At 68.6% G+C, this 56,298-nt stretch carries 51 protein-coding genes and 1 riboswitch; of the genes, 30 read left to right on the plus strand and 21 right to left on the minus strand.

From position 1 onward, the window contains the following. A partial coding sequence (locus C1H66_RS09850) for a DNRLRE domain-containing protein (protein WP_170064126.1) occupies positions 1-1,633 on the minus strand: 1,633 nt, incomplete at its 3' end. Between the two features lie 282 nt (positions 1,634-1,915). Then, the gene (locus C1H66_RS23410; RefSeq protein ID WP_170064127.1) at positions 1,916-3,208 is read right to left on the minus strand and encodes a calcium-binding protein; all 1,293 of its coding nucleotides are present in this window, start codon (positions 3,206-3,208) and stop codon (positions 1,916-1,918) included. 113 nt (positions 3,209-3,321) lie between these two features. Beyond that, positions 3,322-3,404, minus strand: a riboswitch (cyclic di-GMP riboswitch). A 364-nt stretch (positions 3,405-3,768) separates the two neighbouring features. On the opposite strand from C1H66_RS23410, the gene C1H66_RS09860 reads away from it, so the two are divergent. From C1H66_RS09860 to C1H66_RS09885, 6 genes are all read left to right on the plus strand, one after another. Beyond that, positions 3,769-4,704 carry an HAD-IIB family hydrolase gene (locus C1H66_RS09860; RefSeq protein WP_102627718.1) on the plus strand — a complete coding sequence of 312 codons (936 nt, stop codon included), beginning with the start codon at positions 3,769-3,771 and terminating at the stop codon, positions 4,702-4,704. After that, entirely contained in the window at positions 4,701-5,921 is a 1,221-nt protein-coding gene (locus C1H66_RS09865) for a glycosyltransferase family protein (protein WP_102627719.1), read from the plus strand. The genes C1H66_RS09860 and C1H66_RS09865 overlap by 4 nt, the downstream gene beginning before the upstream one ends. Before the next feature lie 103 nt (positions 5,922-6,024). Further along, positions 6,025-7,434, plus strand: coding sequence for an MBL fold metallo-hydrolase RNA specificity domain-containing protein (locus tag C1H66_RS09870; protein WP_102627720.1), 1,410 nt, complete (start codon positions 6,025-6,027; stop codon positions 7,432-7,434). 98 nt (positions 7,435-7,532) lie between these two features. Beyond that, positions 7,533-8,399, plus strand: coding sequence for an MBL fold metallo-hydrolase (locus C1H66_RS09875; protein ID WP_102627721.1), 867 nt, complete (start codon positions 7,533-7,535; stop codon positions 8,397-8,399). Positions 8,400-8,460: 61 nt separating this feature from the next. After that, on the plus strand, positions 8,461-8,922 hold the full coding sequence (locus tag C1H66_RS09880) for a YeeE/YedE family protein (RefSeq protein WP_102627722.1): 462 nt from the start codon (positions 8,461-8,463) through the stop codon (positions 8,920-8,922). Continuing rightward, positions 8,919-9,347, plus strand: a complete 429-nt coding sequence (locus C1H66_RS09885; RefSeq protein WP_240618265.1) for a DUF6691 family protein — start codon at positions 8,919-8,921, stop codon at positions 9,345-9,347. Before C1H66_RS09880 ends, C1H66_RS09885 begins: the two co-directional genes overlap by 4 nt. 23 nt (positions 9,348-9,370) lie before the next feature. Here the strand turns inward: C1H66_RS09885 and dsbG are convergent, their stop codons facing one another. Both dsbG and C1H66_RS09895 read right to left on the minus strand, forming a co-directional pair. Next, on the minus strand, positions 9,371-10,129 hold the full coding sequence (gene dsbG / locus C1H66_RS09890) for a thiol:disulfide interchange protein DsbG (protein ID WP_102627723.1): 759 nt from the start codon (positions 10,127-10,129) through the stop codon (positions 9,371-9,373). A 107-nt stretch (positions 10,130-10,236) separates the two neighbouring features. Next, entirely contained in the window at positions 10,237-12,048 is a 1,812-nt protein-coding gene (locus C1H66_RS09895) for a sugar phosphorylase (protein WP_102627724.1), read from the minus strand. 155 nt (positions 12,049-12,203) lie between these two features. Between C1H66_RS09895 and nrdR the strand changes: the two genes are divergently transcribed. The 11 genes from nrdR (at position 12,204) to C1H66_RS09950 (ending at position 25,047) form a co-directional block, all read left to right on the plus strand. Continuing rightward, positions 12,204-12,686, plus strand: a complete 483-nt coding sequence (nrdR, locus tag C1H66_RS09900) for a transcriptional regulator NrdR (RefSeq protein ID WP_102627725.1) — start codon at positions 12,204-12,206, stop codon at positions 12,684-12,686. 36 nt (positions 12,687-12,722) lie between these two features. Further along, positions 12,723-13,847 (plus strand): bifunctional diaminohydroxyphosphoribosylaminopyrimidine deaminase/5-amino-6-(5-phosphoribosylamino)uracil reductase RibD, encoded by a 1,125-nt coding sequence (gene ribD, locus C1H66_RS09905; RefSeq protein ID WP_102627726.1) that lies wholly within the window; start codon positions 12,723-12,725, stop codon positions 13,845-13,847. A 224-nt stretch (positions 13,848-14,071) separates the two neighbouring features. Continuing rightward, positions 14,072-15,238, plus strand: coding sequence for a bifunctional 3,4-dihydroxy-2-butanone-4-phosphate synthase/GTP cyclohydrolase II (gene ribBA, locus C1H66_RS09910; protein WP_102627727.1), 1,167 nt, complete (start codon positions 14,072-14,074; stop codon positions 15,236-15,238). Between the two features lie 82 nt (positions 15,239-15,320). Next, on the plus strand, positions 15,321-15,815 hold the full coding sequence (ribH, locus tag C1H66_RS09915; RefSeq protein WP_102627728.1) for a 6,7-dimethyl-8-ribityllumazine synthase: 495 nt from the start codon (positions 15,321-15,323) through the stop codon (positions 15,813-15,815). Then, entirely contained in the window at positions 15,812-16,315 is a 504-nt protein-coding gene (gene nusB / locus C1H66_RS09920) for a transcription antitermination factor NusB (protein WP_102627729.1), read from the plus strand. Before ribH ends, nusB begins: the two co-directional genes overlap by 4 nt. Before the next feature lie 13 nt (positions 16,316-16,328). Then, entirely contained in the window at positions 16,329-17,297 is a 969-nt protein-coding gene (thiL, locus tag C1H66_RS09925) for a thiamine-phosphate kinase (protein WP_102627730.1), read from the plus strand. Beyond that, on the plus strand, positions 17,294-17,767 hold the full coding sequence (locus C1H66_RS09930; protein ID WP_102627731.1) for a phosphatidylglycerophosphatase A family protein: 474 nt from the start codon (positions 17,294-17,296) through the stop codon (positions 17,765-17,767). The genes thiL and C1H66_RS09930 overlap by 4 nt, the downstream gene beginning before the upstream one ends. A 136-nt stretch (positions 17,768-17,903) precedes the next feature. Further along, the gene (locus C1H66_RS09935; RefSeq protein ID WP_102627732.1) at positions 17,904-19,142 is read left to right on the plus strand and encodes a DUF945 family protein; all 1,239 of its coding nucleotides are present in this window, start codon (positions 17,904-17,906) and stop codon (positions 19,140-19,142) included. A 107-nt stretch (positions 19,143-19,249) separates the two neighbouring features. After that, entirely contained in the window at positions 19,250-21,697 is a 2,448-nt protein-coding gene (gene lon, locus C1H66_RS09940; RefSeq protein ID WP_102627733.1) for an endopeptidase La, read from the plus strand. A gap of 347 nt (positions 21,698-22,044) precedes the next feature. Continuing rightward, on the plus strand, positions 22,045-23,889 hold the full coding sequence (ilvD, locus tag C1H66_RS09945) for a dihydroxy-acid dehydratase (RefSeq protein WP_102627734.1): 1,845 nt from the start codon (positions 22,045-22,047) through the stop codon (positions 23,887-23,889). Between the two features lie 75 nt (positions 23,890-23,964). Further along, positions 23,965-25,047 (plus strand): oxidoreductase, encoded by a 1,083-nt coding sequence (locus C1H66_RS09950; protein ID WP_102627735.1) that lies wholly within the window; start codon positions 23,965-23,967, stop codon positions 25,045-25,047. Between the two features lie 29 nt (positions 25,048-25,076). Here the strand turns inward: C1H66_RS09950 and nudE are convergent, their stop codons facing one another. Then, positions 25,077-25,688 (minus strand): ADP compounds hydrolase NudE, encoded by a 612-nt coding sequence (gene nudE, locus C1H66_RS09955; protein ID WP_102627736.1) that lies wholly within the window; start codon positions 25,686-25,688, stop codon positions 25,077-25,079. 103 nt (positions 25,689-25,791) lie between these two features. Between nudE and yrfG the strand changes: the two genes are divergently transcribed. The 6 genes from yrfG to msrB all read left to right on the plus strand — a co-directional run bounded on the left by yrfG (position 25,792) and on the right by msrB (position 30,312). After that, positions 25,792-26,481 (plus strand): GMP/IMP nucleotidase, encoded by a 690-nt coding sequence (yrfG, locus tag C1H66_RS09960; RefSeq protein ID WP_102627737.1) that lies wholly within the window; start codon positions 25,792-25,794, stop codon positions 26,479-26,481. Beyond that, on the plus strand, positions 26,474-26,863 hold the full coding sequence (gene hslR / locus C1H66_RS09965) for a ribosome-associated heat shock protein Hsp15 (protein WP_102627738.1): 390 nt from the start codon (positions 26,474-26,476) through the stop codon (positions 26,861-26,863). Before yrfG ends, hslR begins: the two co-directional genes overlap by 8 nt. Before the next feature lie 80 nt (positions 26,864-26,943). Next, on the plus strand, positions 26,944-27,819 hold the full coding sequence (gene hslO / locus C1H66_RS09970; RefSeq protein WP_102627739.1) for an Hsp33 family molecular chaperone HslO: 876 nt from the start codon (positions 26,944-26,946) through the stop codon (positions 27,817-27,819). 26 nt (positions 27,820-27,845) lie between these two features. Then, a complete protein-coding gene (locus C1H66_RS22590; protein ID WP_146010707.1) occupies positions 27,846-28,097 on the plus strand; it encodes a hypothetical protein in 252 nt (83 codons plus the stop codon). After that, the gene (locus C1H66_RS09975; protein WP_102627740.1) at positions 28,094-29,683 is read left to right on the plus strand and encodes a phosphoenolpyruvate carboxykinase; all 1,590 of its coding nucleotides are present in this window, start codon (positions 28,094-28,096) and stop codon (positions 29,681-29,683) included. Before C1H66_RS22590 ends, C1H66_RS09975 begins: the two co-directional genes overlap by 4 nt. Before the next feature lie 131 nt (positions 29,684-29,814). Beyond that, a complete protein-coding gene (gene msrB, locus C1H66_RS09980) occupies positions 29,815-30,312 on the plus strand; it encodes a peptide-methionine (R)-S-oxide reductase MsrB (protein WP_102627741.1) in 498 nt (165 codons plus the stop codon). A 15-nt stretch (positions 30,313-30,327) separates the two neighbouring features. Here the strand turns inward: msrB and C1H66_RS09985 are convergent, their stop codons facing one another. Then, a complete protein-coding gene (locus tag C1H66_RS09985; RefSeq protein ID WP_102627742.1) occupies positions 30,328-31,182 on the minus strand; it encodes a LysR substrate-binding domain-containing protein in 855 nt (284 codons plus the stop codon). A gap of 114 nt (positions 31,183-31,296) precedes the next feature. Between C1H66_RS09985 and C1H66_RS23415 the strand changes: the two genes are divergently transcribed. The 5 genes from C1H66_RS23415 (at position 31,297) to C1H66_RS10010 (ending at position 37,204) form a co-directional block, all read left to right on the plus strand. Beyond that, a complete protein-coding gene (locus C1H66_RS23415) occupies positions 31,297-31,545 on the plus strand; it encodes a YjiS-like domain-containing protein (RefSeq protein WP_102627743.1) in 249 nt (82 codons plus the stop codon). A gap of 75 nt (positions 31,546-31,620) precedes the next feature. Continuing rightward, positions 31,621-34,005, plus strand: coding sequence for a Tex family protein (locus C1H66_RS09995; protein ID WP_102627744.1), 2,385 nt, complete (start codon positions 31,621-31,623; stop codon positions 34,003-34,005). Between the two features lie 136 nt (positions 34,006-34,141). Further along, positions 34,142-35,767 (plus strand): glutamate--cysteine ligase, encoded by a 1,626-nt coding sequence (gene gshA, locus C1H66_RS10000; RefSeq protein ID WP_102627784.1) that lies wholly within the window; start codon positions 34,142-34,144, stop codon positions 35,765-35,767. Next, the gene (locus C1H66_RS10005; protein WP_102627745.1) at positions 35,764-36,309 is read left to right on the plus strand and encodes a disulfide bond formation protein B; all 546 of its coding nucleotides are present in this window, start codon (positions 35,764-35,766) and stop codon (positions 36,307-36,309) included. Before gshA ends, C1H66_RS10005 begins: the two co-directional genes overlap by 4 nt. A 46-nt stretch (positions 36,310-36,355) precedes the next feature. Further along, a complete protein-coding gene (locus C1H66_RS10010; protein WP_102627746.1) occupies positions 36,356-37,204 on the plus strand; it encodes an alpha/beta hydrolase in 849 nt (282 codons plus the stop codon). A gap of 76 nt (positions 37,205-37,280) precedes the next feature. Here the strand turns inward: C1H66_RS10010 and C1H66_RS10015 are convergent, their stop codons facing one another. From C1H66_RS10015 to C1H66_RS10075, 13 genes are all read right to left on the minus strand, one after another. Beyond that, the gene (locus tag C1H66_RS10015; RefSeq protein WP_102627747.1) at positions 37,281-37,694 is read right to left on the minus strand and encodes a RidA family protein; all 414 of its coding nucleotides are present in this window, start codon (positions 37,692-37,694) and stop codon (positions 37,281-37,283) included. Then, positions 37,687-38,112, minus strand: a complete 426-nt coding sequence (locus C1H66_RS10020) for an acyl-CoA thioesterase (RefSeq protein WP_102627748.1) — start codon at positions 38,110-38,112, stop codon at positions 37,687-37,689. Before C1H66_RS10020 ends, C1H66_RS10015 begins: the two co-directional genes overlap by 8 nt. A 10-nt stretch (positions 38,113-38,122) precedes the next feature. After that, positions 38,123-38,803: an ABC transporter ATP-binding protein gene (locus tag C1H66_RS10025; protein ID WP_102627749.1), complete on the minus strand. Its 681-nt coding sequence runs from the start codon at positions 38,801-38,803 to the stop codon at positions 38,123-38,125. A 1-nt stretch (position 38,804) separates the two neighbouring features. Next, positions 38,805-39,548: an ABC transporter ATP-binding protein gene (locus tag C1H66_RS10030; protein ID WP_102627750.1), complete on the minus strand. Its 744-nt coding sequence runs from the start codon at positions 39,546-39,548 to the stop codon at positions 38,805-38,807. Next, positions 39,541-40,581 carry a branched-chain amino acid ABC transporter permease gene (locus C1H66_RS10035; RefSeq protein WP_102627751.1) on the minus strand — a complete coding sequence of 347 codons (1,041 nt, stop codon included), beginning with the start codon at positions 40,579-40,581 and terminating at the stop codon, positions 39,541-39,543. Before C1H66_RS10035 ends, C1H66_RS10030 begins: the two co-directional genes overlap by 8 nt. Next, a complete protein-coding gene (locus tag C1H66_RS10040) occupies positions 40,574-41,494 on the minus strand; it encodes a branched-chain amino acid ABC transporter permease (protein ID WP_102627752.1) in 921 nt (306 codons plus the stop codon). The genes C1H66_RS10035 and C1H66_RS10040 overlap by 8 nt, the downstream gene beginning before the upstream one ends. Positions 41,495-41,558: 64 nt before the next feature. Next, positions 41,559-42,701: an ABC transporter substrate-binding protein gene (locus C1H66_RS10045; RefSeq protein WP_102627753.1), complete on the minus strand. Its 1,143-nt coding sequence runs from the start codon at positions 42,699-42,701 to the stop codon at positions 41,559-41,561. Between the two features lie 93 nt (positions 42,702-42,794). Further along, entirely contained in the window at positions 42,795-44,426 is a 1,632-nt protein-coding gene (locus C1H66_RS10050; protein WP_102627754.1) for a benzoate-CoA ligase family protein, read from the minus strand. 83 nt (positions 44,427-44,509) lie between these two features. Further along, positions 44,510-45,640, minus strand: a complete 1,131-nt coding sequence (locus C1H66_RS10055; RefSeq protein ID WP_102627755.1) for an acyl-CoA dehydrogenase family protein — start codon at positions 45,638-45,640, stop codon at positions 44,510-44,512. Further along, positions 45,640-46,449 (minus strand): enoyl-CoA hydratase family protein, encoded by an 810-nt coding sequence (locus C1H66_RS10060; RefSeq protein WP_102627756.1) that lies wholly within the window; start codon positions 46,447-46,449, stop codon positions 45,640-45,642. Before C1H66_RS10060 ends, C1H66_RS10055 begins: the two co-directional genes overlap by 1 nt. Continuing rightward, complete coding sequence (locus tag C1H66_RS10065) at positions 46,446-46,913, minus strand: MarR family winged helix-turn-helix transcriptional regulator (protein ID WP_102627757.1); 468 nt, start codon at positions 46,911-46,913, stop codon at positions 46,446-46,448. Before C1H66_RS10065 ends, C1H66_RS10060 begins: the two co-directional genes overlap by 4 nt. Further along, positions 46,910-47,671 (minus strand): SDR family NAD(P)-dependent oxidoreductase, encoded by a 762-nt coding sequence (locus tag C1H66_RS10070; RefSeq protein WP_240618266.1) that lies wholly within the window; start codon positions 47,669-47,671, stop codon positions 46,910-46,912. Before C1H66_RS10070 ends, C1H66_RS10065 begins: the two co-directional genes overlap by 4 nt. Further along, a complete protein-coding gene (locus tag C1H66_RS10075; protein ID WP_102627759.1) occupies positions 47,668-49,953 on the minus strand; it encodes a bifunctional salicylyl-CoA 5-hydroxylase/oxidoreductase in 2,286 nt (761 codons plus the stop codon). The genes C1H66_RS10070 and C1H66_RS10075 overlap by 4 nt, the downstream gene beginning before the upstream one ends. 274 nt (positions 49,954-50,227) lie before the next feature. Between C1H66_RS10075 and rsd the strand changes: the two genes are divergently transcribed. Beyond that, entirely contained in the window at positions 50,228-50,734 is a 507-nt protein-coding gene (gene rsd / locus C1H66_RS10080) for a sigma D regulator (RefSeq protein ID WP_102627760.1), read from the plus strand. A 114-nt stretch (positions 50,735-50,848) separates the two neighbouring features. On the opposite strand, the gene C1H66_RS10085 is transcribed toward rsd, so the two are convergent. Both C1H66_RS10085 and C1H66_RS10090 read right to left on the minus strand, forming a co-directional pair. Next, positions 50,849-53,905: an efflux RND transporter permease subunit gene (locus C1H66_RS10085; protein ID WP_102627761.1), complete on the minus strand. Its 3,057-nt coding sequence runs from the start codon at positions 53,903-53,905 to the stop codon at positions 50,849-50,851. Between the two features lies 1 nt (position 53,906). Beyond that, positions 53,907-55,025, minus strand: a complete 1,119-nt coding sequence (locus tag C1H66_RS10090) for an efflux RND transporter periplasmic adaptor subunit (protein WP_102627762.1) — start codon at positions 55,023-55,025, stop codon at positions 53,907-53,909. A gap of 243 nt (positions 55,026-55,268) precedes the next feature. Here C1H66_RS10090 and C1H66_RS10095 point away from each other — a divergent pair, with 243 nt between their 5' ends. After that, positions 55,269-56,243 (plus strand): malate dehydrogenase, encoded by a 975-nt coding sequence (locus C1H66_RS10095; protein WP_102627763.1) that lies wholly within the window; start codon positions 55,269-55,271, stop codon positions 56,241-56,243. Positions 56,244-56,298 lie beyond the last annotated feature (55 nt).

Genomic DNA, 56,298 nt, shown 5'->3' on the forward strand with positions numbered 1-56,298 from the left:
CGGAGGCGCGATAGGTGAAGCTGTCGCTGCCGACGAACTCTTCGTTCGGCGTGTAGGTGAGGGTGCCGTCCGGGTTGATGGTGACGCTGCCGTTCGCGGGCTGGGTGACCGAGCCGATGGTCAGCGGATCGCCGTCCGGGTCGCTGTCGTTGGCGAGCACGGCGATCTGCACGGCGGTGCCTTCCAGGGTCGAGGCGCTGTCGTCGTTGGCGACCGGGGGGTTGTTGACCGGCTCGCCACCCTCGAAGCTGTACTCGATGATCAGCTTGGGCGGGACGGATCCCTCGGCCGAGTCGAAACTCCAGCCATCGGGGCCGAGGGGCAGGAAGGCCCAGCCGTGGTTCGCCTGGCCATTGGCCCACGCCTGCAGGCTGGTCGTCACGTCGAGCTGGGTGGTGCCGGCCGCGACGAAACCGGTATTCAGGTCACTCTGCACCATGGCCTCTACGCCGTCGGCCTGGATGCCGTTGCCGAGGCTGTCCCAGGTCGAGCTGTCGCTCCAGGACTGGAGCATGCGGTGCAGCCTGGCCCCGTCACCCGAGGTGGTCGTCTGCAACTCCAGCGTGGCGGAGAGGATGGTGGCCCCCAGCGGGATCTGACCGGCACCACTGCCGAAGATGTCGTCGAAGCGCACCAGCGCCTGCACCTCGCCGCGCCGGTCTTCGCTGTCGACGGTGAGCGTTTTCTGGGACCCCCGGTTCGCTCGGGGCTGCCCCTCGTAGAGGAAGGTGTCCACTACCCCCGCATAGCCGTTGCTACCCTGCTGGAACTGGCTCGTGGCGATGACGGGCTCGCTCGTCGTGCTGGTGGTCATGCTCAGCGATGTCGACTCGCTGGTCAGGCCATCGTCCTGGGTGCTGAAGGTGAAGACATTGTCGTCGAGGAGGGCCACATCGTCGTCGGCCATGGTGTCCTGCGAATCGTCCGTGCCCGAGGTGTTCGACCTCTGGCCATCGGGGTCCTCATGCGATGTCGTCAGAGTCTCGTCGCCGTCGGGCTCGCCTGCCGGGTCGCTGCCATCGGTAGACTCCTCGACCGGGGCGGCCATCCCCTGGGTGGATAGGGGCGTGTCGGCATCGCTGGTTGGTTCGCTGTCACCCGGCAGGCTGTACTCGACGATCAGCCTGGGCGGGACCGCGCCTTCCGCCGAGTCGAAGCTCCAGCCATCTGGGCCGAGGGGCAGAAGGGCCCAGCCATGGTTCGCTTGGCCGTCGGCCCAGGCCTGAAGGCTCGAGGTGACGTCGAGCCGGCTGGTGCCGACCTCGAGAAAGCCGGTCTCGAGGTCGCTCTCGCGCATCGCCTCGGTGCCGTCGGCCTGGATGCCGCTCTCGAGGCTGTCCCAGGTCGCGCCGTCGCTCCAGGGCTGCAGCATGCGGTGGAGCCTGGCCCCGTCGCCCGAGGTGGTCGTCTGCAGTTCCAGGGTGGCAGAGAGGATGATGGCGCCCGGCGGGATCTGCCCGGCACCGCTGCCGAAGATATCGTCGAAGCGCAGCAGCGCCTGCACCTCGCCACGGCGCTCTTCGCTGTCGACGGTGAGCGTTTTCGACGATGACCTGTTGGCCCGCGGTTGGGTCTCGTGCAGATAGGTATCCACCACCCCGGCATAGTCGTCGCTGCCATGCTGGAAATACACGGTCGTGTTTTCCACACGGTGTTTATCGTCTGAACCGTCTAACGGAGACATGACAGTCCTCGACTGTGAATGACAAGATGCGTTTCGTTACAAACTAGATACTTTCCAGGGGAGGAGCCACCCCAAAGAATCCACACTCGTCATCTCAGGGAATCCACATGAGGGAATGAGCTTTTCCAGCGTGCATGCCAACGGGGTCAAGAGCGGTGAACCCGCTTCCATGACGACGCAAGGCCCGCCACGCGTCGACGCGTGGCGGGCCCGACGCCGGCAAACGTTGGACTATTCGATGATCAGGCTGCCGCTAGCGACCATCTTGGTTACCAGGTCGGTCGCATCGGAGGCATCGAAGGCCAGCTGCAGGTCGGCAAGGGAAGCATTGTCGAAAACGATCTTCTGGTCGACGCCGTTGCCCTGGGTATCGATATGCAGTTCGGCCTGGCCGTCCACTTCGGTGAAGAGCAGCGCGGCATCGTCACCGAGCAGGTCCTTGAGGTCGATGCTGTCACCCTCGGCCTCGCTGAAGTCCATGATTCGGTCGACGGCCGGGACTTCTATGGTGCCCTGGTCGCCCAGCATCCACTGGAAGGTATCGGCGCCAGCGCCGCCCCAGAGGATATCGTCGTCCGCGCCACCGACGAGGATGTCGGCGCCGTTGCCGCCGAACAGCTGGTCGTTGCCGGCTCCACCATACAGGGTGTCGTTGCCCTGGCCACCGAACAGGACATCATCGCCGCTGGAGCCGAAGACGGTGTCGCCGTCACCGTTGAGGGTGTCCTGTCCTCTGAAACCGAAGAGGATATCGTCTCCAACCACCGGGTTCTCGAGGGTGCCATCGCCGGATGCCTCGGTGCCCAGGAGGTGATCGCCAGGTGCTGGGTTGCCGGTCGCACCGGCCTTGAAGGTGAACGTCTCGTGATAGGTGTTATCGGCGCTATCGGTGACTTCGATCGTCACGGTGAAGGTACCGTCGCCTTCCGCGATGACTTGCCCCTCCTTCAGCTTCAGGACATTGCCATCCACGATTTCGAAGCGACTCTCTGCATCGGTGATCGAGAAGGTATGGGTGTCTCCCGCATCGGGGTCGAATGCCGTCAGCGTGCCAAGGGTGGCGCCCGCTGCCGTCGAGGCCTGGGGGCTTGACCCCTTGAGGCTGTCGGCGAACGTCGGGTCGATCTCCAGGCGGATATCGGTAGGCGCCTGGTTCTCGGTGGAACCGCCCGGTGCCGTATACTCGTCGTAGTACCAGCGTTCCTGCTCCGCCCGGCCCTGTTTCCAGGTGAAGGAGTCCTTGCTACCCTCGAACAGGTCGGTCAGGTAGAAGCGCCCCAGGCCACCGAAGTCCAGGTAGGGGGCATTCAGTTCGCTGTCGTTGTCGCTGTTCTGGTTGAGCTGAACCGAGAACGCCCCGCTCTGATAGGCCTCCAGCATCTCCTCGCCGAGTTGCCCCTCCAGCCAAGTGCCCACCGCCTCATCGGCGAGTACGACCGTGCCCAGCCAGGCCGTGTAGTGCTTGGAAAAGACACCCTGGCTGTCCAGCTCGGTGCCATTCAGGAATTCCGTGAACGTTGTCATCTCGCGACCCTCGATTGCCTGCTGTTTCCCTGGAGGAACAGGGGGTACCATGCCGTTGCACGGTTACCTGTCCGCCGCCTTGTGGGTTCTTCTGGTTCTTCAAGGCGCCCTGCTCAGGCAACCCGGCTGTCTCGAGAGGAGGGAGAGACCCGTGGCTTTCCGTCCCTGCATCGCTGCAGGTTTGGCGTTGCTGTCCGGCGCTGACGGCGATGATCACCGCGATCCTGCCGGCCTGGACCGGATGGGAAGGCATCGCGGCACTCCGTCGAGTTACATTTATTTACCAAAAGTGTGGATTTCGCAAATTATTTTTTCTATCCAGATACGCTTGTGGGGCTGGCAGGCGTCAACCTGCGCTCGCTTCTGGCTCATCTTCATGCACCGTCGTGGTGCGTAGCGTGCCGGATTCCTCCGCAGGGTCTCGATGTCGGGGGCGAGAGTGCCCAGGCATGGGGCGAATGGCTGGCCGCCATGACAAGACCGCATGGCGAGATTGCCCATGACTGGCACGCTCCCTGCATCGAATATGGGGAGTTCACCACCATGGAGCCGGACACGCCATGCCCCAGCACGCTTCCCGTGACTCGGTCACCCAGGACCCCGCCCTGCGCCCGCGCCTGCTCTTCACCGATCTGGACGGTTCGCTGCTCGATCACCACAGCTACGACTGGTCGCCCGCACGGCCCTGGCTCGCCCGGCTCAAGCGGCTCGGGGTGCCGGTGATCCCGGTGACCAGCAAGACCCGCAGCGAGATCGTGCCGCTGCGCCGGGCCATGGGCCTGGCGGACACCCCCTTCATCGCCGAGAACGGCGCCGTGGCCGGGCTGCCGCCGGCCTGGTGCCACGCCCGGCTGGATCGCGGCCCCGGCCCCGACGGCCTGGTGATCAAGACCCTGGGGGTGGACATCGGCTTCATCCGCAAGCGGCTCGCGGTGTGGCGTGAACGGCTCGATGTCGCCTTCACCACCATGAGCGAGATGTCGCTGGAGGAGCTGACCGACTTCACCGGCCTGGCGGAACCCGAGGCGCGACTGGCGCGGATGCGCGAAGGCAGCGAACCGCTGATCTGGGCCGATGACGACGACGGCCTCGTGGCCTTCCGGGAAGGGCTCGAGGGCGATGGCCTGCGCCTGGTCCGCGGTGGGCGCTTCTGGCATGTCACCGGCGAGTCCCACAAGGGCAGCGCCGTGAGTTGGCTGATCGAGCGCTTCCAGGCGCTGCGCGGCAGCCGCCCCCTGAGCCTGGGACTCGGCGACGGGCCCAACGATATCGCCATGCTCGAGAGCGTCGATCAGGCGGTGGTGATCCGGGGCTGTCATGGGCTCGAGGTGTCGCCGAAGCAGCCGGCGCTCTACCGCAGCGAGGCGACCGGGCCTGCCGGCTGGGCCGAGGGGGTGGCCTACTGGTGGGGGCGAGCCGACCGCCGGGTGATACCGGCGGAGGCTCCAGCAACCCATCGGCGCGTCGGGCATGAAGCCCCGGGGGAGGCGGCATGAGCGACTTCCACCAGAACGGCATCGTCACCGACTTCCACAACCTGACCCGCCGCCCCCTCGTCGAGCTCGAGGACGACCTGGTGCGGTTCTCGGCACGCCGGCCCATGAGCCTGATCCTGCCGTCGCTGTTCTCGGAGCTCGAGGGGCCGGCGCTGGCGCACATCGTCGACGAGATCGCCCGGGTACCCTATCTCGCCGAGGTGGTGATCGGGCTCGATCGCGCCGACCGTGGCCAGTTCCTCCACGCCCGGGAGTTCTTCTCGGCGTTGCCCCAGCACCACCGCATCCTGTGGAACGACGGCCCCCGGCTGCGCGCCCTGGATGCCGAGCTGGAGGCCCAGGGGCTGGCCCCCCAGCAGCCCGGCAAGGGTCGCAACGTCTGGTACTGTGCCGGCTATGTGCAGGCCTCGCACCGCGGTGCCGTGGTCGCCCTGCACGACTGCGACATCCTCACCTACGATCGCGGGATGCTGGCGCGGCTGTTCTTCCCGGTGGCCCATCCGCACTTCAACTACGAGTTCTGCAAGGGCTACTACCCGCGCATCGCCGAGGGGCGGCTCAACGGCCGGGTCTCGCGGCTGATGGTCACGCCGCTGCTGCGGGCGCTCAAGAAGATGCACGGTCCGTTGCCCTACCTGGAGTACCTCGACAGCTACCGCTATCCCCTCTCCGGCGAGTTCTCCATGCGTGCCGAGGTGCTCGACGGTATCCGCATCCCCGCCGACTGGGGCCTGGAGATCGGCGTGCTCTCCGAGGTGCACCGCAACTATTCGACCAAGCGGCTCTGCCAGGTCGACCTGGCCGACGCCTACGATCACAAGCATCAGCCGGTCTCGGAGGAGGACGCCTCGAGCGGGCTGAATCGCATGAGCCTGGACATCGCCAAGGCGCTCTACCGCAAGCTGGCGACCCAGGGCGTGACCTTCAGCGCCGAGGGTTTCCGTACCCTCAAGGCCACCTACTACCGCCTGGCGCTGGATCTGATCGAGGCCTACGACCACGACGCGGTGATGAACGGCCTGAGCCTCGATCGCCACGGCGAGGAGCGCGCGGTGGAACTGTTCGCCGCCAACCTGCTCGAGGCGGGCAGTGCCTTCCTCGACAACCCCGGCGAGCGACCCTTCATCCCCAGCTGGAACCGGGTCAAGGCGGCGATTCCCGATCTGCCGGAACGCCTGGCCGAGGCCGTGGAACGCGACAACGCCGGCCAGGTGTGATCCAGCGCAAGCCCCCACCACCGGGTCCGCATCGGGCAGCGCGCGAGCCGTCCTGATCCAGTATGCTGAAGGCAGGGTTTCGCGGGGAAAGGATCGAGACGCCATGTCGACACTGACTTTCCAGGGGGCGGTCGGCGAGGTCACCGGGTCGCGCTATCTAATCGAGGTGGACGGCGACGGCGGCGCCCACCGGCTGTTGCTCGAGTGCGGCCTGCACCAGGGGGGAGGCGATGCCGATGCGGCCAATGCCAGGCCCTTCGGCGCCCTGGCCGGACAGCTCGAGGCAGTGGTGCTCTCCCACGGCCACCTGGATCACTCGGGGCTGCTGCCCAAGCTGGTGCGCGAGGGCTACCGAGGGCCGATCCACTGCACCCGTGGTACCCGCGACCTGCTCGATATCATGCTGCGTGACGCCGCCTTCGTCATGGCCAAGGACATCGAGTGGGAGAACAAGTGGCGCAAGCGCAACGACAAGCCGCCGGTCGAGCCCCTCTACGAGCTCGAGGACGTGGAGCGCACCCTAGCGCTCTGCGAGTCCCATGGCTACGGCCAGCCGGTGAACCTGCCCGGCGGCGCGACCCTGGTGTTCCGTGATGCCGGCCATATCCTCGGCTCGGCCATCGTCGAGCTCGGCATCCCCTCCGGCGGCCAGATCAAGCGCCTGGTGTTCTCGGGTGACCTGGGCAACCCCGGTTCGGTACTGATGAAGGATCCCGAGAGGCTCCATGACGCCGACCTGGTGCTGATGGAGAGCACCTACGGCGACCGTGACCATCGCCCCCTGGACGAGACCCTCGAGGAGTTCGCCCGGGTGCTGGCGGAGGCCCATGCCGATGGCGGGAACGTGTTGATCCCCGCCTTCGCCGTGGGCCGCACCCAGGAGATCCTCTACCACCTCAGCGTGCTCTACCACGAGGGACGGCTGCGCCAGCAACTGGTGTTCCTCGACAGTCCCATGGCGATACGGGTCACCGAGCTCTACCATCGGGCGCGCAAGTCGCTCGATCCCGAGGACCTCAAGGTGCTCAACATCGCCGCCAGCGGCGACACCAGCCGGTACCTGCCTATCCTGCGCCTGACCCGTACGGTGGAGGAATCCATGGCCATCAACCGCATCCACGGCGGGGCGATCATCATCGCCGGGGCAGGCATGTGCACCGGTGGCCGCATCGTTCACCACTTCCGCTATAACCTCGAGAAGCCCAATACCCGCCTGGTGATCGTCGGCTTCCAGGCCGCCGGCACCCTGGGCCGCCAGCTCGTCGACGGCGCCGAGCGGGTGCGGGTGCTCGGTCAGGACCTGGCGGTGAAGGCCAGGGTGCACACCATCGGTGGTTTCTCGGCCCACGCCGGCCAGACTCAGTTGATCGGTTGGGCCGGCGCCTTCCGTAACGGCCCCCGCTTCTACCTGGTCCACGGCGAGCCGGGTATCCAGCAGGTGCTCAAGGCCGCCCTGGCCGAAAGCGGCATCGAGGCCGAGGTTCCTGCCTATGGCGATCGCATAGAGATCTGACTTCGTCTTTTTATAAAAAAATGGACTAAGTTTAGATCTTGTTTTTCATCCATGCTGTCGCCATCTCGTGAGGCAACGACATTCAGGAGGTGCTTCCCATGTCCAGGCCGATCGTGACCCACTTCTTCGATGAGCCGACCAACACCTTCAGCTATGTGGTGAGAGATCCCGACGGTAACGCCTGCGCGATCCTCGATTCGGTGCTCGACTTCGACTACGCCGCCGGCAGGACCGACGTGCGTTCTGCCGACGCGATCATCGACTATATCCAGCGCGAGGGGTTGAAGGTCGAGTGGATCCTCGAGACCCACGTCCACGCCGACCACCTCTCCGCCGCCCCCTACCTCCACGAGAAGCTGGGCGGCAAGACCGGCATCGGCGCCAGGATCACCGTGGTGCAGGATGTCTTCGGCAAGGCCTTCAACGCGGGTACCGAGTTCGCCCGCGACGGCAGTCAGTTCGACCGCCTCTTCGAGGAGGGCGATACCTTCGCCATCGGCAAGCTGGAAGGGCGGGTGCTGCATACGCCGGGGCATACGCCGGCCTGCCTGACCTACGTGATCGGCGATGCCGCCTTCGTCGGCGACACCCTGTTCATGCCCGACTACGGCACCGCCCGCTGCGACTTCCCCGGTGGCGATGCGCGCACCCTCTATCGCTCCATCCAGAAGGTGCTGGCGCTGCCGGACGAGACCCGGCTGTTCCTGTGTCACGACTACAAGGCGACGGGTCGCGAGGAGTACCAGCACGAGACCAGCGTGGTCGAGCAGCGTGCCCACAACGTGCACGTCCACGAAGGGGTCAGCGAGGAGGAGTTCGTCAGGATGCGCACCGAGCGCGACGCCACCCTCGACATGCCGACGCTGATCATCCCCTCGGTGCAGGTCAACATGCGCGCCGGTCGCCTGCCGCCGCCCGAGGACAACGGCCAGGTCTACCTCAAGGTGCCGATCAACCGGTTCTGAGGGCCGACCGGCGACCCGCCGGCAGCCCACCCATGACACTGCGCATCGGAGGAAACGCATCGTGGATGTGACAGCGAGCCTGCATGGGCTGATCGGCGGCGTGCTGATCGGCCTCTCGGCCACCTGGCTGATGGCCACCCTGGGCCGCATCGCCGGCATCAGCGGCATCATCGGCAACCTGATCACCGCCAGGCCGAAAGGCGACAGCGCCTGGCGGCTGACCTTCCTGCTCGGCCTGATCAGCGGCCCTATCGTGCTGATGCTGCTCGGTGGCGGGCTGGGCAACGTGGCCGGCAGCCCGGGCGAGGTGGTCGGCCGGCCGGCCGGTGGCGTGGTGCTGATGCTGTTCGCCGGCCTGCTGGTGGGGGCGGGCACCGGGCTCGGCAGCGGCTGCACCAGCGGCCACGGCGTCTGCGGCCTGGCGCGGCTGTCGGTGCGCTCCCTGGCGGCGACCCTGACCTTCCTGGCCACCGCCATCGTCACCGTCTTCGTGGTGCGGCACCTGATCGGAGGTGGGGCATGAAGACCGAGACCATGAGGAGCGTGATGGGCTATGTCGCCGGCCTGCTGTTCGGCCTGGGCCTGGGCATCTCGGGCATGACCGACCCGGCGCGGGTGCTGGGCTTCCTGGACCTCCTCGGCGCCTGGGACCCGACGCTGCTGTTCGTGCTGGGCGGCGCCGTGGTGACCAACTTCATCGGCTACCGGCTGGTCTTTCGTCGCCCCAACCCGATCTACGCCGAGGCCTTCCAGCTGCCGACTCGCCAGGACCTGGACGCCCGGCTGATCGGTGGCGCGGCCCTGTTCGGCATCGGCTGGGGGCTGTCGGGCTACTGTCCTGGCCCCGCCTTCGCCTCCCTTGGTGGGCTGACGGCGCCGCTGCTTGCCATGCTGATGGCGATGATCGCCGGCTGGTTCGTGGCCCGGGCGATTCCCGCCCGGGACTGATGCTCGCCTGACGGGCGTGGCGCTCAAGGCGCCACACTACCCATCAACTCGACCAGTTGTCCGTCGTCGGGCATGCCCTGGACGCGTACCAGGCGACCATCGTCACGCGCCAGGGTGGTCGGGGTGGCGATCAGGCCGAACTCCTCGAACAGCTGGTTGTTGGTGTAGACCTGCTCCTCGATCTCCCGGGGCTGGGCCGAGGGGGCGATCGATGTGCCGCTCTTGTGCTCGTGCAGGGCGGTGGCCGGGTCGTCGGCGCCCAGCAGGGCCGCGGCCTTGGCCGGGCTGTCCTGTGCCAGGATGCCGACCATGATATGGCGCAACTGCACCTCACCGGCGTCGATCCAGGGTCTGGCCTCGTGCCAGAGCCGGCGGCAGTAGGGGCAGTTGGGGTCGGTGAAGGTATAGAGCACCCGCGGGGCCGTCGGGTCGCCGTCGAGGATCCAGTGGCTGCGTTCGAGCCGCTCCCACGCCTCGGCATCCCGGGCACTGCGCACGTGTTCGTCGAGCGGTTCGCTGGAGAGGTCGTTGCCCGCGGCGTCCACCAGGGTACCGACCACCGCATGCTCGCCGTCGGCGGTGACGTAGATGGCGAGTTCGCGGCCCTGGGCGCTGGCGGCGTAGCCGGTGAGGCCGCCGGGGGCCGCGAACTCGGCATGGATGTCCAGGCCCTGGTCGGCCAGCGCCCGGACCGGGGCCGGCCAGTGGCCATCGGCCAGCATCGGGGGCGCCGCGGCGAATGCCAGCAGGCCGGTGAGCAGGGCGGGGGGGATGGTGCGCATGTCGGAGTCCTTCCAGTCGTGGGCAGGGCGTCCCGCTGACAGTAGCATGCCGTCATCCCCGTTCCTCACTTGAGGCCGCCCCTTTTCTTCGGGCCAGCGCAGCGTATTCACCCGTCATCGATGGTGGTATCGCCGGGCAGCACCAGCCACAGGCTGCGGTAGGGGGCGAGGCTCTCGCAGCGCTCCCAGGGCGTGTTCTCCAGCAGGTCGAACCAGCGGTGCCGGCCGAGCATGGCGAGCTCCAGTGGCTGGCGTCGGTCGCTGACGTTGTGGATCGCCAGCAGCCGGCGGCCTTCGGCCAGCGGGCCCCGCTCCAGTACCAGCAGCTCGGGGGGCGAAGGCACCACCCGCTGCGGGGCGTCGGGATGGAAGCAGGGCTCCTCTCGGCGCACCGCCAGGCGTCGCTTGAGGGCCAGGAAGACCTCGCGGGTCGGGGTGTTGCGACTGTCGAGCAGCTCGTCCAGCTCGTCGCGTTGCCAGTGGCGGCGGTTGATCGAGCGCAGTCGCCCGCTGCGTTCGACGCCCTCGTGGTCGTTGAGGGTGCCGGTCAGCGAGTGCAGGTAGAGCGCCGGAATGCCCTGCAGCGCCAGCATCAGGTGCTGGCTGCACAGGAATCGCTCCACCTGCCAGGGGTCCGGGCCGCGGCGCGTGCCCTTCATCGCCTCGAACCAGGTGATGTTGATCTCGTAGGGGCTGTCGCTGCCGTCGGGGGCGGCGCGCATGCTGACGAAGCCTCCGAAGCGGTGCATCAGCTCCAGCAGTGCCTCGATCTCGTGGGGCGGTAGCCAGCCCTCCAGCGGCCGTACGCCGATGCCGTCGTGGCTGGCGGTGAAGTTGAGGTAGCTACAGCCAGGGGGCAGGGCGGGAAGGCTCTCGAGCCAGCGGGCCAGGGTGCCGGCCTCGCCGCTGGTCAGGGTATGCAGCAGCAGCGGTGGCAGGGGGAACTGGTAGACCAGATGGGCCTCGTCGGGGGGAGAGGGGAGACGATCGAGACCCCCGTCCGAAAGACGATCAAGACCGAAGTAGCCGAGGTTCTCGCGATGGGGGACATTGGTCTCGGTGAGCAACAGGGTGCCCGGCGCCATGTGATCGACGATGGCGCGCAGCAGCCGCACCACCTCATGGGTCTGGGGCAGATGGATGCAGGGGGTGCCGGCCTCCTTCCACAGGTAGGCGATGGCGTCCAGGCGGATGATCCGGGCGCCCTGTTCCAGGTAGAAGAGCAGGATGCCGACGAACTCCAGCAGCACGTCGGGGTTGGCGAAGTTCAGGTCGATCTGGTCCTCGGAGAAGGTCGCCCAGAGGTGGCGGGTGCCGCGTCGGGTCGACACCGGCACCAGCAGCGGACTGCTGCGCGGGCGCACCACCGCCGAGAGGTCGGTGGCCGGATCCATCTCGATGAAGAAGTCGCGTCCCGGCAGGCTGCCGCTCAGGTAGTCGACGAACCACAGCGACTCCCGGGAGACGTGGTTGAGCACCAGGTCGACCATCAGGTCCCGGCGTTCGCCGAGCCGCCGGATATGCGACCAGTCACCGAGTGCCGGGTCGACCTCGCGATAGTGGATGACCGAGAAGCCGTCGTCGCTGCTCCAGGGAAAGAAGGGCAGCAGGTGGATGCCGCTGAAGGAGTCCGGCAGGCGCGCCTCGAGGAAGGCCTCGAGCGCCTCCAGTGGCGGCCGGTCGCCATCGAGCAGGCTGTCGCCGTAGGTGATCAGCCACTGGTCGCGCTCGCTCCACAGCGGCACCGGTTCGCTGCCGTCATGAACCGGCATTGCACCACGCCGGTGCGAGAGCAGGGTCAGCAGGCGCCGCAGCACCTCCTCGGCGCGGGGGCCGTAGAGGAAGGTCAGGCGATCGCGGGCCCGGTCGATGAAGGCGATATCGTCCAGGGGGCGGGAGAGCGAGCGGGATGGGGTCATGGGAATGCCCTCGAGTGGCCGGAAGGGTGAGCGCTGCAATGGGTCATGGCATTTCCTTGCATGCCATGTGCCAGCCGGGGACACGCTGGGCGCTGACCCCTCGAGCCGCTACAATGCAACATCGCTCCCTCTCACGCCGACCCCGGAATCCATCGATGCACTGTCCCTTCTGCGGAACCCATGACACCAAGGTGACCGACTCCCGGCTGGTGGCCGAGGGCGACCAGGTGCGCCGTCGCCGCCAGTGCGTGGCCTGCGGCGAGCGCTTCACCACCTACGAGACCGCCGAGCTGGTGATGCCGCGGGTGGTCAAGGGCGACGGTTCCCGGGAAACCTTCGACGAGACCAAGCTGCGCGCCGGCATGCTGCGTGCCCTGGAGAAGCGTCCGGTCAGTGCCGAGTCGATCGAGGCCGCGGTGGAGCGCATTCGCCAGACCCTGCGGGCCCGCGGCGAGCGCGAGATCCATGCGCGCGACATCGGCGAGGAGGTGATGCACGCCCTGAAACGTCTCGACCAGGTCGCCTACATCCGTTTCGCCTCGGTCTACCGCCGTTTCCAGGACATCGACGAGTTCCGCGCCGAGATCGATCGCCTGTCCCAGGAGCCGACGTTCCGGCCCGACGAGCCGCGGGACTGAGCCTCTCTCCTCATTCGTCATCCACCAAGGAGCGCCATGGCCAAGCAGACCCCCGAAGCCTGGATGGCCCGGGCCGTGGAACTGGCCCGTCGCGGCCTCTATACCACCGACCCCAATCCCCGCGTCGGCTGCGTGCTGGTCAGGAACCATCGCCTGGTCGGCGAGGGGTTTCACGAGCGTGCCGGCGAGCCCCACGCCGAGGTGCATGCCCTGCGCCAGGCCGGTGACGCGGCCCGCGGCGCCACCGCCTACGTCACCCTCGAGCCCTGCTCGCACCAGGGTCGCACCGGCCCCTGTGCCGTGGCGCTGATCGAGGCCGGGGTGAAGGCGGTGGTGGTGGCCATGGCCGACCCCAACCCCGCCGTGGCCGGCCGCGGCATCGCCATGCTGCGCGAGGCCGGCATCGACGTCGAAGTGGGTATCCTGGAGGATCAAGCGAGGGCGCTGAATCCGGGCTTCATCATGCGCATGGACCATGGTCGGCCCTTCGTGCGGCTGAAGATGGCCATGAGCCTCGACGGGCGCACCGCGATGCGCTCGGGCGAGTCCCAGTGGATCACCGGCGCCCCGGCGCGGCGCGAGGTGCAGCGCCTGCGGGCTCGATCCAGCGCCGTCCTCACCGGCGTGGAGTCGATCATCTTCGACAACTCGCGGCTCACCGTGCGCCCGGCCCAGGCCGAGCTCGACGAGGTGGAACTCGTCGCCGGCCGCCAGCCGCTGCGGGTGGTGGTCGACAGCCAGCTACGCCTGCCCCAGGCCGCGGCCTGCCTGCGCGAGCCCGGCCGCACCCTGGTGGCGACCTGCACCGGCCACGATCCCGAGCGGCGCGAGCGCATCGAGGCGGCCGGCGCCGAGGTGGCGGTGATGCCCGCGGCGGCCGACGGCCGGGTCGACCTCCAGGCCCTGCTGCGCCACCTGGCCGATGTGGAGCAGACCAACGAGGTGCTGCTCGAGACCGGCGCGACGCTCGCCGGCGCCATGCTTGATGCCGGCCTGGTCGACGAGATGCAGCTGTTCGTGGCGCCGACCCTGCTCGGCGGTGAGGCCCGGCCGCTGTTCCAGCTCGCCGGCATCGAGACCATGGCCCAGCAGCGCCCGCTCGACATCCTCGACATTCGTGCCGTGGGACGCGACTGGCGCATCACCGCCCGGCCGCGCTAGGCGAGCCACGAGCTGCGAGCGGTTGGTAGCCAGCCCGATAAGACGGAGACCGTTAGGCGCCCGAAGCCAGAACTGGCGCCCGACGCCGCGCCACGGATGCTCACTACTGGCGCCCGACGCCGCGCCACGGTACCCTGACGCCGTTTCGAGGCGGGACGTTGCCTGCCGGCGACCCGAGCGTCGCCGTGTCGCGACAACCGCCACGCTGAATTTCTGGAGATCCCATGGTGCACTCCTCCTCCGGGGGCCTGGCCCCCATCGAAGACCTGATCGAGGACATCCGTCAGGGCAAGATGGTGATCCTCATGGACGACGAGGACCGCGAGAACGAAGGCGACATCATCATGGCCGCCGAGAAGGTCGAGGCCGAGCACATCAACTTCATGGCGCGTCACGCCCGTGGCCTGATCTGCCTGCCGATGACCCGCGAGCGCTGCGAGCGGCTCCGGCTGCCGCTGATGGTGCGCGACAACGGCTCGGGCTTCGGCACCAAGTTCACCCTCTCCATCGAGGCCGCCGAGGGGGTGACCACCGGCATCTCCGCCGCCGACCGCGCGCGCACCGTGCAGGCCGCGGTGGACCGTGACGCCCGGGCCGAGGACATCGTCCAGCCCGGCCACATCTTCCCGCTGATGGCCGAGCCCGGCGGCGTGCTGCGCCGGGCCGGCCATACCGAGGCGGCCTGTGACCTGGCGGCCCTGGCCGGTCTCGATCCCAGCGGCGTGATCTGCGAGATCATGAACGACGACGGCAGCATGGCGCGCCGTCCGGAGCTCGAGCGCTTCGCCGCCGAGCATGACCTGAAGATGGGCACCATCGCCGACCTGATCCACTACCGCATCCACAACGAGCAGACCGTGGCGCCGGTGGAGGCCACGCCGGTGCACACCGCCTTCGGCGAGTTGACCCTGCATGTCTTTCGCGACAGCATCCAGGGCGCCCACCACCTGGCGCTGGTCAAGGGGCGACCGAGCCCCGAGACCCTGACCACGGTGCGCGTGCACCTGGCCGACGTCATGCGCGACCTGCTCGGCCTGCAGAAGGGCGAGGGGGGGCACTGGACGACCCATGCCGCCCTCGAGGAGGTCGCCCGCGCCGATCACGGTGTCTTCGTGCTGCTCGACGATGGCCGGCCGCGCCAGGATTTCCTCGACTATCTCGAGGTGTTCCTGGAGCGCCGCCGCCCGCCACGCACCAGCGACTCCGACGGCGCCGGCAACTACCTGACCATCGGCACCGGCTCGCAGATCCTCCGCCACCTGGGGGTGGGTCGCATGCGGCTGCTCAGCTCGCCGTGGAAGTTCTCGGCGCTCTCCGGCTTCGACCTGGAAGTGGTCGAACGGCTCGGCCCCGAGGATTGCGCGGACGACGACAGCGCCACCGACGCCTGAGGCGGTGGCAGCGAACATCAACGGCACGGCCGCGGCCGTGCCACGGATTCAGCCGGACTGGATTCACGAGGAACCTGGAACCATGCAACCGATTTCCCAAGTCGAAGGCAGCTTCGTCGACGTCGAAGGCCGTTACGTGATCGTAGTGGGCCGCTTCAACCATCACGTGGTCGACAGCCTGGTCGAGGGCGCCGTGGACATCCTGGTGCGCCACGGCGTCGACGGCGAGAACATCGATATCGTCCATGTTCCCGGGGCCTGGGAACTGCCGCTGGCGGTGAAGCGAGTGCTCAAGGTGGCGCGCCCCGATGCGGTGATCGCCCTGGGCGCGGTGATCCGCGGTGGCACGCCGCACTTCGAGTACGTGGCCGGCGGCTGCAATGCGGCACTCGGCAACCTGCAGCTCGAGTTCGATACCCCCATCGCCAATGGCGTGCTCACCGTCAACTCCATCGAGCAGGCCATCGAGCGCTCCGGCACCAAGGCCGGCAACAAGGGCGCCGAGGCGGCCATGGCGGCCATGGAGATGGTATCGCTGCTGCGTTGCTTCGACGGTGACGACGGGGGTGAGGCATGAGCGGCGAGCACCCGCGCGCGCCCTCGGCGGCGCAGCTGGCCCGTCGTGCCGCCCGCGAGCTGGCGGTACAGGGCCTCTACCAGTGGCAGATGACCGGCAAGTCGATCACCGCGGTGGAAGCCGAGTTCAGGAGCCAGGTGGCCGACGACGACCTCGACGACCACGAGAACTGGCACAAGGTCATGGAGATCGCCGACCTGGCGCTGTTCCATGAGCTGCTGCACAACGTGGTACGTTTCAAGGCGGAGCTGGACGTCGCCATTTCGCCGCTGCTCGACCGTCGGCTCGAGGACCTCGACCCCATCGAGCTGGCCATTCTGCGCTTGGGCGCCTACGAGCTCTCCCGACGCCTCGAGGTGCCGTACCGGGTGGTGATCAACGAGGGGGTCGAGTTGGCCAAGTCCTTCGGCGCCACCGACGGTCACAAGTACGTCAACGGTATCCTCGACAAGCTCGCCGGACGGCTGCGTGCCGCCGAGGTCGCTGCCCGTCGCCGCTGAAGGTTGCCACCGGATGCACAGCGAATTCGAACTGATTGCCCGCTACTTCACCCCCGCGCCTCCCGGTCCCGAGGCCGGGGTGGCCCTGGGCGTCGGCGACGACTGCACCCTGCTCGCTCCCACCCCGGGGCGACGCCTGGCGGTCAGCGTCGACACCTCGGTGGCCGGCGTGCACTTCCCCGACGAGGCGCCGGCCGAGGCGATCGGCCACCGGGCGCTGGCAGTGAGCCTCAGCGATCTGGCGGCGATGGGGGCCCGTGCCCGCTGGTGCCTGATGGCGCTGACCCTTGCCGAGGCCGATGATGCCTGGCTGGAGGGCTTTTCCCGTGGCTTCCGGGCCCTGTGCGAGGCCAGCGGTACCGCCCTGGTGGGGGGCGACGTGACCCGCGGTGCCACCGCCATCGGGGTGACCGTGATGGGCGAGGTCGATCCCCGGGTCGCCCTGACCCGCGGCGGCGCGCGAGCCGGTGACCTCATCGCCGTGACCGGCACCCTGGGCGGTGGGGCCGGCGGGCTGGCGCTGTGGCAGCGGGGCGAGCGCGACCCCGCCCATCCGCTGCTCGTACGCTATCTGCGACCCCTGCCGCGGCTGGCCGCCGGCGAGGCCCTGCTGGGGCTGGCCACGGCGGCCATCGATGTCTCCGATGGCCTGCTGGCCGACCTCGGCCACGTCCTCGAGGCGTCCGGGGTGGGCGCGGAGCTCGACCGCGACGCCCTGCCGCTGGCCGAGGGGCTGGTGGCGGCGCTGGGCGAGGAACCGGCCCGGCAGGCGGCACTCGGCGGCGGCGATGACTACGAGCTGCTGCTGACACTGCCCGCCGAGCGGCTGGACGAGGCGCGCGGGCGCCTGGCGGCGCTCGATCTGCCGCTCACCGCGATCGGCCGGATCACCGAGGCGCCGGGGGTGGTCGGGGTGGAAGCCGGCGCCCTCGGTGGCTGGCAGCACTTCCAGGGGCTGCCCGACAGGGGAGGGCAGCCATGAACCGCTCTCCCGCCAGCGTCTGGCACCGTCCGACCCATTTCCTCGCCTTCGGGTTCGGCAGTGGCGCGGTGCCCTGGGCACCGGGCACCTTCGGCACCCTGGCGGCCATTCCCTTCTACTGGCTGATCTCCGAACTGCCCCTGACCTGGTACCTGGCGCTGGTGGCGGTGGCCTTCGTCTGGGGCGTATGGATCTGCGACAAGACCTCCCGCGACCTGGGGGTCCACGATCACTCCGGCATCGTCTGGGACGAGTTCGTCGGCTACTGGATCACCATGGCCGCGGTGCCCTTCTCCTGGGAAGCGGCCTTGTGGGGGTTCATCGTCTTTCGCATCTTCGACGTCTTCAAGCCCTGGCCGATCCGCTGGGCGGATCGGCGCGTGGCCGGAGGCTTCGGCATCATGATCGACGATGTGCTCGCCGGCATCTACGCCTGGAGCACGATGCACCTGTGGTTATGGTTACACTGACGACACGCACCGATGACATGTCGATACAGGGTGCCATTCGCGTGCGGGTGGTCCGTGACATGCCTCGGGGCCTTTCGAGGGACTAGGCCGCGGTTGGGAGGCTGCCGGTGACGGCATCCAGGGGAGGGAGGCCGCTATGCGCAAGGAACGACTGATCGCCCCGGTGGTGGTGGGGCTGGCGGTGGTCTGGGCGGTGGCCCAGTTCGTCGCCGGCCTGCTGTTCGAACGGGAGCTTGCCCGGGGCCTCGACGATCTCGAGGCACGGGGTGAACTGGTGGTGGAGCGTACCGACATCGAGCGGGGCTGGCTGACCTCCAGCGGCACCATCCGGCTGGCGCCACTGCTGGGCGATGCCTGGCAGCTGGAACTGAGCTACAAGGCGCGCCACGGGGTGCTCAGTACCCGGATCGACGGCGAGACGATGCCCTACCTCGGCCCCTATCAGGAGCGCCTGTTCGGCGATGCGCTGCCCTCCACGCCGCCTCGCTGGCATGCGCGCTATCACACCCTCGGCGGTACCCTGGACGGCAGCATCCAGTTGGCGCCCTTCATCGCCCGGCAGGGAGAGCGTGAGCTCGACTTCGCCGGCGGCGAGATCCGCTTCGATGGCCAGCACGGCGACTGGCGGCTGCAGGCCCGCCTCGAGCCGCTGCACCTGAGCGATGGGCGCGCCACCCTCGAGGCGGGCCCGGTCGTCCTCGAGAGCCGCTATGCCTACACCGCCGGTGCCCATCACTTCACCCAGCACGACCAGCTGCACATCGAGAACCTCGCCTGGCAGCAGCCGAGCCTGGAGCTGGAGGCGCGGGACCTGATCTACCAGAGCCTGATGCACCTGGACGACCGGGAGTTGCGTGTCGATGGCGAACTGACCCTGACCGAGGTGCAGGCCGCCGATCAGGTGTTGCTCACCGGCCGGATCGGGATGGGGCTCTCCCGCATCAACGCCGATGCCCTGCGTGGCGTGCTGGCCGAGCTGCGTGACGAGGCCTCCCGGGGCGACGGTGCCCGGGAAGGGCATGAGCTGCTCGCCAGGCTGGAGCCGGGGCTGATCGCCATGCTGCAGGACTCGCCGCGCCTCGATGTCACCACGGTGGAGCTGGACAGCCCCATGCTCGGCCTGGCGGCTCGCGGCGAGGGTGCGCTGTTCTTCGATGCCCGTCGCCTCGATGAGCTGAGCCTGCTCGAGCTGGATGACGAGCGGCAGCGCTCGCGCTGGCTGTCACGGCTGGACGGCGACTTCACCTGGCACGACGTGCCCACGGTGGTGGCCCTGTGGCTCGGCCTGCCGCTGGATACCCGGACGCTGGAGATCGACGTGGTCCGCGGCACCGTTCGCGTGAATGGGCGGCCCATGCCGCCGCTCTGGCGCTGATCCCGTCGCCATCCTGTGCCCCGCGCGACTTGAAGTCGGTGCGTGCCGCCCGCATTCCCCTATCCAGTCTGCTTGCGTACACAACCCGGATCAGGACGACACACCCTATGAGCGACGATCACGATCGCCCCGGCGACCCGGAGGCCCACGGCTGGACTCATGAGACGTACCATGACGCTGACGAGCCGCCCTCCGACGAGGAGGCGCAGGGACGCGGCAGCGCCATGGTCCCCGCCCGGGAGACCCTGCCCGAGCGCATCTACCTGCTGCCAATCCACAACCGCCCGTTCTTTCCCGCCCAGGTACAGCCGCTGGTGATCAACCGCGAGCGCTGGGAGGAGACCATGCGCCGGGTCGGCAATACGCCGCACCACACCGTGGGGCTGGCGTTCGTCGGCGAAACCGCGGTGGAGGAGCTCGGGCACGAGCACTTTCCCGAGGTCGGCACCGCGGTCAAGGTCCACAAGCTGCAGGGCGAGGACCAGCAGATCCAGTTCATCGCCCAGGGGGTGCAGCGCTTCAGGATCCAGCGCTGGCTGTCGAAGACCCCGCCCTACCTGGTGGAGGTGAGCTACCCCCGCGAACCGGTGGACGCGGAGGACGACGAGGCGCGCGCCTATGCCATGGCGCTGATCAACGGCATCAAGGAACTGCTGCCGATCAATCCGCTCTATGGCGAGGAGCTCAAGCACTACCTCAACCGCTTCAGCCCCCACGAGCCGGGGCCGCTGACCGACTTCGCCGCCGCCATCACCTCGGCCAAGGGGCACCTGCTGCAGGATGTCCTGGCGACCCTGCCGGTGGTGGCCCGGATGCAGAAGGTGCTGCCGCTGCTGCGCAAGGAGATCGACGTCGCCCAGCTGCAGAGCGAGATCAGCGAGCAGGTCAACGCCCAGATGCAGGAGCGCCAGCGCGAGTTCTTCCTGCGCGAGCAGCTCAAGGTGATCCAGCGCGAGCTGGGCATCTCCAAGGACGACCGGGAGAACGACGTCGACACCTTCCGCGACCGCCTCGAGAGCCTGGTGGTGCCGCCCAAGGTGCTGACCCGTATCGAGGAGGAGCTCGACAAGCTCTCGGTGCTCGAGACTGGCTCGCCCGAGTACGGCACCACCCGCAACTACCTCGACTGGCTGACCTCGATGCCCTGGGGCGTGCGCAGCCAGGACAAGCTCGACCTGGCCCACGCACGCCAGGTGCTCGACCGCGACCACGACGGCCTCAAGGACGTCAAGGAGCGGATCATCGAGTTCCTCGCCGAGGGCACCTTCAAGGGCGACGTGGGCGGCTCGATCCTGTTGCTCGTCGGCCCGCCCGGGGTGGGCAAGACCTCCGTGGGGCGCTCCATCGCCGAGGCGCTGGGGCGCGAGTTCTATCGCTTCTCGGTGGGCGGCATGCGCGACGAGGCCGAGATCAAGGGCCACCGGCGCACCTATATCGGTGCCATGCCCGGCAAGCTGGTGCAGGCGCTCAAGGAGGTCGAGGTCGAGAACCCGGTGATCATGCTCGACGAGATCGACAAGCTGGGGCAGTCCTTCCAGGGCGACCCGGCCTCGGCGCTGCTCGAGGTGCTCGATCCCGAGCAGAACGTCGACTTCCTCGACCACTACCTCGACGTGCGCCTCGACCTCTCCAAGGTGCTGTTCGTCTGCACCGCCAACACCCTGGACTCGATCCCCGGCCCCCTGCTCGACCGCATGGAGCAGATCCGCCTCTCCGGCTATATCGCCGAGGAGAAGCTGGCGATCGCCCGGCACCACCTCTGGCCCAAGCTGCTCAAGCGCGACCGCATCCCCAGGAAGCGCATCAACCTCACCGAGGCGGCGCTCAAGCAGGTGATCGAGGGCTATGCCCGCGAGGCCGGGGTGCGCCAGCTCGAGAAGCAGCTCCACCGCATCGTGCGCAAGGCGGCGGTGAAGCTGCTCGAGAACGGCCAGCAGTCGGTGCGGGTCTCGGTGAACAATCTGGAGGCGTTTCTCGGCGCGCCCCTGTTCCGCAAGGAGCAGGTGCTCCAGGGCGAGGGCGTGGTCACCGGCCTGGCCTGGACCGCCATGGGCGGGGCGACCCTGCCCATCGAGGCCGGCAAGGTGCATGCGCTCGATCGCGGCTTCAAGCTCACCGGCAAGCTCGGCGAGGTGATGCAGGAGTCGGCCAACATCGCCTACAGCTACGTGCTCGGCCACCTGAGCGAGTTCGGCGCCGACGCCGACTTCTTCGATTCGGCCTTCGTGCACCTGCACGTCCCGGAAGGCGCCACGCCCAAGGACGGCCCCTCGGCCGGGGTGACCATGACCACGGCGCTGCTCTCGCTGGCGAAGCACCGCGCCATCGAACGGTCGCTGGCGATGACCGGCGAGCTGACGCTGACCGGCCAGGTGCTCCCGGTGGGCGGCATCCGCGAGAAGATCATCGCCGCCCGCCGAAGCGACATCTTCGAGGTGATCCTGCCCGAGGCCAACCGTCGCGACTTCGACGAGCTGCCCGACTTCCTCAAGGAGGGCATGACGGTACACTTCGCCGGCCGCTACCCTGACGTGGCGAAGGTGGTGTTTGGCTGAGAACGCCTCGCTTGATTCCAGCGGGCGATTGCCGATGCGAGCGGCGCCGGGGACAGGCCGAAGCGGAGGTCATTCGCCAGGGGTGAGGAGCACTGCTCCGAACGGGCTGGCCATGGATGGCCAGCACCGGTCCTGCAAGCGAAGCGGGATGCGAGAGCGAAGCAGGGCGAATGTAGCGTCCAGGGAGGATTCACAGCGCCTCCGCGAAGGCCTGTCGCCGGGAAAGCCGCGTGTCTGTGCCTGGCATGCCCGCGCCGCTCGTGCCAGAATCCTGGGTTGACCCGGACACCGAGACCGTCATCGCCGCCACGGCGACTCGAGACGGCGCGAATCGCATAGAGGACACCATGCCCGAGTATCGTTCCCGCACCACCACCGCCGGCCGCAACATGGCCGGCGCCCGCGCCCTGTGGCGCGCCACCGGCATGAAGGACGACGACTTCCACAAGCCGATCATCGCCGTGGCCAACTCCTTCACCCAGTTCGTGCCCGGTCACGTGCACCTGAAGGACATGGGCCAACTGGTGGCCCGCGAGATCGAGAAGGCCGGTGGGGTGGCCAAGGAGTTCAACACCATCGCCGTGGACGACGGCATCGCCATGGGCCACGACGGCATGCTCTACTCGCTGCCGAGCCGCGACCTGATCGCCGACAGCGTCGAGTACATGGTCAACGCCCACTGCGCCGACGCCCTGGTGTGCATCTCCAACTGCGACAAGATCACCCCCGGGATGCTCAACGCCGCGATGCGCCTCAACATCCCGGTGATCTTCGTCTCCGGTGGCCCCATGGAGGCCGGCAAGACCAAGCTGCTCGACCACGGCCTCGACCTGGTCGATGCCATGGTGATGGCCGCAGACGACTCGGTGGACGACGCCACCCTGGCCGAGGTCGAGCGCAGTGCCTGCCCCACCTGTGGCAGCTGCTCCGGCATGTTCACTGCCAACTCCATGAACTGTCTCACCGAGGCCCTGGGCCTGGCGCTGCCGGGTAACGGCACGGTGCTGGCCACCCACGCCGACCGTCGCCGGCTGTTCGAGACCGCCGGGCATCGCATCGTCGAGCTGGCCAAGCGCTACTACGAGGGTGACGAGGCGCACCTGCTGCCCCGTGCCATCGGCTCCAGGGCGGCGTTCAGGAACGCCATGACCCTGGACATCGCCATGGGCGGCTCGACCAACACCATCCTGCACCTGCTGGCCGCCGCCCAGGAGGCCGAGGTCGACTTCACCCTGGCCGACATCGACCGCCTCTCGCGGGAGGTGCCACAGCTGTGCAAGGTGGCGCCCAACACCCAGAAGTACCATATCGAGGACGTGCACCGCGCCGGCGGTATCATGGCGATCCTCGGCGAGCTCGATCGCGCCGGGGTGCTCGATACCCGGGTGCCCACCGTCTATGGGGACACCCTCAAGGACGCCCTCGACGAGTGGGACATCATGAGAAGCCCCAGCCCCGAGGTGGTGGAGTTCTTCAAGGCCGGCCCCGGCGGTGTGCCGACCCAGGTGGCATTCTCCCAGAGTGCCCGCTGGCCGAGCCTCGACGGCGACCGCGCCACCGGCTGCATCCGCGATCTCGAACACGCCTTCTCCCGGGAGGGTGGCCTGGCGGTGCTGTTCGGCAATATCGCGCTGGACGGTTGCGTGGTGAAGACCGCCGGCGTCGATGACTCCATCCTGGTCTTCGAGGGGCCGGCCCATGTGGTCGAATCCCAGGACCAGGCGGTGGAACACGTGCTGGGCGGGCGGGTGCAGCCCGGCGAGGTGGTGGTGATCCGCTACGAGGGCCCCAGGGGCGGGCCGGGCATGCAGGAGATGCTCTATCCCACCTCCTACCTGAAGTCCAAGGGACTGGGCAAGGCGTGTGCGCTGATGACCGACGGTCGCTTCTCCGGCGGCACCTCGGGGCTCTCCATCGGCCACGTCTCACCGGAGGCCGCGGCGGGCGGTGCCATCGGCCTGGTCGAGAACGGCGACATCATCCAGATCGATATCCCCAACCGGCGCATCGACGTCAAGCTGACCGACGCCGAGCTGGCGACACGTCGCGAGGCCATGGAGGCGAAGGGCACCAATGCCTGGAAGCCCAGCATCCAGCGTGACCGCCAGGTCTCGGCGGCGCTCAAGGCCTACGCGCTGCTCGCCACCTCCGCCGACAAGGGCGCGGTGCGCGATCTGACCAAGCTCGACTGAGTGACGCGATTCCGCCCCGGCCGGGTGCCGGGGCGGACATCCCCCTTCCCGTCAACCTGCAAGGACGCCGATGCCATGAAGACGCAGACCCTGAACGTCGGCCTCGTCGGCTACGGCATGGCCGGCCGGACCTTCCATGCGCCGCTGATCCAGGCGGCGCCCGGGCTCGAACTGACCACCGTGGTCAGCCGCGACGCCGAACGGGTCCGGGCCGACCTCCCCGATGTCGAGGTGCTGTCCAGGGCGCCGGCGCTGTTTGCCCGGCCCGACATCGACCTGGTGGTGATCGCCACCCCCAACGACACCCACTTCCCGCTGGCCAAGGCGGCGCTCGGCGCCGGCAAGCATGTGGTAGTCGACAAGCCCTTCTCCATCACCCTTTCCGAGGCACGGCTGCTCAAGTCACTGGCCGACGAGGGGGAGCGACTGCTCAGCGTCTTCCACAATCGCCGCTGGGACAGCGACTTCCTGACCCTCGAGGCGTTGCTCCAGGCCGGCACCCTGGGCCGGGTGGTCGCGCTGGAATCGCGCTTCGACCGTTTTCGCCCCGAGGTCACCGACCGCTGGCGGGAGCACCACCGGCCGGGGGGCGGCATCTGGTATGACCTGGGGCCGCATCTGCTCGACCAGGCCCGGGCGCTGTTCGGCATGCCCAAGGCGATCCTGCTGGAGCTGGCCACCTCGCGGGAGGGGGCCGAGGTCGACGACGATTTCCTGGCGTTGCTGGAGTACGAGGGCCTGCGGGTGACCCTGCAGGCGAGTTCGCTGGTGGCCGCGCCGACGCCCCGTTTCGCGGTGCACGGCACCCGGGGGAGCTATGTGAAGTACGGGCTCGACCCCCAGGAAGCCTGGCTCAAGGCGGGCCGGACCCCGGCGCCCGGCTGGGGCGAGGACCCGCTTCCCGGATGCCTGACCCTGCGAGACGGCGGGGAGCCGGAGCTGGTCAGCCGCGAACATGCGGGCCTTCCCGGCGATTACCCGGTCTACTACGCCGGCATCGCCGAGGCGCTGCTCCACGGCACGCCGCCGCCGGTGAGCGTCGACGAGGCCCTCGAGGTGATGACGCTGCTCGAGGCCGGCCTCGACAGCTATCGTCAGGGGCGCTGGATGAAGCTGAAGGAGAGCAACGGGCTCAGGAAACGGCTCCACGCCCACTGAGCGCCGGCGGCCCCCTGCGTCAGGGGGCGCTACCAGAACGTCGGGGAGTCGGCCTCGTTGCGCAGCCGCTCCCGGGCGATGAACAGGGCGGCGATGGCTCGGGCCTCGTGAAAGTCCTCCCGGGCCAGCAATGCCGGGAGCTCGTCGAGGGCGTGGGTCTCGACGATCAGGGGTTCCGGTTCGTCGCCGGGCAGCCGTCGCGGATAGAGGTCGGTGGCCAGCAGCACCTGCATGCGATGGCGCATGTAGTTGGGCGCCAGCGACAGCTCCACCAGCGGCTCGATGCGGTGGGCGCCGAAGCCGCACTCTTCCATCAACTCGCGATTGGCGGCGCTGACGATGTCTTCCCCCGGGTCGACCAGCCCCTTGGGCAGGGTCAGCACATAGTCCTCGAAGCCGGCGGCGTACTCGCGGATCAGCAGCACGTGGTCGGGGTCGGGCATGGCGACGATCATCACCGCCCCCTGATCGCTGCCGGCGAGGCGCTCGAAGGTGCGCTCCTCGCCGTTGGAGAAGCGCAGTTCCAGTGCCTCGACGTGGAACAGGCGGCTCCTCGCCACCGACTGGCGCGACAGTACGCTGGGCTTCTCGGGCCAAGGGGTTCCGACATCGGTGCTGTTCGGGCCGGGGGAATCAGGCATGGGCTCTCCCATTCATCGGGTCATCGGGGGTGGAATGCGCCGTCGGCATCGATTGGGTACAATATCACGCCTTCCGCCACCACCGACGCCATCCGGAGCCGCGATGATCGACTGGCGCGCCATCGATACCGTCCTGCTGGACATGGACGGCACCCTGCTCGACCTGCACTTCGACAGCCACTTCTGGCTGGAACACCTGCCGCGGCGCTATGTGGAGCTGCACCGGCTGGATGAGGCCACCCAGGAGGAAGTGCGCTCGCGGATCCTCCGCGAGAGGGGCACCCTGAACTGGTACAGCCTGGCCTACTGGAGCCGCGAGCTGGACGTCGACATCGTTGCGCTCAAGCGCGAGATACAGCACCTGATCGGCCTGCGGGGCGATGCCCTGGATTTCCTCCAGTGGCTCAGGCAGGCCCACCCCCGGGTGGTGCTGGCCACCAATGCCGACCGCGAGAGCCTCGAGCTCAAGCTGCCGCTCACCGGGTTGGAGGCCTATCTCGATGCCATCGTCTCCTCGGCGGACCTCGGCGTGCCCAAGGAGGCTCAGGAGTTCTGGTTCGCGCTGCAGGAGGTCGAGCCCTTCGATCCCGAGCGTACCCTGTTCATCGACGACAATCCCTCGGTGCTGGAGAGCGCCCGCGAGTACGGCATCCGCCATCTGCTGGGCATCAAGCAGCCCGACAGTACCCGCCCCGAGAAGGAGCTCGAGGAGTTCATCGCCCTGGCGCGCTTCGCCGCCATCCTGCCCGGCAACCTCCCGCCGACGGCAGAAGGGGAGAGCGGCCATGGATAGCGTACGGCTCGACAAGTGGCTGTGGGCGGCGCGTTTCTTCAAGACCCGGGCGCTCGCCAAGAAGGCCATCGAAGGTGGCAAGGTGCACTACAACGGCACCCGCGCGAAGACCAGCAAGAGCGTCGAACTCGGCGCCCTGATCCGCGTGCCCCAGGGCTGGGACCTGATGGAGGTCGAGGTGCTGGCGCTCTCCGACCAGCGCCGCGGCGCGCCCGAGGCCCGTGAGCTCTACCGCGAGACCGCGGAAAGCGTCGCGCGGCGCGAGCGCGAAGCCGAGGCCCGCCGGCTGACCAACCAGGCGATGCAGCATCCCCCCAGGCGCCCCGACAAGAAGCAGCGCCGCGAGATCCACCGCTTCCAGCGACAGCAGGACGAAGAATGAAGGGATAAGCGATGCGGGGACATTCTTCCCTCTTCCCTCTTCTTTCTACCATCGTTCCCACCATCCAGGCACCCAGCGTCATGAATGATCAGATCCAGCGTTTCCTCTTCGACAAGACCAACGTGCGTGGCGAGATCGTCACCCTCGAGCGGGCCTACGCCGAGGTGCTCGAGCGCCACGACTATCCTCCGGTGGTCGATCGCCTGCTCGGCGAGCTGCTGTGCGCGGTGGCCCTGCTCACCGATACCGTCAAGCTCGACGGCACCCTGAGCATCGAGGTGCGCGGCCAGGGCGCGCTCGCGCTGCTGATGGCCGAGTCCAACCCCGGCGGGGAGCTGCGTGCCATCGCCCGCCTGGCCGACGGGGCGCCGCCCCCCGGCGATGATGTCGGTTTTCGCGAACTGCTCGGCCAGGGCCAGATCATGATCACCCTGGATCCGAAGGAAGGGCACCGCTACCAGGGCATCGTGGCGCTCGACCAGGAGAGCCTGGCGGAGTGCCTCGCCGCCTACTTCACCCAGTCGGAGCAGTTGCCGACCCGGCTGTGGCTGGCGGCCGACGGCGCCCGGGCCGGCGGCCTGCTGCTGCAGCGCCTGCCCGATGAGTCGATGAACCAGGACGCCGATGCCTGGGAGCGCACCCTGCAGCTCGCCGCGACCCTGAAAGGCGAAGAGCTGCTGGGGCTCGAGCCACTCGAGGTGCTCTACCGGCTCTACCATGAGGAGACCGTGCGGGTCTTCGACCCCAAGGCGCTGCACTTCGGCTGCACCTGCTCTCGCGAGCGCATCGGCGACTCCCTGCTGACCCTGGGCGAGGCCGAGCTGCGCGGGGTGCTGGCCGAGCACGGCAGCATCGACACCCAGTGCCACTTCTGCCATACCCGCTACCATTTCCCGGCCGCCGAGATCGAGGCGCTGCTCGCCTCGCCGGATGCCCCGCCGCCTACCCTGCACTGAAACCGCGTCGGCGAGATCGGAGGGCGATGCTGCATGGCACAATCGACTTTGTGGCGAACGGCCCTGATGTAGTAGAAAAACTACATGAAATTCGGCCAACAGCAGCGTTTCCCACCGGCCATCTTTTTGCCATAATGGCGCCGCTTTTCATCGGCACGATCGCCTCACCAACGAGACGGGAATACCCGCACCGGGCGATCGCTGGCACGACGCCCGCTGCGTCATCGACGCCCGGAAAACGAGAGAGAATCGGCCGCAAGGCCCAGGAATCGACATGACCACGACCCAAGCCGCTTCCCAGGCTGCCAATGCGCAGCAAGCCGCCACCGCCCAGGCCTACGTCAACCTCAGCAGCGCCGAGCTGATCGAGTGTGCCGTGGCCCGTGGCGAAGGCCGCCTGGCTGCCAACGGTGCCCTGGTGGTGAACACCGGTGTGCGTACCGGCCGCTCGCCCAAGGACCGCTTCATCGTCGACGAGCCGTCCACCAGTGCGCAGATCGACTGGGGCAGCGTCAACCAGCGCTTCGACAGCGGCAAGTTCGATGCCCTCTGGGCGCGCGTCGAGGCGTACCTGAGCGGCGGCGAGCGTTTCGTTTCCGAGCTGCACGTGGGCAGCGATCCGGCTCACTACCTGCCGGTGCGGGTGACCACCGAGACGGCCTGGCACAACCTCTTCGGTCGCACCATGTTCGTGCGCCCCGAGGCGTTCAACCCCGCCGCCAAGGAGGAGTGGACCATCCTCAACGCTCCCTTCTTCGAGTGCGACCCGGCCCGTGACGGCACCAACTCCGACGGCTGCGTGATCCTCAACTTCGCCCAGAAGAAGGTGCTGATCGCCGGCATGCGCTACGCCGGCGAGATGAAGAAGGCGATGTTCTCGGTGCAGAACTTCCTGCTGCCGGCCGCCGACGTGCTGCCCATGCACTGCTCCGCCAACGTCGGCGAGGATGGCGAGACCACGCTGTTCTTCGGCCTCTCGGGCACCGGCAAGACCACCCTCTCCGCCGACCCGGCGCGTTTCCTGATCGGTGACGACGAGCACGGCTGGGGCGAGGGCACCGTGTTCAACATCGAGGGCGGCTGCTACGCCAAGTGCATCGACCTCTCCGAGAAGAACGAGCCGATCATCTGGGATGCCATCCGCTTCGGCACCGTGCTCGAGAACGTGGTCCTCGACGATCGCCGCGTGCCCGACTATGCCGACGACAGCCTGACCCAGAACTCCCGCGCCGCCTACCCGCTGGAGCACGTCGAGAAGCGCGTGGCCGAGAACCGCGCCGGCGAACCCAATGCCATCGTCTTCCTGACCTGCGACATGAGCGGCGTGCTGCCGCCGGTCTCGGTGCTCTCCAAGGAGGCCGCGGCCTATCACTTCCTGTCCGGCTACACGGCCAAGGTCGGCTCCACCGAGATGGGCTCCTCCGCCGGTCTCGAGGCGACCTTCTCCACCTGCTTCGGTGCCCCCTTCTTCCCGCGCCCGGCGCGCGAGTACGCCGATCTGCTGATCAAGCGCGTGGCGGCCAAGGACGCCCAGGTCTACCTGGTCAACACCGGCTGGACCGGCGGCGCCTACGGCGAGGGCGGCTCGCGCTTCTCGATCCCGACCACCCGCGCCATCATCGGCGCCATCCAGTCCGGCGTGCTGCGTGACGTCGAGACCAGGCACATCGACGGCCTGAACCTCGAGGTGCCGGTCGCCGTGCCGGGCGTCGACTCCCGCCTGCTCGACCCGCGCGAGACCTGGGAAGATCGCGCCGCCTACGACCGACAGCTGAACGCGCTGGCCACCAAGTTCGTCGACAACTTCAAGAAGTTCGAGGGTGTCAACGAGGCCATCGTCGAGGCCGGACCGAGCCTGGCCTGAGGCGGTCCCGGCAGCGAACCGCCGGTGACGCCGGCGGTCTGAACGGGGGAAGGGCCGAGGCCCTTCCCCCGTTTCGTTGTGCTCCCACTTCGATGCGCGGGCCTGAGGCAAGCCATCGACGGAGGGTGATCATGAAAAGACGGCATTTTCTGGGGCTGCTGGGCGTCACCGGCGCGGCGGGCCTGTTGCCGGGCGTCTCCTTCGGCTTCCCGCGCCTGGAGCTGGAACCGGCGGAGGGGCTCGAGCGCCTCGAGCTCAGTGACGCCGAGTGGCGCGAGCGCCTGACCGACGAGCAGTACGAGATCCTGCGTGGCCACGGCACCGAGCCGGCCTTCTCCAGTCCCCTGGACAAGCAGTGGGGCGAGGGCGAGTACCACTGCGCCGGCTGCGACCTGCTGCTGTTCACCAGTGCCATGAAGTACGACTCCGGCACCGGCTGGCCGAGCTTCTTCGAGCACGTCGAGGGGCACCTGCTGAGTCAGCTCGATTTCGGCCTGATCTGGCCGCGCACCGAGTACCACTGTGCCCGCTGCGGCGGTCACCAGGGCCACGTGTTCGAAGATGGCCCCGAGCCCACCGGGCTGCGCTGGTGCAACAACGGCCTGGCACTGCGCTTCGTACCCGCTTAGGCATTCAGGCAGTGCCTAGTGCCGGAAGCCCTCGACGATATGTTGCGCCAGTCCCTCCACCACCGGTGACGTCGCCTCTGGCGCGCGCAGCAGCACGATCGAGCCGTCGGGCAGTGGGGGAAAACCGTCCTCCTCATCGAGGATGCGCATGCCCGGCGTGACCAGGCTCTTCATCAGCGCCGAGACGGCAAGCCCGGCGCCGACCACCGCCTGCAGGGTGGCGAGGCTGGGGCTCGAGTAAGCGATGCGGTACTGCCGTCCGGCGCGGGTCAGGGCGTTGCAGGCGTGGCGGCGGCAGAAGCAGGGCTCCTCGAACAGTGCCAGCGGCAGCGGCGACTGGCGATGGACGGCATGACTCTCCGCCACCACCCAGACGGTCTCCTCGCGGCGCAGGATGGTGCCGATCTCCTGGCCCACCTCGCGAGTCACGATGCTAAGGTCGAGGCTGCCCTGCTGGCGGCCGAGCAGCTCCGAGGAGGGCGCGCACTGCACCTCGACGTCGACCAGCGGCCAGGTCTGGGAGAAGGACTTGAGGATCCCGGGCAAGAAGCGCATGACGAAATCGTCGGGCACGCCGATCCGCACCCGCCCGACCATCTCCGGCTTGCGCAGCTTGTTCAGGGCTTCGCCCTGCAGGGCGAGGATGCGGCGGGCATAGTCGAGCAGCGTGGTGCCCTCGCTGGTCAGATGCATCTGGCGCCCCTGGCGCTCGAACAGCGGGCGCTGGATCACGTCCTCCTCGAGCCGCTTGATCTGCATGCTGACCGCCGACTGGGTGCGGTTGACCGCCTGGGCCGCACGGGTGAAGCCGCCGTGGTCGACGATGGCGACGAAGGTGCGCAACAGTTCATGATCGATGGTCTGGAGCATGGTCGATTTCCATCACGTATGGTGATGCTGGTCATCAGAAGTATTCGTTGGATTGATTCTAGTGGCTCCTCGAGACTTTCTCCATCGCCCGACATGATCCGGAGGAAGTCAGCCATGAGAGCCCCTGCCTGCAACGATTCGTCATCCTGCGCTGCGTCTGACAGCGCCGAGGGAGTCTGGCCATTCACCTCGCTACTGTGGCGCTGGATACGCCGCATGAACCACCAGATGCAGCTGCGCCACGAACGCCGCCAACTGGGAGAGCTCAGCGACAGCCTGCTGCGGGATATCGGCCTGACCCGCCGGGAGGCCATGCGCGAAGCGCGCCGGCCGTTCTGGGACGACATCGGCTGGCGGCGCTGAGGGAGGCTGCGGCGGCACCGTGGCGATTGTGGTACCTTGTCGCGATTCGTTCTCGTGCATTCGCGAAGGGGTTACATGGACGCCACCAACCGCATCATCACGCGCCTCGCCGAGGAGCTTTCCGTTCGTCCGCAGCAGGTCACGGCCACGGTGGAACTGCTCGACGGCGGGGCCACCGTGCCCTTCATCGCCCGCTACCGCAAGGAGGTCACCGGCGGGCTCGACGACACCCAGCTGCGCAACCTTCACGAGCGCCTCGGCTACCTGCGCGAGCTGGAGGAGCGCCGGATCGCCGTGCTCGCTGCCATCGACGAGCAGGGCAAGCTCACCGACGAGCTCGCCGGGCTGATCCAGGCCGCCGACACCAAGCAGCGCCTCGAAGACCTCTACCTGCCGTACAAGAAGAAGCGCCGCACCAAGGCACAGATCGCCCGCGAGGCCGGCCTCGAGCCGCTGGCCGATGCGCTGCTGGCCGATCCGACCCTCGACCCGGAACGCGCGGCGGTGCACTACCTGCGCGCCGCGGAAGGCGATATTCCGGCCGTCGAGGACACCAAGGCGGCCCTGGATGGGGCGAGGCAGATCCTCATGGAGCGCTTCGCCGAGGACCCCGAACTGGTCGGCCGGCTGCGCGAGCGGTTGTGGAGCGAGGGGGAGCTCAGTGCGCGCCTGATCGCCGGCAAGGAGCGCGAGGGCGCCAAGTTCTCCGACTACTTCGAGCACGACGAGAAGCTGGCGAAGACCCCGTCGCACCGGGCGCTGGCGATGTTCCGCGGCCGCAACGAAGGGGTCCTGACCCTGGCCATTCGCCTGCCGGGCGAGGAGGAGGCGCCGATCCACCCGGCCCAGGTGGCCATCGCCGGGCACTTCGACATCCGCGACGAGGGCCGGCCCGCCGACAAGTGGCTGCGTGACGTGGTGCGCTGGACCTGGCGGGTCAAGCTCTACACGCACCTGGAGACCGAACTGCTGGGCCGACTGCGCGAGCGCGCCGAGCTGGAGGCCATCGAGGTCTTCGCCGCCAACCTCAAGGACCTGCTGCTGGCCGCCCCGGCCGGGCCCAAGGCGACGCTGGCCATCGACCCCGGCCTGCGTACCGGCTGCAAGGTGGCGGTGGTGGACGCCACCGGCCAGTTCCTCGAGCACGCGACCATCTATCCCCATGCTCCCCGTAACGCCTGGGATGCCTCCCTTGCCGAGCTCGCCAGGCTGGTCGAGAAGCACGATGTGGCGCTGATCGCCGTCGGCAACGGCACCGCCAGTCGCGAGACCGACCGCCTCGCCGGCGACCTGGTCAAGGCCTTCTCTTCGTCTCAAGGGCGGGGCCGGCGTCAGCTTGCCAAGGTGATGGTCAGCGAGGCCGGCGCCTCGGTCTACTCCGCCTCGGAATACGCCTCCCGGGAGCTGCCGGAGCTTGACGTCACCATCCGCGGGGCGGTCTCCATCGCCCGGCGCCTGCAGGACCCGCTGGCCGAGCTGGTCAAGATCGAACCCAAGTCGATCGGCGTCGGCCAGTACCAGCACGACGTCTCTCAGCTGCAGCTCTCGAAGAGCCTCGAGGCGGTGATCGAGGATTGCGTCAACGCCGTAGGGGTGGACCTCAACATGGCGTCGAGCGCGCTGCTCTCGCGGGTCGCCGGCCTCAACCCGGCCCTGGCCGAGAACATCGTCGCCCGCCGCAACGCCGAGGGTGCCTTCACCAGCCGCAAGCAGCTGCTCGAGGTGAGCCGCCTGGGGCCCAGGACCTTCGAGCAGTGCGCGGGCTTCCTGCGCATCATGAACGGCGCCAACCCGCTCGACGGCAGCGCCGTGCACCCCGAGGCCTATCCGCTGGTGGAGCGCATCGCCGCGCGCAGCGGCCGGGAGCTCGCCAGCCTGATCGGCGACAGCGCCACCCTCAAGGCGGTCAGGCCCGCCGACTTCGCCGACGAGCGCTTCGGCGTGCCGACCATCAGCGACATCCTCGCCGAGCTCGACAAGCCCGGTCGCGATCCGCGACCCGAGTTCAAGGCCGCCGAGTTCCGCGAGGGGGTGGAGACCCTCAAGGACCTCGAGCCGGGGATGGTCCTCGAAGGCAGCGTCACCAACGTCACCCACTTCGGCGCCTTCGTCGACATCGGGGTGCACCAGGACGGCCTGGTGCATATCTCGGCACTGTCGGACAGGTTCGTCGAGGATCCCCGCTCGGTGGTCAAGGCCGGCGATATCGTCAAGGTCAAGGTGATGAACGTGGATCTGGAACGTTCGCGCATCGGGCTCTCCATGCGCCTCGACGACCAGCCCGGCGGGGAGGGCAGCGAGGGCCGGGGCGGCAAGCCGCGCCGTGGGGGCGACGACCGCCGCCACGGCCAGGGCACGGCGCCGCGCAAGGGGGGGCAGCCCGCGGAACCGACCGGACAACCGGGTGGTCAGATGGGCGCCCTGGGGGCCGCCCTGCTCAAGGCGAAGAAGGGGCGCTGAAAATCCGAAGCAGGCTAACCTTGAATCGCCGCCTGGCGGCACCATAATCTGACGTTTCATGGGCACCCGGCAGGCCGTCGGGCACCCGCAACGATTGCGAACCGTGAAGCGTGCCCCTCCGGCCGGCTTCCACGACATGGGGTGTTCTCTCTTGTCCGACTCACTCGCTACCCTCATCGAGCGTCTCACGGAACCCGCCCGACGGGGGCTGATCGGTCGCCTGCGCCGCGGCATCGAGAAGGAGGGGCTGCGCGTCGACCCGGCGGGGCGCATCGCGTCCACGCCGCACCCGGCCGCGCTGGGGTCCAAGCTCACCCATCCGCACATCACCACCGACTACTCCGAGGCGCTGCTGGAGTACATCACGCCGGTCTACAGTCGGCCGGCCGATGCCATGGCGTTCCTCGCCGACCTGCATCGCTTCAGCTATCGCCACCTGGGCAGTGAGCTGATCTGGCCGGCGAGCATGCCGGCACGGCTCGACGGCAACGACAGCGTGACCATCGCCGACTACGGCGCCTCCAACGTGGGCACCATGAAGCACGTCTACCGCCGCGGACTCGACGTGCGCTATGGACGGATCATGCAGGCCATCGCCGGGGTGCACTACAACGTCTCGCTGCCCGACGACTTCTGGCAACGGTTGCGCGAACTCGACGGCGCCATCGATACGCCGCTGAGCGACTACCGTTCGGCACGCTACTTCGGGCTGATCCGCAACTTCCGTCGCCACAGCTGGCTGTTGCTCTACCTGTTCGGCGCCTCGCCGGCCCTGGACCGCAGCTTCCTGGCCGGCGGCGAGGCGCCCGACCGGTTCGAGGCCCTCGGTGACGAGACCCTGGTCTCGCCCTATGCCACCAGCCTGCGCATGTCCGACCTGGGCTACCAGAACAAGGTCCAGGCCCAGTTGAAGATCTGTTTCAACTCGCTCTCCAACTACGTCAACACCCTGCGCCATGCCATCTCCACCCCCTGGCCGGCCTACCAGGCGCTGGGGGTGCACGAGGGGGGCGAGTGGCGCCAGCTCAACGCCAACATCCTGCAGATCGAGAACGAGTACTACAGCGACATCCGCCCCAAGCGGGTGGCGCGCCACGGCGAGACCCCCAGCCAGGCCCTGGAAGCCCGAGGGGTGGAGTACATCGAGGTACGCTGCCTCGACCTCAATCCGCTGCTGACCCTGGGCATCGACGAGCAGCAGATCCGCTTTCTCGACGCCTTCCTGATGTGGTGCCTGCTCTCCGAGAGCCCCTGGATACCCGACGAGGAGTGCGACCGCCTCGACGACAACCGCCGCCTGGTGGTCGAGCGTGGGCGTGATCCCGAGCTGCGCCTGACCCACCATGGCCGGCAGCGCTCGATCGCCGATTGGGGGGGCGAGATCCTCGATGAGGTCGGCCAGGTCGCCGACCTGCTCGACCTGCTCGAGGAGGGCAGCCCCCACGGAGAGGCCGTGCGCGCCATGCGGCCGCGCCTCGACGACCCGTCGCTCACCCCGTCCGGCGCGCTGCTCGACCGCCTGCGCGAGCGCGGCGAGGAGTTCAGCGATGCCATGCTGGTGATCGCCCGGGAACAGGGGGAACGGCTGCGCGAGGAGCCCATGGATGCCGCCCGCGAGGCGCTGTTCGACCAGCTGGTCGCGACCTCTCACCAGCAGCAGGGCGACATCGAGGCCGCCGACACCGAGGGCTTCGACGACTTCCTGGCCCACTATTTCACCCGCGCCCGGGAGTCCCGGCTCAGCAACGAGGAAGCTTCGTGACACACGCCCTCTCGCATCTCTCCGTGCGCCAGTGGAGCCTGGCGGGGCTCGCCTTCTGTGGCCTGATGATGGCCGTCGCCCTGGGGCTCGAGCACATCGGCGGGCTCGAGCCCTGCCCGCTGTGCATCTTCCAGCGGGTGGCGGTGCTCGCCGCGGCGGTGGTGTTCACCGTTGCCGCCATCCACAATCCGCGCGGTCGCCTCGGCGCCACCTTGTACGGGGGGCTCTCGCTGGCCGCCGTGAGCGGCGGCATCGCCGTGGCCTGGCGCCACCTCTGGCTGCAGTCGCTGCCCGCCGACGAGGTGCCCAGCTGCGGTCCCGGGCTCGACTACATGATGGATATCCTGCCGCTGCGCGACGTGGTCTCCATGGTGCTCTCGGGGTCCGGTGAGTGTGCCGAGGTCGACTTCCTGCTGCTCGGCCTCTCACTGCCCGGCTGGACCCTGATCGGCTTCCTGGTCCTGGCGCTGGCGCCCCTGGGGGTGCTGCTCAACGCCTGTCGGGAGCGGCCGCGGGTGGAGGCGCCGGTCGAGACGCCATGACAGCGTCGCCATGACAACGTCGCCAAAATAACAACGGGGACAGCCCATGCTCTATCGCGACTACGCCACCCAGGAAGAGATCGATCGTGAGTACGACCCCTCGCGGGGGCGTGATCTGGCCGCCCTGGTCGCCGGCTGGCGCGACAGCAGCCGGGCCACCCGCCAGCGCCTCCGGGTGACGGAGGATGTCGCCTTCGGCCCCTCGCTGGCCGAGCGCATGGATGTCTTCCACGCCGGAGACGAGCGGGCGCCGGTCCACCTCTTCTTCCACGGCGGCTACTGGCGCTCGCTCGGCCACAAGGAGTTCGGCTTCGTCGTCGACGGTCTGGTCGAGGCCGGCATCACGGTGGTGGTGGTCAACTATGCGCTCTGTCCCACGGTGCCCTTCGGCGAGGTGGTGCGCCAGAGCCAGGCCGCGGTGGCCTGGTGGCATCGCCATGGCGGGTCCCACGGCGTCGACCCGCAGCAACTGAGCGTGTCGGGGCATTCGGCCGGCGGCCATCTCTGCGCCATGCTGCTGGCCACCGACTGGCAGGGGGTCTACGGCCTGCCCGATGACCCGATCCGTGGGGCGTTGGCCATCAGCGGGCTCTACGACCTGCGTCCCTTCCCCTGGTCATGGCTGCAGCCCAAGCTGCAGCTCACCGGCCGCGACGTCGCCGCCTACAGTCCGCTGTTCCTGCCGTGCCGGGTGTCGGCGACGGTGCGCCTGGTGGCCGGTGGCGAGGAGTCGAGCGAGTTCGAGCGGCAGATGCGCGCCCACGCCGAGCACCTGGCGGCCCAGGGCGTCGAGGTCTCCGGCGAGCTGCTGGCCGGCGACAACCACTTCTCGATTCTCGACCACTATCGCCAGGGCGGGCGTTTCGTCGACGCCATCCGCGCCTTTCATCGATAGCCCTGCACTTTCATCGCTAGCCCTGCAGCGACAGAGGCCGGCACGACTCGTGCCGGCGGCGCCGGGGCGAGATGCGTCAGGCGTCGGGCAGCACCGCCGTGGCCTCGATCTCGACCCTGGCCCGGTCCTCGATCAGGTCGGCGACCTGGACCATGGTCATGGCCGGGAAGTGCTTGCCCATGACTTCGCGATAGGCGGCCCCGACCTCCTTGAGCCGGGCGAGGTACTCCCGCTTGTCGGTGACGTACCAGGTCAGGCGCACCACATGCTCGGGACCCGCTCCGGCTTCCCCGAGCACCGTCACGATATTGTCCAGCGCCTGGTGGATCTGGGCCACGAAGTCGTCGCTCTCGAACACCTGGTCGCCGTTCCAGCCGATCTGGCCGCCGACGAAGATCAGGCGGCCGGCGGCGGCGATGCCGTTGGCATAGCCGACGGCGGCCTTCCAGTGGGCGGGGTGAAGCTGCTCGAGTACGGGGGCATCATTCATCTGGGCATCCTCGTGGGCAGTCGATGACGAAGAGGTGGCGCATGGTTTCGGGCCAGGGCAGGGGACGGCCGGTCTCCAGGTCGACGAAGACCAGCGTGGAGTCGCAGGTCAGGCGCGGCTGATCGCCACAGCGGGCGACGATCCGCAGCGCCAGGCTGGTACGCCCGACGGCACGTACCGCCAGCTCGAACGTCAGCGTTTCCCCCAGCCGGCTGGGGGCGTGGAAGTCGGTCTCGAGGCTGGCGGTGGGAACACCGGTGCGCGAGGCGACGTGCAGCGTGCTGAAGTCGTGCCCGACGACCTCGGCGAACCAGTCTTCCACCACGGCATTGATCATCTCGAAGTAGCGCGGGTAGAAGACGATGCCCGCCGGGTCGCAGTGCTGGAAACGTACCTTGTGTCGGGTGGTGAATGGCATCGTGGTTCCCTCAGACGCCGAGGTAACGGTCGCGGATATCGTCGTCGAGGGCCTCGGGGTGGCCGTCCCAGACCGTGCGGCCCTTCTCGAGGATGGTGCAGCGGTCGGCGACCGGCATCAGTTCGCTCAGTGACTTGTCGACGATCAGGGTCGACTGCCCCTGCTCCTTGAGCAGGCGGATGGCCGACCATATCTCCTGACGGATCACCGGGGCGAGGCCCTCGGTGGCCTCGTCGAGCACCAGCAGCCGCGGGTTGGTCATCAGCGCGCGGCCGATGGCCAGCATCTGCTGCTCGCCGCCCGACAGGGTGTTCGCCATCTGGTGGCGTCGCTCGGCGAGGCGCGGGAAGAGCTGCTCCACCCTCGCCAGGCTCCAGTAGCCCGGCCGAGCGGTCGCCACCAGGTTCTCCCGTACCGAGAGGTTGGGAAAGCAGCGCCGCCCTTCGGGGACCAGCCCCAGCCCGGCCTGGGCGATGCGATAGGCCGGCAGGCGGCGCAGATCCTTCGCCTCGAATTCGATGCTGCCGCGGCGGGCAGGGGTAAGACCGAAGATCGAGCGGATGGTGGTGGTCTTGCCCATGCCGTTGCGGCCCATCAGCGCCACCAGCTCGCCGGCCTGCACGCTGAGGTTCACGCCGAACAGCGCCTGGGAGGGGCCGTAGAAGGTTTCGATGTCGGTGACGGTGAGCATCTCAGTCTCCCAGGTAGGCTTCGCGCACTTGAGGGTCCTGGCGGATCGTGACGCTGTCGCCATGGGCGATGATGCTGCCCGCGACCAGCACCGAGATGCGGTCGGCGAGCCGGAACACCGCCTCCATGTCATGCTCGATCAACAGGATCGGGACCTCGAGCTTGAGGGCTTCCAGCAGTTCGGTGAGACGGGCCGTGCCTTCCGGTCCCAGGCCCGCCATGGGCTCGTCGAGCAGCAGCGCGCGAGGCTTGAGCGCCAGGGCGCACGCCACCTCGACCTGGCGGCGCTCGCCATGGGAGAGCTCGGAGACCGGGGTGTCGGCGCGATGCAGCAGTTGCATGCGCTCCAGCGCTTCCCGGGCCGGTGCCAGCAGGCTCTCGTCGCGGTACACGGGCTTCCAGAAGCGGAAGCTGTGCCCCTGCAGTGCCTGGACGCCGATCATGACGTTGCGCATCACCGACAGGGGTTCGGCGAGCGACGAGACCTGGAAGCTGCGGCCGAGTCCCAGTCGGGCGCGCTGGGCGACGCTGAGCCGGGTGATCTCGCGGCCGGCCAGGTGCACGCTACCCTGGTCGGGGGCCAGGCTGCCGGCGATCTGGCCGATCAGGGTCGACTTGCCGGCGCCGTTGGGGCCGATCAAGGCATGGATCTCGCCCTCTTGCAGGTCCAGGGAGACGCCCCGGGTGGCCTGCAGCGCACCGAAACGCTTGTGCAGGTCGTTCAGCGACAGCACGGTCTCAGACATGAGGCTCCCTCCCGGCCAGCCAGCCCATCAATCCATGCTTGGCGAACAGCACCACGAACAGCAGCACCAGGCCCAGGAACAGCTTCCAGTACTCGGTCAGCCCGCCGAGCAGGGTCTCCATCATCACGAACAGGAGGGCCCCGGCCAGTGGCCCGTAGAGCCGCCCGACACCGCCGAGGATGACGATCACCATCAGTTCCCCGGACATGTGCCAGCTGAGCAGGGTGGGGCTGACGAAGCCGTTGAGGTCGGCGTAGAGCGCGCCGGCCAGCCCGGTGATCATCGCCGAGACGACGAAGGCCACCAGGCGCACGGGGTAGGGGGAGATGCCGGCGGTGGCCAGTCGCGTGTCGTTGAGCCGCGCCATGGTCAGGGCGGCGCCGAAGCGCGATTTCATCATGCGCGAGGTGATCGCCATGGCCAGCAGCAGGCCCGCGAAACAGAGCAGGAAGAAGGTCAGCGGCCGGCCGGTATCGACCAGCGGCAGGGTATTGCGCAGGTAGATCGGCAGGCCGTCCTCGCCGCCGTAGGAGGGCCAGGAGTTGGCGAAGTAGTACACCATCTGGGCGAAGGCGAGGGTGATCATGATGAAATAGACCCCCGTCGTGCGCAGCGAGATGGCGCCGATGGCCAGCGCCAGCAGGCCGCACAGCAGGATGGTCGCCAGCCAGATCACCAGCATGCTGTCGCTGCCGGGAATGGCGATCGGCCAGCTCAGGAACGGGCTGTAGTCGAAGGCGTGGTAGGCGCTGATGCCGGCGACGTAGCCGCCCAGGCCGAAATAGGCGGCGTGGCCGAAGCTCACCATGCCGCCGTAGCCGATCGCCAGGTTCAGCCCCACCGCGGCCATGGCGATCAAGGTGATGCGCGAGCCGAGGTTGACGTAGTAGACATGCCCCAGCAGGTAGGCGGCCAGCGGTGCCAGCAGCAGCAGCGCCAGCAGGCCGATCTGTACCAGGCCCTTGCGGTCGAACCAGGTGGCCGGGATGGCCGGCAGGCCGGGCGGGGCGGAGTCATTCTTGAGCTTATCCATGGGCGGCAAACAACCCCTTCGGCTTGAACGCGAGAATGATGGCCATGAGGATGTAGACCAGCATGGCGGCCAGGGCGGAGCCCACGCCGGCGGCCTCGGCCGGACTCATGAACTGGCGGAAGAAGGCCGGCAGGAAGACCCGTCCCATGGTGTCCACCACCCCGACCAGGATGGCGCCGCACAACGCCCCCTTGATCGAGCCGATGCCGCCGATGACGATCACCACGAAGGCGAGGATCAGCACCGGTTCGCCCATCCCCACCTGGACCGACTGCAACGCGCCGACCATGGCCCCGGCCAGGCCGGCCAGCGCCGCGCCCATGGCGAAGATCAGGGTATAGAGTCGGGCGATGTTGACGCCCAGCGCGCCGATCATCTCGCGGTCGCTCTCGCCGGCACGGATGCGCATTCCCAGGCGAGTGCGTGAAATCAGCAGGTAGAGCCCGACGGCAACCAGGATGCCCACGGCGATGATCACCAGGCGGTAGAGCGGGTAGCGGGCGCCGCCGGGCAGGGTGACGAAGCCGGTCAGCATCTGCGGTGGGCTGAGCCACAGCGGCGAGGAGCCGAACAGCCAGCGGGTGCCCTCGGAAAAGATCAGGATCAGCGCGAAGGTGGCCAATACCTGGTCGAGGTGGGGGCGGTGATAGAGGCGGCGGATCACGATCAGTTCGACCAGGGCACCGACGCCGGCCGCCGCCAGCACGCCGGCCGTGAGGCCCAGCAGGAAGGAGCCGGTGGAGACGGTGACCAGGGCGGTGACGTAGGCCCCGACCATGTAGAAGGAGCCGTGGGCCAGGTTGATCAGCCCCATCACGCCGAACACCAGGGTCAGGCCGCTGGCCATCAGGAACAGCATGGTACCCAGTTGCAGGCCGTTGATGAGCTGCTCGAGAAACAGGGTAAGGGTCACGACACACATCCCGTGTCAGTAGATGGAGGATAGCCGGACCCCGCGGGGCCCGGCACGCCTGGCGTTACATCTGGCAGTCGGCGGCGTAGACGTCCTGGATGTCCTCGATGGCCAGGCCGACCAGGCGATTGGTGGGCTGGCCGTTGTCGCCGGCGACCACCTCGCGGACATGGATGTCCTGGATCGGATGCTGGTTGGCGCCGAAACGGAACTTGCCGCGCACCGACGCGAAATCGGCCTCGCGCAGCGCCTCGCGGAAGGCGTCCTGGTCGCTGGGGTGGGCCTTGTCGAGGGCGCTGAGGATCAGGTTGGCGGTGTCGTAGCCCTGTGAGGCGTAGAGCGTCGGGGTGCGCTCGTAGGCCTCGCGGAAGCGCTCGACGAAGGCGCGGTTGGCATCGTTGTCGAGGTCGTAGGCCCACTGGGAGGTGTTCATCGTCCCCAGGGCGGCGCTGCCCACGGCCTGGATGATGATCTCGTCGAAGGAGAAGGCGGCACCGAAGAGCGGCAGCTCGACCCCCGAGCTCTCGTACTGCTTCATGAAGGAGATGCCCATCCCGCCGGGCAGGAAGAAGAACAGGCTGTCGGCACCGCTGGCGCGGATCTGGGCGATCTCGGCGGCGTAGTCCGTCTGGCCCATCTGGGTATAGATCTCGTCGACCACCTCGCCCTCATAGCGGTGCTTGAAGCCGGCCAGGGCGTCGGTGCCGGCAGGGTAGTTCGGCGCGAGCAGGATCGGGCGCTCGAAGCCCTCTCCCTTCATGTAGGCGCCCATGGCCTCGTGCAGGTTGTCGTTCTGCCAGGCGACGTTGAAGTAGTTTTCGTGGCACTGGCGACCGGCGAGTGCCGAGGGGCCGGCGTTGGGCGAGAGGTAGAAGACCCCCTGGCGCACCGCCGAGGGCACCACCGCCATGGCCAGGTTGGACCAGATGATGCCGGTGAGGATATCGACGTTGTCGCGCTGCATGAATTCGTCGGAGAGGCTCTTGGCCAGGTCCGGGCGGTTGGCGTCGTCCTGGATCAGCACCTCGATGTCGTCACGCCCCGACTGCTCGATGGCGAGCATGAAGCCATCGCGCACGTCGACGCCCAGGTGGGAGCCGCCGCCGGACAGGGTGGTGATCATGCCGATCTTGACATCGTCGGCCTGGGCCGCCGCCATGGCGGAGGTCATCAGCAGGCCGAGACCGAAACTGGCAAGGTTCTTCATGGGGTTACCCTCTCTGCATAGCGTTGCTTGTTGTGGTTGATCTGCACCGTGGACCCGTCGCCTGCGGCGTGGTCGGCTACCCGCGTTGGCGCGTCATGGGTCGGGATAGTGCTCCTGACGCAGCCGGAAGCGCTGGATCTTGCCGGTGGCGGTCTTGGGCAGCGCCTCGACGAAGCGGATCGAGCGAGGATACTTGTAGGGCGCAATGGTCTGCTTGACGAACTCCTGCAAGCGATGCGCGCAATCCTCGTCCGGTTCGACCCCGGGAGACAGTACCACGAAGGCCTCGACGATCTGCCCACGCTCCCCATTCGGTGCCCCGATCACCGCACACTCCTGAACCGACTCGTGGGCCAGCAGGGCGGCCTCGACCTCGGGACCGGCGATGTTGTAACCGGCGGAGACGATCATGTCGTCGCTGCGGGCGGCGAAATGGAAGTACCCCTCGTCGTCCTGGGTGAAGGCGTCGCCGGTGATGTTCCAGCCGTCACGCACGTAGTTCCGCTGGCGAGGATCGGCCAGATAGCGACAACCGGTAGGGCCGCGCACCGCGAGCCGGCCGACCTCGCCACGGGGAAGTTCCCGCATCGCCTCGTCGACCACCTTGGCCTGGTAGCCGGTGACTGGCCGGCCGGTGCAGCCGGGGCGGTGGTCGTCGAGCCGGTTGGAGATGAAGATGTGCAGCATCTCGGTGGCGCCGATGCCGTCGAGGATCGGGGTGCCGGTAGAACGGATCCAGTCGTGGTAGATCGGCGGCGGCAGGGTCTCGCCGGCCGAGACCGCCACCCGCAGGCTGTCCAGCGGCGGGCCCTCCTCCAGGTGGGAGAGCATGGCCCGGTAGGCGGTGGGGGCGGTAAGCACCACGGTGGCGCGGTGTTCGCGGATGATCGCCATCATGTTGGGCGGGGTGGCGTGCTCGAGCAGCACCGCGGTGGCGCCGAAGCGCAGCGGGAAGATCGCCAGGCCGCCGAGGCCGAAGGTGAAGGCCAGCGGCGGTGAACCGACGAAGACGTCGTCCGGCGTGACCCGCAGTACCTCGCGGGCATAGCCATCGGCGATGATCAGCAGGTCGCGGTGGTAGTGCACGGTGGCCTTAGGCTTGCCGGTGGTGCCGGAGGTGAAGCCGAGCAGCGCCACGTCGTCGGCGGCGGTCGGCACCGCCGTGAACGATGCCGACTTGTCCAGCGCCAGGCGGTCGAGTTCGGCGTCGTGGTTGGCGCTGCCGTCGAAGGCGACCACCCGCTTCAGGACGTCGCTGTCCGCCGCACACGGCTCCAGTTCCTCGAGCAGGCGGCTGTCGCACAGGGCGAGCGACACCTGGGCCTTGTCGACGATCCTGGCGAGCTCTCCGGCGCGCAGCATCGGCATGGTATTGATCACCACGGCGCCGGCCTTGGTGGCGGCGAGCCAGCAGGCCACCAGCGCCGGGTTGTTGGCCGAGCGGATCAGCACCCGGTGGCCCGGGCGCACGCCGAGCTCCTCGACCAGGGCGTGGGCGAGGCGATTGGTCCACTCGACGAGTTCCCGGTAGGTGCGGCTGCGGCCGTTGCCGACCAGGGCCACGCGCTCGCCGTGGCCCTGCTCGACCAGGCGGTCGCAGAGCTCCACCGCGGCGTTGAGCCGTGCCGGGTAGTCGAAGCCCTCGAGCAGGAAATCGGGCTGTTGCTCGGGGGGTGGCAGGCGGTCCCGGGCGAAGGTATCGGCATGGGCCGATGGGCTGTTCATGACCATTCTCCGTACTGTCGTTGTTGTTCGGCGCCGGTGGCGTCGACAGGGGATTACGGTATCTGGCGTGTCGTTGTGGTTTCCTATTCGGCTAGACAGCGGCGGGCGATGACGACCTTCTGCACGTCCGAGGCGCCCTCGTAGATGCGCAGTGCGCGAATCTCGCGATAGAGGCTCTCGACGATATGCCCCTTGCGCACCCCGTCGCCGCCGTGGAGCTGCACCGCCTTGTCGATCACCTCCTGGGCGCGGTCGGTGGCGTAGAGCTTGGCCATGGCCGCCTCGCGGGTGATCCGCGCCGCCCCCTGGTCCTTGGTCCAGGCGGCGCGATAGACCAGCAGGGCGGCGGCGTCCACGTCCAGCGCCATGTCGGCCAGGTGGCCCTGGACCATCTGCAGCTCGGCCAGGCTCGCCCCGAACAGCTCGCGGTTTCTGGCGCGGTCGAGAGATTCGTCCAACGCACGGCGGGCGAAGCCCAACGCAGCGGCGCCTACCGTGGCGCGGAAGACGTCGAGCACCGCCATGGCGATCCGGAACCCCTGGCCAGGCTCGCCGATCAGGGCGCTTCTCGGCAGGCGCAGGTCGTTGAAGCCGAGCCGCGCCAGCGGGTGAGGGGAGATCGTCTCCAGCCGCTCGCGTATCTCGAGGCCCGGGGTATCGGCCGGCACCAGGAAACAGGAGAGCCCCTTGGCGCCGGGCCCCTCACCCGTGCGCGCGAACACGGTATAGAGATCGGCGATGCCGCCGTTGGAGATCCAGGTCTTCTCGCCGTTGAGGCGGTAGCCGTCGCCGTCGCGCTCGGCCAAAGTGTCGAGCTGGGCCACGTCGGAGCCGGAGCGCGGCTCGCTGAGCGCGAAGGCGGCCAGTGCCTCGCCGCGTCGGGTGCGCGCCAGCCACTGCTTCTGCTCGGGAGTGCCGAAGAGGCTGATGGCGCCGGTGCCGAGCCCCTGCATGGCGAAGGCGAAGTCGGCCAGGCCGTCGTGGCGGGCGAGGGTCTCGCGGGCGAGGCACAAACTGCGCACGTCGATGGCGTCGCCGGCGGTCAACTCGAGAAAGCCGGCATGCCCCAGGTCCCGCACCAGGCGGATGCAGGCGGCGTCGACGTCGCCGTGGTCGCGGGGCAGCTCGGCGGTGCACCAGGCCTCGAGTTCATCGGCCAGTTCGCGGTGGCGCGCCTCGAGGAAGGGCCAGTCGAGAAAACTCGTGTCGCTCATCAATCCCCCTCGAAGACCGGCTTCTGTTTGGCGGCGAAGGCGCGGTAGGCGCGCTCGAAGTCGCGGGTCTGCATGCAGATCGCCTGGGCCTGGGCCTCGGCCTCGATGGCCTGTTCCAGGCTCATCGACCACTCCTGGTTGAGCTGGGTCTTGGTGATGCCGTGGGCGAAGGTGGGCCCCCGGGCCAGGCGGGTGGCATAGGCGATGGCTTCGGCCTCGAGGCTCTCGGCCTCGACCAGGCGATTGTAGAAGCCCCATTGATGGCCCTCCTCGGCACTCATGCTGCGGCCGCTGTAGAGCAGGTCGGCGGCGCGGCCCTGACCGATCAGGCGCGGCAGGATGGCGCAGGCGCCCATGTCGCAGCCGGCAAGCCCCACCCGGGTGAAGAGGAAGGCGGTACTGGCCCGGGGCGTGGCGAAACGGATGTCCGAGGCCATGGCGATGATCGCCCCGGCGCCGACGCAGACGCCGTCCACGGCGCTGATCACCGGCTTGGTGCACTGGAGCATCGCCTTGACCAGGTCGCCGGTCATGCGGGTGAATTCCAGCAGCCCCTTCATGTCGCGCCCGACCAGCGGGGCGATGATCTCGTGCACGTCGCCGCCGGAGCAGAAGTTGCCGCCGTTGGAAGCGATCACCACCGCCTTGACGTCCTCGGCGTAGACCAGGTCGCGAAAGGTGTCGCGCAACTCGGCATAGCTGTCGAAGGTCAGCGGGTTCTTGCGCTCGGGGCGGTTCAGGCGAATGATCGCCACGTCGCCCTCCATGCGCCAGAGAAAGTGGCGGGGCGCCAGGTCGGCCAGGTTCATGTCGTCTCTCCCGTGTCGGCCGGCAAGCGGTGCAGCAGCTCGCCGATGTGATGGGCATCGTCTTCGGAGACCCCATCGAGCAGGGCGTTGATCCAGCCCTCGTGGGCCGTGGCCATCTCGGCGAAGGCCCGGCGCCCGGCCGCGGTCAGGCGGACCAGGGTGGCGCGGCGGTCGCCCTCGAGGGCGATACGCTCGACGGCGCCGTCGTCGACCAGTCGCTCGACGATGCCGGTGACGTTGCCGTTGGAGACCCGCAGGCGCCGCGACAGCTCGTTCATCTTCAGGCCGTCGGGGTCGCGCTGCAGCGCGGCCATGACGTCGAAGCGCGGCAGGGTGGAGTCGTACTCCAGGCGCAGCCGCTCGCGCAGCTCGGCCTCGACCTGGCGGGTCACCCGCAGCATCCGCAGCCACAGGCGCAGGCGCTCCTTGCTCGAGGCTTCCTGTTTCGGCAACGGGACCGTCATGTCTCGCCTCCCGAGATCGAGATCGCCTGGCCGTTGATGGCGCCGCTGTGGGGGCCGCAGAGCCACAGCGCCGTGGCGGTCACCTCGGCGGGCTGGATCAGGCGGCCGGCGGGGTTGGTGGACTGGAAATGGGCCCGCGCCTGTTCGGCCGACTGGCCCGTGCGCGCGACGATGGTCTCGACGCTGGCGGCGAGCAGCGGGGTGTCGGTGAAGCCGGGGCAGAGGGCATTGACGGTGAGGTCGCGCCCGGCGGTCTCCTGGGCCAGGGCGCGCACCAGGCCGACCACGCCGTGCTTGGCGGCGCAGTAGGGCGCCACGTAGGCGTAGCCCTTGAGCCCGGCGGTGGAAGCCACGGCGAGCAGCCGGCCGCCGTCGCGCAGGTGCCTGAGCCCTTCGCGCAGGGTCAGGAACACGCCGGTGAGGTTGACGTCGAGCAGGCGCTGCCACTGCTCGAGATCGGTGCGAGCCAGCGGGCCGCTCTCGGCGGCCCCGGCGTTGGCGATCACGATGTCGACCTCGCCGAGGCCCTCGAACAGCGCCACCATGGCGGCCTCGTCGGTGACGTCGACCACGGCCGGGTGGATGGATGGATGGTGCGCCGCGGTGGCCGCGAGCGGGGCGTCGCGGCGCCCGGTAATGACGACCTCGGCGCCGGCGCGGGCGAAGGCCAGCGCCATGTCGGCGCCGATGCCGCTGCCGCCGCCGGTGATCACCACGCGCTTGCCCTGCATCTCGCTCGCGTTCATGTCATTGCTCATGTCCAGCCCTCGCCGCGCTCGGCCAGGCGCTGGAGCTGGTCGCGGCCGGCGCGGTAGGGTGCCGGCCAGTGGCACTCACCGTCGCCGAGGCCGGCGGCGGCATGCAGCGTCCAGTAGGGATCGGCGAGGTGGGGCCTGGCCAGGCAGACCAGGTCGGCGCGCCCGGCCATCAGGATCGAGTTGACGTGGTCGGCCTGGTAGATGTTGCCCACCGCCATGGTCGCCATGCCGGTCTCGTTGCGGATGCGATCCGAGAAGGGGGTCTGGAACATGCGCCCGTAGACCGGCTCGGCCCGGGTCGAGGTCTGGCCGGCGGAGACGTCGACGATATCGACGTCGGCGCCCTTCAACAGCCGGGCGATCGCCACCGCCTCATCGGGCGTCACCCCCTCGTCGCCGACCCAGTCGGTGGCCGAGATACGCACCGACAGCGGCTTCTCCGCGGGCCAGGCCTCGCGCACCGCGCGGATCACCTCCAACGGGAAGCGCAGGCGGTTGTCGAGCGACCCGCCGTAGTCGTCGTCGCGGCGGTTGGTCAGCGGGGTGATGAACGACGACAGCAGGTAGCCGTGGGCGGCGTGGACCTCGAGCATGTCGAAGCCGGCCCGCTCGGCCATTTGCGCGGCGGCGACGAACTCGTCGCGTACCCGGTCCATGTCGGCGCGGTCCATCGCCCTCGGTACCTGGTTGCGCGGCGACCAGGGCACCGCGGAGGCGGCCATCACCGGCCAGTTGCCGTCGGCCAGCGGCGCGTCCATCTCCTGCCAGCCGAGCTGGGTCGAGCCCTTGGGGCCCGAGTGGCCGATCTGGGCGCAGAGCTTCGCCGGTGTCTCGGCGTGGACGAAATCGCACAGCCGCTGCCAGGCGGCCTCGTGGGCGGGGGCATAGAAGCCGGTGCAGCCGGGGGTGATGCGCCCCTCGGGCGACACGCAGGTCATCTCGGTGTAGACCAGGCCGGCGCCGCCCTTGGCCCGCTCGGCGTAGTGCACGAAGTGCCAGTCGGTGGGGCAGCCGTCCACGGCCTTGTACTGGGCCATGGGCGAGACCACGACCCGGTTGGCCAGGGTCAGTCCGCGCAGCTGGAAAGGGGCGAACATCGGCGCTCGGCGCGAGCCCTCATTGCCGGCCCGGGCCTGGAACCAGCGCTCGGCGCTCGCGAGCCACGCCGGGTCGCGCAGGCGCAGGTTCTCGTGGCTGATGCGTTGCGAGCGGGTCAACAGCGAGTAGTTGAACTGTACCGGGTCCAGGTCCAGGTAGCGCTCGACCTGCTCGAACCACTCGGTGGAGTTGCGTGCCGCCGACTGCAGGCGCAGCACCTCGAGGCGGCGCTCCTCCTCGTAGCGGGCGACGGCGGCGGCCATGTCGGGCTCGCTGTGCAGGTAGTCGGCGAGCGCGATGGCGCTCTCCAGGGCGAGCTTGGTGCCAGAGCCGATGGAGAAGTGGGCGGTGGCGGCGGCGTCGCCCATCAGCACCACGTTCTCGTGACTCCAGCGCGCGCAGAGCACCCGCGGAAAGTTGATCCACGCCGAGCCGCGGATATGGCGGGCGTTGCTCATCAGCGCGTGGCCGCCGAGATGGTCGGCGAAGATGCGCTCGCAGACGGCGATGGACGCCTGCTGGCTCATCGCGTCGAAGCCGAAGGCCCGCCAGGTGGGCTCGCTGCACTCGACGATGAAGGTCGCGGTGTCGGCATCGAACTGGTAGGCGTGGGCCCACACCCAGCCATGCTCGGTCTTCTCGAAGATGAAGGTGAAGGCATCGTTGAAGGTCTGGTGGGTGCCTAGCCAGACGAACTTGCAGGCACGCACCTCGATGTCGGGCTCGAAGTGCTGCGCATAGACCTGGCGGGTGCGCGAGTTGAGGCCATCGGCGGCCAGCACCAGGTCGAACTCGTGGCGCAGGTCGTCGATGGCCTCCGCCGGCATGTCGGTCTCGAAGCGCAGCTCGACGCCGAGTTCCCGGGCGCGCTGCTGGAGCAGGATCAGCAGCTGGCGGCGGCCGATGCCGCAGAAGCCGTGACCGGTGGAGACCGTCCTGACCCCCTGGTGGATCACCGCGATGTCGTCCCAGTAGGCGAAGTGCTCGCGGATCCGTTCGGCGCTCGGCGCGTCGTTGCGCGTCAGGTTGTCGAGGGTCTCGTCGGAAAGCACCACCCCCCAGCCGAAGGTGTCGTCGGGGCGGTTGCGCTCGATCACCACGATCTCGTGGGCAGGATCATGGCACTTCATGCTGATGGCGAAGTAGAGACCCGCGGGGCCTCCACCGAGACAGGCTATCCTCATGGGCGTGATCATCCGCAGGTGAGGTTGTTGTTCTGGTGCCTGTCTTGCAGCCTAGGCGCGCCTCGTGGATAGTTCAAGTATGAAATTTCAAGCTTGAAGTATATCCCGACCGACTGGGCCATCGGCGCCGCATGGCGTCGCATGGGGATGAGTTCCGTCCGGCGACCGGGTACTACGAGGAACAGGATTGACAGCGGCCCCGGCAGGGGTGAGTCTGTGGATTCGACGGCCGGGCGGACGACGCCATCGGCATCATCGAGCTAGGGAGGCGCCCATGCTGGAAGACTGCAAGACCGCGCTCGAGCGCTGGGGGGGTGTGCACGAGCTGATCGACCGCTGGCTGGACGAGCGGCGCGAGCTGCTGGTCAACTTCCTCGACCTCAAGGAGGCCTGCGATGTCGAGCTCGAGGCGGTGAGCAAGTCGCGCATCGACACCTTCAGCGAGCTGCTGATGGACTACATCAGTGCGGGTCACTTCGAGATCTATCCCCAACTGCGCGAAGAGGCCAGGGCCTTCGATGACGATGAGGCGCTGGGCATCGCCGACAAGCTGCTGGAGCGGCTGGACATGTCCACCGAGCTGGTACTGGCCTTCGATGCCGACTACGAGAGCCCGGTACGGTGCCAGCAGAACCTGGCGCGGCTCCCGGCCTGGATCGATCGCCTGGTGAAGGGGCTCACCGAGCGCTTCGTCCTGGAGGATCAACTGATCGCCCGCCTGCATGCGGCCCATGCCCCGGATGCCGCCCGCGGCGAGGCCAGGGCCCAGACCCGGGTCTGACCCGGCTCCGCCGGGAGCAGTAAGCCATAAGCTTGAAGCTTGAAAAAAACACCCCCGTAGCAGTGCTACGGGGGTGTTTGCTATGGGATGAGGCAAGCTTATGCTGCCTTCCAGCTACCGGTGAAACCGGGCGCCCAGCACCAGCATGCAGGGGGTGAGCAGCAGCGTCAGCCCGGTGGCGAAGGTCAGGCCGCCGGCGATGGCGCTGGAGAGCTGGGTCCACCACTGGGTCGAGGGGGCGCCGATGCCCAGGCTGGGGGCGAAGAGGTTGACGTTGACCTCGAGCACCATGGGCATCAGCCCCAGCACCGTGGTGATCGCGGTCAACAGCACCGGACGCAGGCGCAGGCCGCCGGCCTCCAGCGCCGCCTCGAAGGGGGGAAGCCCCTCGCCGCGCAGCTGGTTGTAGGTATCGATCAGCACGATGTTGTTGTTCACGACGATTCCCGCCAGGGCGATGATACCCATCCCCACCATGACGATGCCGAAGGGCTGGGCATTGGCCAGCAGGCCCAGCAGCACCCCCGCGGTGGAAAAGACGATGGCCGAGAGCACCAGTGCCGCCTGGTAGAGGCTGTTGAACTGGGTGACCAGGATCAGCGCCATCAGGCAGATGGCCACCAGGAAGGCGGTGATCAGGAACTGCATCGCTTCCTGCTGGTCCTCCTGCTCGCCGGCCACGTTGACGATGACCCCCTCGGGCGGCGATCCCATGGCATCGAGCAGGGCGCGCAGGCGCTCGTCGGGGCGATACCCCTCTTCCACGTCGGCCTCCAGGGTGATCGCCCGGCGGCCGTCGATGCGGTGCAGGGTGCCCACCTTGGGCGCCGGCTCCAGGGTCACGAAGTGGGAGATCGGGACCTGCCCGCGGCTGGTGTTGAGCGTCAGCCGGCCGAGCTGGTCCAGCGAGCGTGAGCCCTGCGGCAGGCGCACCCGGATATCGACTTCGTCGTTGACGCCGGCGGGGCGATAGCTCGCCACCTGCAGGCCGGTGGTGATCAGCTGCACGGCGCTGCCGATGGTGGTCACGTCGGTGCCGAAACGCGCCGCGGCCTCCCGGTCGACCCGCACTCGCCACTCGACCCCGGGGAGGCTGCGGTTGTCCCCGATGTCGCGGAAGCCGCCCAGCTCGATCATGGTGTCGCGCAGTGCCTCCACGGCCTGGCTCGCCAGGGCCGGATCGTGGGCGCTCAGTTCGAGCACGATCGGCTTGCCGGCGGCCGGCCCCATCTCCTGCTCGCGGAACTCCAGCACCACCCCGGGCAGGCCCCGGGTACGCTCGGCCATCTCGGCGAGGATGGTGGCGGCGGGCCGGCGCTCCTGCCAGTCGACCAGCTGGAACTGCACCACCCCGATCACATCGGCACCGAGCTGCTCGTCGGGCGCCGAGAAGGAGCGAGCATAGAGGGCCTCGACCTCGCTCATGCCGGCGAGTCGGGTCTCGACCCGCCGTACCACGGCATCCTTCTCGGCGGCGGAGAAGTCGCCGCGGGAGCGAACCAGCACCTGGGCATTGTCGGGCTCGACGCTGGGAAAGAACTCGACCCCGTGGTTGAAGCGCGCATAGGCCGTGTAGATCAGTGCCATCAGCAGCAGCGCGATCAGCAGGGTCAGCCCCGGCCTGGCCAGCAACCGGGCCAGCAGGTGGCGGTAGAGCCGGCCGCCGGCGGTGACCATCTCGTCGTCGCGGACCGCCCGCGAGGCCCGGACGCCGAACACCCCTCCCAGGGTGGGCAGGAACACCAGCGCCATGGCCAGCGAGGCGAGCAGGCAGAGGATCACGGTGGCCGGCAGATACTTCATGAACTCGCCCACCACGCCGGGCCAGAACAGCAGCGGCACGAACACCGCCAGGGTGGTGGCGGTGGAGGCGGCCACCGGCCAGCTCATGCGCGCGGCGGCGTTGACCCAGGCATCCCGTGGGGCCTGGCCCTGGCGCAGGTGGCGGTCGGCCAGCTCGCTGACCACGATGGCGCCGTCGACCAGCATGCCGGCGACCAGGATCAGCGAGAACAGCACCACGATGTTGAGGGTATAGCCGATCGCCCAGATCAGCAGGATGCCGGTGAGGAAGGCGCCGGGGATGGTCAGCCCCACCATCAGCGCCGAGCGAACTCCCATGGCGGCCAGTATCACCACCAGCACCAGCGCCACCGCGGTGAGCACGTTGTTTAGCAGCTCCGAGAGCATCTGCTCGACGGTCTCGGACTGGTCCATGATGGTGGTGATCTCGAGCTCGCCGGGGATCAGGGCGGTGGCCTCGTCGAGCAGGTCGCGCACCTGGTCGATGGTGGCGATGATATTGGCACCGGCGCGCTTGGTGATCTCCAGCACCAGGGCCGGCTGGTCGTCGATGCGGGCGAAGCCCTCGGGATCCTTGAGGGTGGGGCGGATCCAGGCCACGTCGCCGAAGGTCACCACCCGGTCGCCGTCGACCTTCACCGGCATGCCCATGACGTCCTCGAGGCTTTCGATCACCCCGGGCACCTTGAGCGCCAGGCGGCCGGCCCCGGTGTCGAGGCTGCCCGCCGCCACCAGGCGGTTGTTGCGGTTGACCATGTTGAACAGGGTGTCGAAGTCGACCCCGTAGCTGTCGAGCACCAGGGGGTCGACGACGATCTCCAGCAGGTCCTCGCGCTCTCCGCCGATCTCGACCTCGAGCACCCCGGCGATGCCTTCGATCTCCTCCTCGAGGCGGCGTGCCACGGCCAGCCGCTGCGACTCTTCCAGGGGGCCCGAGAGGCCGAGGGAGAGCACCGGGAAGAGCCCTACGTTGATCTCCCTCACCCGCGGTTCGTCGGCTTCGCCGGGGAGCTCGGCCCGGGCGATGTCGACCTGCTCACGGACGTCCGTGAGCGCCTGGTCGGGGTCGAAGCCGGCATCGAACTCCAGCATCACCGAGGCGTGGCCCTCGCTCGACTGGGAGGTCAACTTGCGCAGCCCCTCGATGGAGCGCAGTTCCTGCTCCATGGGGCGCACCAGCAGGCGTTCGCCATCCTCCGGGCTCACCCCCTCGAGCGTCAGGGAGACGTAGATGAGCGGGATGGGAACGTCGGGATTGGCCTCCTTGGGCACGGCCTGCCAGGCCGCCAGGCCGGCGAGCAGCAGCGCGGCGAGCAGCAGCAGGGTGGTACGCGAGCGGTCCAGTGCCGCCTCGATCAACCCGCGCATGTCAGCGTGGCTCCGGGGGGGCGAGGGGGCTTTCCGCTTCCGGCATCGTCTCGGCGGGGGCCGGTGTGACCCGGTCGCCGGGGGCGACGAAGCCGCCGCCCAGGGTGATCAGCCGCACCCGCTCGGGCAGGCCGGCGACCCGCGCCTCACGGGTATCCGCGTCGACCAGCTCGACGCGATCGCGCCGCACGCGGTCGTCATCGTCGAGATGCTTGACCGCCAGCCGGCCCTGCTCGTCGAGTTCGAGCAGGGCCGGTGAGAGGCGGTGGACCCGGCGCTCGGGCAGGGTGACGATCAGGCTGGCGCTGGCGCCGGCCAGGCGGCGTCGCTCGGGGTTGTCCGTCGCGACCTCGATGCGGAAGCTGCGGGTGCTCTCGTCGGCACGGCTGGCCACATGGGTCAGCTCGCCCGGGAGGTGCGAGCCGTCGAGCAGGCGCACCTCGGTGGCCAGCCCCGGCGCGAGGCCCGGGGCCTGCCGCTGGGGGACCCAGCCGCTGGCGATCAGGCGGGTGTCGTCGACCAGGCGCCCCCAACTCTCGCCGACCTGCAACAGGTCGCCGGGCTCCACGTCGAGGCGGTCGAGCACGCCATCGAAGGGGGCGACCGGGCGGGTCTCGTCGAGCTGGCGGCGCAGGGCGGCCACCTCGGCCACGGCGCGGGCGGCGCCACTCTGCAGGCGCAGGTAGTCGATGTTCGATATCAGTTCGCGCCGGCGCAGGTCCTCGGCCCCGGCCAGCTCCGCCCGGGCCAGGGCGAGCTCCGCCTCGGCCTGCTCGAGCCGCTCGGGCAGCTCGTCCCCGGCGACCTCGAGGAGCACCTCGCCACGCTCGACCTGGCTGCCCAGGGCCACGGGCAGTGCCGCCACCCGCCCGGCCTGGCGGGCGCGCAGCTCCAGCTCGCGGTGGGCCTCGAGCTGGCCCTGTACCACGAGTCGCGGGGAGTGCTCCTCGGCCCGGCGTTCGACCACTTCGACCCGTGGCGGCGCCACCGCCTCGGCCTCCTCGGCGGGGGGCGCGGTTTCACGGAACCGCTCCTGGTCGCCCAGCGCGAGCCACAGCAGCAGCAGCAGTACCAGGCCGATGGCCAGCAGCACGGAAAGCGGAGGGAGACGGCGAGACATTCGGACCTTCCCTGGTTCGGCACGATGTTCGGGTGGCGATGGCGTGGAGAATCGACACAGGATAGCTCAGTGGCGGTGGGGGTGTCTCGAGCCGGGGGGCGCGAGGCCGCCGGGCCGCCCTAGTCGCACGTCGCATTGAGTTTTGTGCACTGCAGGCATACCATCTTGGCGGTTCGAATCCCGGCCGGGGCGGGCACCGCTCCCGCCAGGCTCATCCTCACGGCGACAACCGAAGGAGCACCCATGAAACAGCCCGTCCGTATTGCCATCACCGGCGCTGCCGGCAACATCAGCTACTCGCTGGCCTTCCGCATCGCCTCCGGCGACATGCTCGGCAAGGACCAGCCGGTGATCCTGCAACTGCTCGAGATCACCCCGGCGCTGGAGGCCCTGAACGGCGTGGTGATGGAGCTCAACGACTGCGCCTTCCCGCTGGTACAGGACATCGTCGCCACCGACGACGCCAACGTCGCCTTCAAGGATGCCGACTACGCCCTGCTGGTCGGTGCCCGTCCGCGCGGCCCGGGCATGGAGCGCAAGGACCTGCTGGAAGCCAACGCGGCGATCTTCTCCGTCCAGGGCAAGGCCCTGAACGACAACGCCAGCCGCGACGTCAAGGTGCTGGTGGTCGGCAACCCGGCCAACACCAACGCCCTGATCGCCTCCTGCAATGCGCCGGACCTGAACCCGGGCCAGTTCACCGCCATGACCCGCCTGGACCACAACCGTGCGCTGACCCAGTTGGCCCAGAAGACCGGCAAGCACGTCACCGACGTGGAAGGCATGATCATCTGGGGCAACCACAGCGCCACCCAGTACCCCGACATCGCCCACTGCAAGGTCGCCGGCACGCCCGCCGCCGAGCTGGTCGAGCGTGACTGGTACGAGACCACCTTCATCCCCGACGTGCAGCAGCGCGGCGCCGCCATCATCAAGGCCCGTGGTGCGTCTTCTGCAGCGTCTGCGGCTTCCTCCGCGATCGACCATATGCGTGACTGGGCGCTGGGCAGCAGCGGCGTCGTCAGCATGGCGATCTCGGCCGACGGCAGCTACGGCATCGAGCCGGGCATCATCTACTCCTACCCGGTGGTGTGCAGGAACGGCGCCTACGAGATCGTCCAGGGCCTCGCGCTCGACGACTTCAGCAAGCAGAAGATGAAGGCCACCGAAGACGAGCTGCGCCAGGAGCGCGCCGCCGTCGAGCATCTGCTTGGGTAAGCTCGAAGCCTGAAGCTGGAAGCTGGAAGAACGAAACCCCGCTCAGTTCACCCTG

Source organism: Halomonas heilongjiangensis, from assembly GCF_002879645.1.
Lineage (GTDB): Bacteria > Pseudomonadota > Gammaproteobacteria > Pseudomonadales > Halomonadaceae > Halomonas > Halomonas heilongjiangensis.

Coding starts and splice junctions, on each gene's coding strand:
- C1H66_RS22590 (WP_146010707.1), top strand. CDS start 27,846: ATGCTGCATGGCACAATCGACTTTGTGGCGAACGGCCCTGATGTAGTA.
- C1H66_RS10035 (WP_102627751.1), bottom strand. CDS start 40,581: ATGGATAAGCTCAAGAATGACTCCGCCCCGCCCGGCCTGCCGGCCATC.
- C1H66_RS09985 (WP_102627742.1), bottom strand. CDS start 31,182: ATGCTCCAGACCATCGATCATGAACTGTTGCGCACCTTCGTCGCCATC.
- dsbG (WP_102627723.1), bottom strand. CDS start 10,129: ATGCGCACCATCCCCCCCGCCCTGCTCACCGGCCTGCTGGCATTCGCC.
- C1H66_RS09870 (WP_102627720.1), top strand. CDS start 6,025: ATGTCGACACTGACTTTCCAGGGGGCGGTCGGCGAGGTCACCGGGTCG.
- ilvD (WP_102627734.1), top strand. CDS start 22,045: ATGCCCGAGTATCGTTCCCGCACCACCACCGCCGGCCGCAACATGGCC.
- C1H66_RS10010 (WP_102627746.1), top strand. CDS start 36,356: ATGCTCTATCGCGACTACGCCACCCAGGAAGAGATCGATCGTGAGTAC.
- C1H66_RS09930 (WP_102627731.1), top strand. CDS start 17,294: ATGAACCGCTCTCCCGCCAGCGTCTGGCACCGTCCGACCCATTTCCTC.
- ribH (WP_102627728.1), top strand. CDS start 15,321: ATGCAACCGATTTCCCAAGTCGAAGGCAGCTTCGTCGACGTCGAAGGC.
- C1H66_RS09975 (WP_102627740.1), top strand. CDS start 28,094: ATGACCACGACCCAAGCCGCTTCCCAGGCTGCCAATGCGCAGCAAGCC.
- C1H66_RS09935 (WP_102627732.1), top strand. CDS start 17,904: ATGCGCAAGGAACGACTGATCGCCCCGGTGGTGGTGGGGCTGGCGGTG.
- C1H66_RS10060 (WP_102627756.1), bottom strand. CDS start 46,449: ATGAACCTGGCCGACCTGGCGCCCCGCCACTTTCTCTGGCGCATGGAG.
- C1H66_RS10020 (WP_102627748.1), bottom strand. CDS start 38,112: ATGCCATTCACCACCCGACACAAGGTACGTTTCCAGCACTGCGACCCG.
- rsd (WP_102627760.1), top strand. CDS start 50,228: ATGCTGGAAGACTGCAAGACCGCGCTCGAGCGCTGGGGGGGTGTGCAC.
- C1H66_RS09995 (WP_102627744.1), top strand. CDS start 31,621: ATGGACGCCACCAACCGCATCATCACGCGCCTCGCCGAGGAGCTTTCC.
- C1H66_RS10045 (WP_102627753.1), bottom strand. CDS start 42,701: ATGAAGAACCTTGCCAGTTTCGGTCTCGGCCTGCTGATGACCTCCGCC.
- hslO (WP_102627739.1), top strand. CDS start 26,944: ATGAATGATCAGATCCAGCGTTTCCTCTTCGACAAGACCAACGTGCGT.
- lon (WP_102627733.1), top strand. CDS start 19,250: ATGAGCGACGATCACGATCGCCCCGGCGACCCGGAGGCCCACGGCTGG.
- C1H66_RS09950 (WP_102627735.1), top strand. CDS start 23,965: ATGAAGACGCAGACCCTGAACGTCGGCCTCGTCGGCTACGGCATGGCC.
- hslR (WP_102627738.1), top strand. CDS start 26,474: ATGGATAGCGTACGGCTCGACAAGTGGCTGTGGGCGGCGCGTTTCTTC.
- C1H66_RS09860 (WP_102627718.1), top strand. CDS start 3,769: ATGCCCCAGCACGCTTCCCGTGACTCGGTCACCCAGGACCCCGCCCTG.
- C1H66_RS10090 (WP_102627762.1), bottom strand. CDS start 55,025: ATGTCTCGCCGTCTCCCTCCGCTTTCCGTGCTGCTGGCCATCGGCCTG.
- gshA (WP_102627784.1), top strand. CDS start 34,142: ATGGGGTGTTCTCTCTTGTCCGACTCACTCGCTACCCTCATCGAGCGT.
- ribBA (WP_102627727.1), top strand. CDS start 14,072: ATGGTGCACTCCTCCTCCGGGGGCCTGGCCCCCATCGAAGACCTGATC.
- yrfG (WP_102627737.1), top strand. CDS start 25,792: ATGATCGACTGGCGCGCCATCGATACCGTCCTGCTGGACATGGACGGC.
- nudE (WP_102627736.1), bottom strand. CDS start 25,688: ATGCCTGATTCCCCCGGCCCGAACAGCACCGATGTCGGAACCCCTTGG.
- C1H66_RS10070 (WP_240618266.1), bottom strand. CDS start 47,671: ATGAGCAATGACATGAACGCGAGCGAGATGCAGGGCAAGCGCGTGGTG.
- C1H66_RS10015 (WP_102627747.1), bottom strand. CDS start 37,694: ATGAATGATGCCCCCGTACTCGAGCAGCTTCACCCCGCCCACTGGAAG.
- C1H66_RS23415 (WP_102627743.1), top strand. CDS start 31,297: ATGAGAGCCCCTGCCTGCAACGATTCGTCATCCTGCGCTGCGTCTGAC.
- C1H66_RS09885 (WP_240618265.1), top strand. CDS start 8,919: ATGAAGACCGAGACCATGAGGAGCGTGATGGGCTATGTCGCCGGCCTG.
- C1H66_RS09895 (WP_102627724.1), bottom strand. CDS start 12,048: ATGACCCCATCCCGCTCGCTCTCCCGCCCCCTGGACGATATCGCCTTC.
- C1H66_RS09875 (WP_102627721.1), top strand. CDS start 7,533: ATGTCCAGGCCGATCGTGACCCACTTCTTCGATGAGCCGACCAACACC.
- C1H66_RS09865 (WP_102627719.1), top strand. CDS start 4,701: ATGAGCGACTTCCACCAGAACGGCATCGTCACCGACTTCCACAACCTG.
- C1H66_RS10085 (WP_102627761.1), bottom strand. CDS start 53,905: ATGCGCGGGTTGATCGAGGCGGCACTGGACCGCTCGCGTACCACCCTG.
- nrdR (WP_102627725.1), top strand. CDS start 12,204: ATGCACTGTCCCTTCTGCGGAACCCATGACACCAAGGTGACCGACTCC.
- ribD (WP_102627726.1), top strand. CDS start 12,723: ATGGCCAAGCAGACCCCCGAAGCCTGGATGGCCCGGGCCGTGGAACTG.
- C1H66_RS10065 (WP_102627757.1), bottom strand. CDS start 46,913: ATGACGGTCCCGTTGCCGAAACAGGAAGCCTCGAGCAAGGAGCGCCTG.
- C1H66_RS10095 (WP_102627763.1), top strand. CDS start 55,269: ATGAAACAGCCCGTCCGTATTGCCATCACCGGCGCTGCCGGCAACATC.
- thiL (WP_102627730.1), top strand. CDS start 16,329: ATGCACAGCGAATTCGAACTGATTGCCCGCTACTTCACCCCCGCGCCT.
- C1H66_RS10055 (WP_102627755.1), bottom strand. CDS start 45,640: ATGAGCGACACGAGTTTTCTCGACTGGCCCTTCCTCGAGGCGCGCCAC.
- C1H66_RS10050 (WP_102627754.1), bottom strand. CDS start 44,426: ATGAACAGCCCATCGGCCCATGCCGATACCTTCGCCCGGGACCGCCTG.
- C1H66_RS10025 (WP_102627749.1), bottom strand. CDS start 38,803: ATGCTCACCGTCACCGACATCGAAACCTTCTACGGCCCCTCCCAGGCG.
- nusB (WP_102627729.1), top strand. CDS start 15,812: ATGAGCGGCGAGCACCCGCGCGCGCCCTCGGCGGCGCAGCTGGCCCGT.
- C1H66_RS10075 (WP_102627759.1), bottom strand. CDS start 49,953: ATGAGGATAGCCTGTCTCGGTGGAGGCCCCGCGGGTCTCTACTTCGCC.
- msrB (WP_102627741.1), top strand. CDS start 29,815: ATGAAAAGACGGCATTTTCTGGGGCTGCTGGGCGTCACCGGCGCGGCG.
- C1H66_RS23410 (WP_170064127.1), bottom strand. CDS start 3,208: ATGACAACGTTCACGGAATTCCTGAATGGCACCGAGCTGGACAGCCAG.
- C1H66_RS10030 (WP_102627750.1), bottom strand. CDS start 39,548: ATGTCTGAGACCGTGCTGTCGCTGAACGACCTGCACAAGCGTTTCGGT.